Source organism: Pelotomaculum sp. FP, assembly GCF_004369245.1.
GTDB lineage: Bacteria > Bacillota > Desulfotomaculia > Desulfotomaculales > Pelotomaculaceae > Pelotomaculum_C > Pelotomaculum_C schinkii.
In genome coordinates this window covers 1-53,328 of sequence record NZ_QFGB01000028.1, presented here as the reverse complement: position 1 = coordinate 53,328, position 53,328 = coordinate 1, and the positions used below count along the sequence as shown (strand labels likewise).

Below are 53,328 nucleotides of genomic sequence, written 5' to 3'. Positions count from 1 at the left end.
CAAGAGCTCGGGTACGTCTTCCGGCCTTATGATGTGCCCTTTTTTAAAAAGCGCTCCCTTGGCTTCTCCCTTCACGATTTGGGTGATATCGTGGCTGAGCACCTTTCCTACCGCTTCCTCTACCTTTATCGTCTGCAACTTCATTTATGTCACTCCTTGAAAATGCCTTTATATTAAGTAGACTACAAGCGCATTAAGTTAGTCTTCCGCAGGTGGCTTCAGGACAAAACCGGGGGATACCAAGCAACGCGGCAGCCCCGGAGCCGGTTGTCCCGAACAGAACGAGCGGTATGGCGGCATTATATATTGTATCTATAGTGGCATTGCAGATGGTGCTGCCGGTAGCGAAGATAACATCACTAGCTGCAATAGACACGCCCAAGTCGTCAGCGCCGCTCCTTATCAGCACACCATTTTTGATCTGACCTATATTTGCCGGGTCCAGATCAAGCACCGTTACAGCAGAGAAGGCGTTATGCAATGCTTCCGCCAGCGCCGGCTGATAGCCTATCATGAGAATCCGGGGCCACCCGTAGTTTTTTTGAAAATATTCAACCGCCTGACGGGCGCACAGCTCCGGCCCATCATTCCGGCAGTGAACATTATTATCCAGCTTGCCGGTATGGCAGGCAACAGCGTTAAGAGTGGCGATATATACGGCCCGTTGAAAATCATCGGTCAACGGCAATGCCAGCACATCTTCCAGGGTCCCGGTAAAATCACCCTGTGCGCCGGTAAAAGCTTGTCCCTTCGACCCCATAACGGTAGCCTGCAGCAATCGCTCTTTTCCTTTCAGAAGCACGTAGTCCTGGCGCTTGGTGGCTCCGAGGGCATCTTCCGGGCTTAACAACGCTGCCTTGACTTTGACCTCCGCCTGCCTGAGCTGAGATTCATCAACCATCCGAGCAAACTCTCTTTGTAAGCGGCTAAAAAAAGAACCTGTTCTACCCTCTTTCATCACCAAAACCCCCTAATTATTTAATAACTTTGTTATTGGGCAATGACATGAAGATGTTCCGGACTAACCGACAGACTAACCTGTTCACCCCTGCGCAAGTCAAGTCCCTGCCATTCGGCCAGGGACAGGCTGGCCTGCCAGCGGCCATTCCCGTTGCAGTAAACATCAACATGTGTCGAACCAATAATAACGCTTTTGATTCGCGCAGTCCAGCAGTTTGCAGCAGCAGGTCCTTCAGCAGCCCGGCTAAGTCGAATGCTGCCTGACCTGATCAATAAAGTTGAAAGCTTGCCGGACTTGCTTAAGCCTTCCGTCAGGCAGTTTTTTGGCAACGGCCCCAGCAGAAAATCACCGTCGCCGTATTCAAACCACTGTTCACCACCCTGCCTGAGGACTCTACCGGGAATCAGATTTTCCCCGTGCAAAAACTTTGCTACAAATTCAGTCGCCGGGTGATAAAAGATTTCCAGCGGCTCTCCTTCCTGTTCAACCTGACCATCATGCAGCACGAGCATACGCTTGCCAAGCTGCAAAGCTTCCGAAAAGTCGTGCGTCACGTGAATAATGCCGATGCCTTCCGTGTGATGTATTTCTCTCAGCAGTTCCTGCATGGTATGACGAGTCTGCTGGTCAAGAGCGGAAAGCGGCTCATCCAGCAACAAGAGCGGAGGCCGGGTCAGAATGGCCCTGGCCAGTGAAACGCGCTGCCTTTCTCCCCCGCTTAAAAACCTTGGATAACGGTCAAGGAGATGGGTAATATTCATTGCTGCAGCCAACTGCTCCATCCGGCGCAATATTTCAGGACCACCGGCCATCTTCCTGGCCTTTGCGCCGAATAAAATGTTTTCCTTTACAGACATAAACGGATATAGCAGGCTGTCCTGATAAGCAAACCCCATGTATCTATGCTCCGGCGGCAAATGAGTGATTTCTTTGCCGTTCAAAAACAAAGCGCCCTTATTCAGCGCCCTAAGTCCGGCGATGGACTCGAGGAAAATAGTCTTGCCGCATCCGGTCGGCCCTAAAATAATGACATAGTCACCTGGTCCCATTAAAAAGTTGATATCTTTTAGCGAGAACTTGCCGACATTGACGGTCAGGTTATAAACTTCAAGCAGGTCCTGGCTCATAATCGCACTCCTGTTCCGGTAACGACTTTGAATACACTCATCAAGATCAGCGCCACGAGCAACATTATGACAGCAGTTGCGATGGCAAACTGCATGTCGCCAATGGTCATATTTAAAAATATGGCCACGGACAAAGTTTCTGTTTTCATCCGGGTTATGCCGGCCAGCATGGCAGTTGCTCCGAACTCGCCCAGAGCCCTGGCCCATGCCATCGTCAAACCACCCAGAACACCGCCTTTTGCCAGAGGCATAGTCACCCTTAAGAATACATCCGCTGGAGAACACCCAAGTGTGCGCGCCACATTTTCCAACCGGGGATCAATGGCATCAAAAGCTTGCTTAAAGGTTTTAATGGCAAAAGGCGTGGCAATAAACCACTGGGCAACAACAACACCACGGGAGGAAAATACAACGTCCAGACCAAGGCGGGAAAGTGTATTTCCTAAAACGGGGCCAAACAGGATCAGCAACGCCAACCCGCTGACCAGCGGCGGTAACACGATCGGAATATCCATCAGCGCATCGATTAAGGCTTTCCCCTGGAAATGATAGCGGGAAAGAATAAAACCACAGGGAACAGCAACGACAGCAGCCAGCACGGTGGCGAGAAGCGACGTCCACAGTGTGAACACGACTGCGAAATGAAATTCCGGATTCCGAATTACGGAAAGAAAAGCGGCCCATTCCCCATAAAACAACAGGCCGCCTACCATTACCACCATAAAAATTGTAATCAGAATAAAAACCAGCCAGAAAATTCCCTGAAAAAAACCAATACGCAGCTTTACCATATAAATTTACCCGTGCTAAAAATATTGTTCAAAAACCTTTAGGCAGTGGTTATGCAAGTCAGGTTTTTTTGAATATACTTTCAAAACAGTATTAAATTTTTGTCTTAAAGCCATATTTTTCAAAAACTGCGGGACCTTCTTTTTTCATGAACTCAAGAAAATCCCTGGCCTGATCTTTCTGATTGCTGTAATTAAGCGTGGCGCAAGGAATTTGATCAACAATATTTACGGCAGAATCGATTTCTACCACATCAAGCTTTTCCAGATTTTTATACGTGTTGCTATATTCAACAATACCTGCGTCCCCCTGGCCCATTAAAATCGCAGCCACTACCTTGGCGGGGCTCTCCACATAGGTAGGTGAATTTTTCTCGACGCTTTCAGTAATTCCCAGCTTGTCAAAGGTCTTAAAAACAGTTTTACCTATTGCGGTAGCCTCTTTATCCGGTATAACAAGCTTTAAGCCTGAACGGCCCAGATCCTGGACTTTGCTGATTTTCGCCGGATTTCCTTTAGGTGTAACAATTACCGGGGTGTGATAGGCAATCGGCCCAGCAATCTCTTCAATGTAGCCTTTTTTCTGGGCGGCTTCTACAAAAGGCATGCCCCCGGGCATATAAACATCACCTTTTTTCATTGTTTCCAGCTGGTTCAACAACGCCCCTGAATTATTAAAAGTTAATTCTACCTTGACACCTGTTTTTTGCTCATAAGCTTGCGCCAGCTCACTTACAGGATCTTTAAGGTTGGCTCCAACATAGGCAAATAACGACGCTTTCCCCTGCGCCTGCGAAGTACTCCCTTCTCCTCCTGCAGACGGGCCGGAAGGCTTGCCGCACCCGGTAACCAGCGCAGCCATAAGCAAGGATAGAAACATTGTTGCAAGAACCTGCACTAACCTTTTCACCAAACCATCCATCTCCTTAGTGTAACAAAAATAATTCTTTCGCGTTAATTACACGATACCGCATTCAGCGAACTGTCCATGGACTTCCCTTTTTCTAGGGATACAGTTATATCCCCTAAGAATTGTGCGTCTTCTTCGTCATGCGTAACCAAAATAAACGGTATCTGCCAATGGCTGTGCAGTTTTTTCACTTCATGCCTGAGACTTATCCTGGTATTCTTATCCAGGGCGCTGAACGGCTCGTCAAGCAACAGTAGTTGGGGACGGACGACCAGAGCCCTGGCCAGAGCAACCCGCTGCTTCTCCCCACCGGAAAGCTGGCTGGGATACCGGTCGATAAGATGCCCGACGCCAAAGGAATTTAAAAGTTCCACCGGGTCCATAGCTGCTCTGTCCTGCTTGCAATTTTTGCTTTTCAGGCCATAAAAAACATTGTGTCTGACAGTCATATGGGGGAAGAGGGCGTAGTCCTGGAACAGGTAGCCAACGTTCCTGGATTGCGGAGAGATATTAAGCTTTTCTTCCGAGGAATATAAGACCCGATCATTTATTTTGATGAGCCCCTCATTTGGTTTCGAAAGACCTGCCAACAGGTGTAAAATGGTGGTCTTTCCCGAACCGGAAGGTCCCAGAAGAATAAGAATTTGGTTGTCAACTTTCAATTGCACATCCAGGGTAAAATGCCACAATTTTTTGGTCAGGCTGGCTTCTAACATATAATCACCTTTAATACCTTAATAATTCTGCTTTTTAGCCCAGCGATTTACCCAGAATATAACAAGAAAGCTGAATATAGTAATGATTCCGACCAGAGTTCTGGCCATGACATTATTTCCCGATTCCACTGCAAAATATATGGCTGTTGGAATAGTCTGGGTCTGGCCCGGTATGTTGCCGGCAACCATCAAAGTGGCGCCGAATTCACCCAGGGCGCGGGCAAAGGTCAGCACCAGGCCCGCAAGAATACCCGGCCAGGCCAGTGGGAGCGTAATCGTAAAAAATATTCTCAGTTCACTTGCACCCAGGGTCCTGGCCACTTTCTCAAAGTTAACGTCCACGCTCATAAAAGCTGCTTTGGCGCTCTGGTACATCAGCGGGAAAGCCACCGCGGTGGAAGCAAGGACGGCCGCCCACCAGGTAAATACGAAAGTAATGCCCACATCAGCCAGAGCTTTGCCCAACAGGCCGTTTTTGCCGATTAGCAGCAACAAGCCGTAGCCAACGACTGATGGCGGCAGCACCAGGGGCAGCGTTATCGCCGCCTCTAGTACATCCTTGCCATAAAACTCTCTGCGAGCCAGCAACCGGGTTAGAGGCAATCCAAGACATGTAACGACAATCGTTGCGATTATTGCCACCCGAATAGAAAGAATTACCGGGTGCCAGTCGATTTGCTGCAAGAACATCATAAATTACTACTTGAGGACTTTGAATCCATATTTTTCGAAAACCTTAACTGCGTCGTCACTCGTCAGAAATGCTGCAAATGCCTCGGCCTCTTTCTGGTGCTTGGTGCTTTTGATTACCGCCATGGGATAAACTACAGGCGCACTGGAGCCGGCAGGAGCAGCGGCTACAATTTTAACGTTGTTGCTGGTTGCTGCATCGGTGCGGTAAACCAGCCCTGCATCCACATTGCCGGTTTCCACATAGGTAAGGACCTGGCGCACATCCTTTGCAAGAACCATTTTGGGTTCAAGCTGCTCCCAGAGCTTAAGAGCAGTTAAAGTATCTTTTGCATACTTGCCGGCAGGTACCGTTTCAGGTGTACCGATACTGATCTTTTCAACGCTCGCGTCGGTCATTCCGTTAAACTCTGTAAGCTTGCTGTCTTTCCCGGCTATCAGTACCAGTTCGTTCCCCAGCAGGTCTTTACGGGAAGCATCCACAATCAGGCCTTTTTGGGCCAGGGCATCCATTTGGGACTTGCCTGCGGATATAAATAAATCTGCCGGGGCGCCCTCCTCAATCTGCTTTTGCAAGGTGCCGGAGGCGGCTAGATTATAAGTAATAGTCACATCTGAATGTTGTTTTTCATAGATTGTCTTTAATTCTCCCGCAGCATCCGTCAGGCTGGCAGCCGCCGAAACGTTTAATTCAGTTTTCGGTTGTTCTTTTTCTCCGCCGCACCCCGTAACAGCTGCTACAACAAATAACATGAGCGCTAAAAAAATTAATATTTTTTTCATGGCTTCTTCTCTCCTAATATGTAAATTTTGTTATACTAAAGATTATAATTACCTACTCCAAACAGGGATGCATGTATTATGTTAAAAACATCATAACATGACACAACATGAAATGCGGCTCACTTTTTTATCAATCATTTTTTAGCTAGTTAATACACTCCCCTCTGTAATCATTACAATACCGTATGACACCATACAATACTAAACATAATGCTACTACCAAATAATAAAATAATCCGTAGTGCTTGTCAATATGGCTAGCTAAATTACGTATCATTAATTTTTAATAATTCAGCCCCTTACAAAGAACACTCTTTATCTTAAAGCCAGTATTAGGAAATCTCGTTTATAAGCTCAGTTTATTAACATTAAGGAAATTTCTTGCTAAATAACTGTTTACCACCCCGTAAAAACAAATTTGACACTACAAAAAATAATTATCAAATTAATAAAAATAAGATATAATAAATAGCAGAATAGCTGGTGGAGGAATACCTGTGAAAGAAGATTCTTCTTTAACTCCCGAAGAAGTAGCAAGCACACTAAAAATTGCCAAGAATACAGTATATGAATTGATAAAACGGGGAGAATTGGCGGCTTACCGTGTTGGCCGTAAGATTCGGGTTGATCAGAAAGATGTTGAAGCCTATAAAAACCTGGGGAAAAAGCTGGAGTCAACGGCGGCGCCATACTCCGCCGCTGCCCGTTCACTTCCTGCAACAGCGCCGGATATTGAGGAACCGTCCTCTAATCTGCAAAGAATCGTAATCTGCGGCCAGGACGTCCTTCTTGACATTTTGGCCCGCCACCTGGAGCGGCATCCAAATGGAGTCGGCGCTCTCAGACACCATGTGGGAAGCTTTAACGGCCTTTTGGCTCTTTACCAGGGAAAGGTCCACATGACCGCAGTCCATCTTTGGGCCGGGGAAAGGGATCTGTACAATATCCCCTACGTTCGCCGCCTGCTTCCCGGTATTCCAACGTTAATAGTACATTTAGCCTGCCGGATGCAGGGATTTTATGTGGCCAAGGGCAATCCCAAAGGGATCAAGAGCTGGCAAGATTTAACCCGTCCAGGAATACGTTTCATAAACCGGGAAAAGGGCAGCGGCACCCGGGTCCTATTAAACGAGCAGTTCCGGCTCCTGGGATTGGACAGCAGCCAAATTAACGGCTATGAAACAGAAGAGTTATCCCACCTTACCGTGGCGAGCGCTGTCGCACGGGGGGAAGCCGATGTGGGCCTGGGCATCGAAAAGGTGTCCCTGCAAGCTCGCGGGATCGATTTTGTGCCCTTGCAAAAAGAACGCTATGAACTGGTGATGAAGAAAGAAGATGCGGACAAGCCCCAGTTCCAAGCTGTACTTGAAATAATACAGTCCCATGAGTTCAAAAAAGAACTCCTGGGACTGGGGGATTATGATGTGACCGAAACAGGCAAAATTGTAGCTGAAGTATAATTCAAATCAAGTAAAATAGTTACTTAAAGGCCGGTTGACCGGTCTTTTTTATTGACTGTAAAGTCTGGTCGATTTGACAAAATACACAATGTCCTGGCTATTTCACGCATAAAAAAATCACCTATAACTTATATTCATCGCACAGCTTACCGAGTAGATTGACAGCAACCAAATTATATCTTATTATATTTATATCACGTCATTTAGCGTTATGTTATGTTATGTTATGTGTCTTTTCCATTAGAACTGTCCATTGTTTTAAATATAAGGTGGCGAAATAGCCGTGATTTGTGATGCTGACGGAATTGCAGCCATAATACTCGCTGCAGGTTATTCTTTTCAGATGAGGGAATTCAAACCTTTATTAAAACTCGGAGATTTTACTGCTGTCGAACATGCCGTACGGTGTTTTTTTCAGGCCGGGATCTCCGATGTAAGGGTAGTGGTAGGCTACCGGGCGCTTGAAGTTATAGACGCGTTAAAAAACTACGACGTCAGAATAATTATTAATAACCATTTCAATGAGGGTATGTACTCCTCGGTGCAGGAAGGAGTTAAGACTCTGGAAGCGGAGGTACGGGCTTTCTTTATCCTGCCTGCGGATAACCCCCTCGTCCGTGCTTCCACAGTGAATAAAATACTTGCCCGTTACCACTCAGCAGGTAAACCGGGCATTATATATCCAGCTATAAATAGCCTGCGGGGACACCCGAAACTTATTTCAGCTAAGTACATAAATACGATCGTGAATACTTCTTACCCTGATGGTTTAAAGGGACTATTAAAAAATTTGGAACATGATGCTGTAGATGTGGAGGTTACGGACGTAGCCGTTCGGCTGGACATGAACACACAGGAAGATCGCCGTTTCCTTTTGAACCACCTGAACAATCGAGCAGCTATCACCTTTGATTCATGTTGTCAAATTTTACAAACAATTAGAGTCAATCCGTATTTTCAGGCACATTGCTATCTAGTAGCAGGTCTTGCTCTGGCATTGACTAATCATTTGAATAAAGCAGGCGCATTTCTGGATGTTGATACAATTCTTGCCGGAGCCTTGCTGCATGATGTTGTCCACTGTCATAAGGAGCGCGCCCTGGCTAATTCGCTGCTTCTTGCAGACATGAGTTATCCCCAGGTCGCTGAGATTTCTGCTGTCAATTTGAGCAAAGAGGTTTCTAAAAGCAAACCGCTTTCAGAATCAGACGTGATTTTTCTAGCGGACAAAATGGTGATGAACCAGCAAATTATTTCCATCAGCGAATATTTTACTACACTACTCAAAAAGCACGGCCGCGACAGGAAGACCCGCCGTGCCATACTTCGCAAACTGAAGCAAGCTGAGTTGATCAAAAAGAAAGTTGAAACAAAAATAGGCCGCCCAATAGATACAATTAAGCTGATAGACTCAATTAAACCCAATACTGCGTTACCAGACAACACAAAGGCGGCAAGCCGTCCAGCTGAACACAAGTATACCCGTTTACAGGATTTATCCAACAAAGCAAACTCTGGTTCCAAAACCGGCAGTAAGCTTTGTCTGGAAAAAAATGGGGTAGTTTTCGATGAAGTCCTTTATACTATATTGACGCACATTGACTTCTCCGGCTCGATGGTCCAGACTGCAAGGGAATTGGGGATATCCTATCGCTCGGCCCTGGGTAAAATTAAGACGGTGGAAGACAGCTGGAGAATCCTGCTGATCCACACACAGGTAGGCGAAGGAACCAGACTAACGCCACTCGCACAGGAGCTTTTACACAAATTTCGCTCAGTGAAACATGAAATTGACCATTTGACACAGGAATTAAATATGAAGTCCACTACAAGCCTAAAATTGCCGCTATGACCAAAGCATCAATATTTAATAACCCCTTGTGCGCGCCGCCGCCCGGTATTTCAGTGTTAAACTGAAGCGGCGCCAAACATACCATCAGCGCTTGCAGAATGAGTCGATTCCCCTTTATTACAGGATGAACGCGGTATACAAAAGCCCTTCATTTAATATAGGTCAAATGAAGGGCTTTTGGGATGTTTAAGAAGGAATCTATTTACCAATTACTACAGAACTTGCTTTGACTAGCGCGCTTACTTCGTCACCAACCTTTAAGTTCATCCTTTTCACTGAACCAGCTGTAATTGTTGAACACATTTCCTGTCCGCCTATATCAAGGAGCACTTCGGCATTAATTTCATTTGTTTTAATGTCCTTGATGCGGCCCTTTAGATTGTTACGAGCACTGAGTTCCATGGTGTTCCCTCCTGATAAATTGTTTCCATATTATTCGCAGCTATTATTTACAATGTGGGAATATTTATGCATAAAAAGGAAATTTGGACGCGCTGTTCTTTAATGGACAGCGCGTCCAAGAAACCGGAATAACCTGATAATAGGTCCCTTGACATATATTTTTTGACTGTCTTGGGCACGGGGCTACGTGTGTAAATGCCCGTGCTGGTGCGGGTGGCTGCTCTCACCATGCTTGTGTTCATGAGGGTGATGATGCTGCTGGTCATGTTTATCACCAACAATCAACCTCAATATATTTGGGCGCTCCATCACTTTTTTGCCGGACCCATAGCCCACCTTTTTCACTACAAGCGCCGGCATATCAATAAAAGCTTCCGCCAGGGTGGAAATGAGGGCGGCCCCGGTTGGAGTGACCAGTTCGCCTTCAATACCTGCCCCATATATAGGGACGTCATGCAAAATTTCAAGGGTTGCAGGGGCTGGTGAGGGGATTATCCCGTGCATGCATCTGATAAAACCTTTGCCCATGGGCAGTGGTGAAGCATATACCCGCTGCACCCCAAGCAAGCTAAGACCAAGCACCGTACCTACAACATCCACAATAGCGTCTACGGCGCCTACTTCATGGAATTGGACTTGCTCCGGCGCGGTATCGTGCACAGTCGCCTCCGCTATAGCCAGGCGGTCAAAGACGGCTTTACTTTTTCCCTTTACCCTTTCAGGCAGTTCGCTATTGTCGATAACCTGCTTGATGTCTGCAAGACGCCTTTCCGGCTGTGGCTCATCCAGCATATCCACAAAGATATTAGCCGCTGTTATACCACTGCGCCTGACCTTTTCACAACGCAGGACATATCCCTGCACAGAAAGCTTGGTTAACTCCTCTTTTAAAATATCAAAATCAACCCCGGCGCTGATTAAGGCGCCCAGGCACATATCCCCGCTAATCCCTGAGAAACAGTCAAAATAGGCTATCTTCATACGTTCGCCCTCTTTATGTCACGCAGCCCGGTACCGGATGGGGAATTACTTTCCTCAACCTCCATGAGGGCCGCGCCAACTTTTTGTTCAATCATCCGGGTAATGGCATTGGCCATAGCGGCTGCGCCAAAACCGTTATCAATATTTACCACGGACATACCAGTGGCGCAACTGTTAAGCATACATAAAAGCGCGGCAAGCCCGTTAAAGCTGGCTCCATACCCAACACTGGTTGGCACTGCAATAATGGGCTGGTCAGCCAGCCCACCCACCACGCTGGCCAGGGCGCCCTCCATACCCGCGACAACTATGATTACATCTGCCCAGCGGATCAAGTCCAGTTTATCGAGGAGCCTGTGAATACCGGCAACGCCGACATCATAAGCGCGCTCCACGTGGTTGCCCATTATTTCAGCGGTAACGGCAGCCTCTTCGGCCACTGGAATATCAGCTGTTCCGGCGCTCATGAGCAGGATGTTGCCTTTCTTTACCGGGGGCTCGCCGCGGTGTACGACGATGGTACGCGACAGTTCATGATAGACGGCGTCAGGATAAACTCCCTGCACCGCTGCAAAAGCTTCTTTGGTGGCGCGGGTACCCAGGATGCTCCGGCGCCCCCCACAGAGGGCATCAAAAATCCGCGCGACCTGGTCCACGGTCTTGCCCTGGCAGAAAACAACTTCAGGAAAGCCCTTGCGCAGAGCACGATGGTGGTCTAACATGGCAAATCCCAGGTCTTCATAAGGTAGGTCTTTAAGAATGTTTAAAGCCTCTCCCACTTCAACCTTATTATTCTTTACATCATCCAGCAATTGGCGAAGCTCGTCTTTTCCCATTTACAAATTTCCCTTACCATTTTTAATCTGGAAGTTACACCAAACCATAACCAGCTTGTGAAAAGGCTGTCCATAATCCCCGCTGATTTATTTTACACACCCACACCTTATAATATAGCTAAAGCATAAACTGTTGCTGGTGTAATACAACTGATACTTTTATTAGGAATAAATCAATATCATCCTTGCCAGGTAATGTATTCAATGTAACATATCCCCACTCTCCATACAACATAAGAAGACCAGGCTTTGCTTAAGCCTGGCGGCTGGGATGATATTCAATTTCAACAATAATTGTTAATTCCCTTCCATTAACAAAAAAATAAAACTGGTCAGGTTATTTTGTTTTAAATTCGCTCAACCTTGTAAATTCCACAAGGGCGTCCAGTGTTTTTAGTGTAAAAACCTTACCTCTTGTAGCAATCAATAACTTTTTCATATCCTCACGACGGACACCGAACCCACGCCCACCGATACAAGCAATAACTTCAAACTTAGGGGTTCTTGGATTTCCTGCTAAACTAATAGAGGCAAGATGTTGCACACGAGTAACTTTATCACGCGCCGTACCGTCATCTTCAGTAATCTTAGCCTCGATAACTACCTGAGGATTAAATTCACTCGGTATTATAAAATCCGGGGCCTGGTCAAATCCTGCAATCCGTTCCGCCCTCTTTGTTTTCCTGTAACTAACACCGGCCTTGGTTAATACCTCTTCAATGGCCGATTCAAGACTATCGCCAATCAATTCGGAAACTGAGTCCCTGTGTCCGGCAAAAGGTCGCCCCAAGAATCGTTCATATAAAAGCATGGCATAAGGTACCCCCATACTTGACATCGTTCTTATAGCAGATGGGCCAGCGCTTGTATCTGCCTTATCTAATCTATGAATTTTATCCGATTCAACTTCCGGAACCGGCGAGTTAAGTAACTGGCAAGCAGTTTCTATTAAAGCTTCCACTCGTTCTTTTTTAATGAGACCGCTACCTAATGGTGTCAAAGGCGCCATGCGAATATTTCTGTCTAAAGTTCGAACGAAACCCTGATTTATTTCGATACCTGTACGTTGTGTAGTTACATAAGCCCATTCCGGGGGAGTAAATCCAAGCATTGCCCTTAATACGATAATAATCATCGGATTTTGAAAAGCAGCCCTTGTTATAGGGACCGGCGCGATATTTTGGAACCCGTTTGTTACCCGCTTTAATACTTCATAACCTGTCTCAAATACGGTATAGTCGATAAACCCATTGCCTTTAGGCAGTACCAGGAACTCTGATTCAAGGCAGGAGAAGACAGCGGAAATGTATACATCTGGATTGGCTTCAATAAAGGTGAACGGCACTTCAAAAGGATATTTCATCTTCTTCTCCTCCATAAGATTCTTGTTTTTCATGAGCTATTAAACTTTGATAACAGGGAGCGTTTGCCAAGACATCTGACAAAAATCTTTCAATAGAAGGCCAACCCCCGAGTTTATTTATAGCCTGTGCCACCACCTTCATCTTCTCTGATGCTGACACATCTATATCCCAATTCTTGCGTAAGTTCCAAACAGCTAAACGGATAAGATGACCGTAAGCTATGCAGCGTATATCACCATGCGTTAACTTGACGTTACCTTTTAGAATAAGCTCCAAATCTTCCCTAACCAATTCAGCTATTTCTTGGGACTTGGATACTATGGTACGCCGTGGGACTGTACCAGTTGAGCGGCAGACAAAAACCGTATCAATTATTGATGAACCTGTCCCGTTAATGTGAATAGAAGCACCCATCTCTGCCGGACAGGGGATTGAGGCAGAACAAGTCAGTCCAGCATCAAGGATTGCAACTGCAACAGGTAAATATGCTTCAATTTTATTGTGATGGTAGGTAAAGACTAAAGGTGCCCCCTCTTTTAACGAACACGCCACTTTTGCAAAAATGGCTGCCATTCCTTCGGTGAAATGTGAAAGTCCCCGTTCCATCGTAATATTGCCGGTTAATTCTTCTATGTCCCTTGTGGAAGATTTATTAAATACTCCACTAGTATCTATAGCTAACCGGCGCAGCCATACATAACAAAAGTCCATCAATTCAGCATACTGTACATTGGCAAAATAAGGTGGATCGGTTATTACAGCATCAAGAGACTCGGGGGGTAAATCAATGAAGGTTGAACTGCAGCAATGAAGCGCAACATTTCTATCTTCCGGTGACATGGAAGTGTTACGGTGTTCTCCAATCCATTCTCCTCTGATCGCTACTTGAACTTTTCTCCCGCCTTGATGCCGAATTTCAAAGGGATTAGCACAGTAGGCTTTAGCATGATCATACTTAAGAATAATATTAGACCAACCACCGCTTCCAATGTTTGATCCTTTTTCACCGTTCGGGATACCGAGCAGATTGGACTCACACTGCATCAGTCCAACTGGAAAGCCATGTATTGAAAATATATCAAGTGATTTCAGTGCCATAGAATCGTAACGGCAGAGCATGTTCTGGTAGCGAAGCAGATCAGAAAGATTTGTTGCTAATGCATTTCGAATCTTTTCCTCAGAATGTCCAGAAATAGCCTGGCAGCTTAATTCCAAACCTAACAACTGCCGCTCATTAAACATCTCACGGTATCTCCGGTAACCCCATCTTAGAAGGCGGTCGGTTTCATCACCAGGCGGGATCTCATCGTCAGGAACAAAGCTAGGGTTTAATCGTCTCCAAGTTTCAGAAGCTATCTCATATTTCTCTAGATCTTCCCGGTCCGGTTTTTTGAAGAACCTGCCCTGATGGTTGGGCTTACATAAAGGACAGTGATACTCTATTGCTATCATACGATGTTGAGGAGCGCCATCTAAAGGCTTAGGGTAGATATTTATTTTCCCACAATGAGGGCACTCGCAACGGTTGCGAGTGGCCGGCCCGTTAATTTTTAATACCACACCACAAGCATGACAAAAACCAGGTTGTTTCCTATCCTCCACCTCATTCAATTCCCCGCAAGCAGAACAAATGATCACATTTTTTGGATGGCGCTGATTCCCTGCAAGCAAAAACCCAGGCAACAAATCATAAATGCTCCCGCACTCATCACATTTTAGTGTTTTTACCCAGATGAAATACTTGACATGAGCATTTGGAGAACCGCACTCCATGCAAATAGTTCTATAAAAGGAGCCAACTTCATTTTCCAGTCGTTGTTGAAGATCAACTGCCGCCTTACGATATGACTCAAGGTCAAGATGTTCAATCTCCTGGCGAACGATCCAATACGCCATTGGATTAATATCGTAGCCGGTAATATCGCACCCAAGCCGATTGGCTTCAATTAGCGGTGTCCCCCCACCCATAAACGGATCAGCTATTTTAATACCTTTTAAGGTGTGTGCCTTATAAAAATTATCCTTTAAAGCACCTTCAACAAACTCAGACAACAAAAGCCCCCGGAATAAGGTGCCGGGGCGTCTGGCAAACCATTTATGTACTGCAATAATTGGGCGATAATTCTGTTGGATTTGTTTTTCATAAAGGGCTAAATCAGAAATAAATGGGATGTCAAAATCTTTCTCAATCATTATTTCCCTCAGAAATCCTTACTTGTTCTTGTCTTATTCGCTAACCTAAACCAGCTTTCCTGCAAAAGTTTTTTCAGTTGCTGTATGCCCTTTATTGAAACTTTCTGATTCCTAAAATTAGGACTGATTCCAGTAGATTATTATGTTAGATAAATCTTACCCAAAAGGAAATATTATAAAATAACTCTTATTTAATCAACTAACTTTCATATAAGAATAACCTGCCTTTTTAATATATTGATTACAATAACTACCTTTGGAGCCTGCATTCATCAATTCATTATAAACTTCTTCCGGTACACCAAAATACTGGTAAATACCACTCTTAATAAACTCGATTTCAAGAGTTAATGTTTCACTCTCATATCCTACTGATGCTAAATTACTTGATTCAACCGGAATTCTAATCATTTTTTCTCCTCCTAAGTTAAAAGTTTGTTTATCGACATATTATTACATTTAACCATTCTGAAAGAAAGAATATTTCCTTCAACAGTTACTATTAGCAGAACAATTGCTAACTTCAAACATTGTTTACCGCCAAACACACTATGAGATCTCTAAATCTAAAAAGAAACCGGCTCCCGTATTATATGGGAGCCGGTTTCTTCAAGTAATACTTAACTTGCCTTCTCTACCTTCACCGCGCAGACCTTGTATTCGGGAATCTTGGAGATCGGGTCGCGCGCCGCGTTGGTTAACTTGTTGATCGGCACATCCGGGTATTGGAACGAGGTAAACACCATACCCGGCATTACAATTTCAGTAATTTTGGCAGCCAGTTCCACTTCACCGCGGCGGGAGGTAACCTTGACCTTGTCGCCTTCCGCGATCCCCAGCTTGGCAGCGTCAATGCAGTTAATCTCAAGGTATTCCGTCGGGTAGAATACCTCCAGGGCGCCGGTCCGCTGGGTCATGGTACCGGTGTGGTAGTGGTATCTCCTGCGTCCGGTGCTGAGGATGAGCGGGTACTCCTCATCGGGCATTTCGTTGGGCGGAATATACTCCACCGGGTGGAACTTGCCCAGCCCGCGACCGAATTTGCCGGCGTGGAGGAACTTGGTGCCGGGGTGCTCGGGTGTCGGGCAGGGCCACTGCAGGCTGCCCTGTTCCAGCCTGGCGTAGTTGATGCCGCCGTAGGACGGGGTGACTTTGGCTATCTCTTCCATAATCTCACTGGCTGAGCCGTAATTCATGGGATATCCAAGCGCATTAGAAACCATGCAGATAATTTCCCAGTCGGGCTTGGCCTCTCCCGGCGGCTCGACTGCCTTGCGTACGCGCTGGACACGCCGCTCGGTATTGCTGAAGGTGCCGTCCTTCTCGGCAAAGCTTGCCGCGGGCAGGACCACATCGGCCAGCTGCGCCGTCTCAGTCAGGAAGATGTCCTGCACTACCAGGAAATCAAGCGACTCCAGGTTGTGCGCGGCATGGTTGGCGTCAGGATCCGACAGGACCGGGTTCTCGCCCATGATGTAGATAGCTTTTACAGATTTACCTGCTTCGTCGATAATTTCACCGACAGTTAAGCCCGGCTTGGACGGGAGCTCGTCAACACCCCAGGCGGACGAGAACTTGGTCCGGTTCGCCTCAAGAGCCACCGGCTGGTAGGCGGGGAAGAAGGCCGGCAGCGCGCCCATGTCGCAGGCGCCCTGGACGTTGTTCTGGCCGCGCAACGGGTTAACCCCGCTGGACTCCTTGCCGATCTGGCCGCAGAGCATGGTCAGGTTGGCCACGGCAAAGACGTTGTGCGTACCACAGATATGCTGGGTCAGACCCATGGTGTAGAGAATAGTGGCGTTTTTAGCCTTGGCGTAGCCTCTGGCTACTTCCTTGATGGTTTCTGCCGGCACGCCGGTTATTTCCGCAACATAGTCGGGCGTGTACTTGGCAACTGTTTCTCTTAGCGCTTCAAAATCCTCGGTGCGCTCTGTTACAAATTGCTTGTTCCAGAGATCCTCGGCAATAATCACGTTGGCCAGGCCGTTTAACAGAGCTATGTCGGAGCCGGAATTAATCTGCAGGTGGTAATTGGCCAAACCGGCTATTTCAGTCTTACGGGGGTCAACCACAGCCAGGGTGGCCCCTTTTCGTAAGGCTTTTTTGACCTGTATGCCGATGACGGGGTGTCCTTCGGTGGTATTGGTCCCGGTGGTAAGGATAAAGTCAGCATCGGCAATTTCCTGGATGCTGTTGGTCATAGCGCCGCTTCCAAATGCTGCCGCCAGACCGGCGACAGTAGGAGCGTGTCAGAGACGGGCGCAGTGATCGATACTGTTGGTACCGAGCGCTGCGCGCGCCAGTTTGTTCATTAAATAGTTTTCTTCGTTGGTGCAGCGGGCGGAGGAAAGGATGGCAATGGCTTCCGGACCGTAGCTGTCCTTAACCGCGCCAAACTTCTTGTTCACCAAAGCGATAGCTTCATCCCAGGTAGCTTCCTCAAACTTACCGTCCTTCTTAATCAGAGGCTTCTTCAGACGGTCCGGGTGGTTGATAAACCCGTAACCGAAGCGGCCTTTGACGCACAGGGCGCGCCCATTGACATCACCTTCGGTTGAGGTGACCCCGATAACCTTACCGTCCTTGACATTAAGGTCGAAAGAGCAGCCTACACCGCAGTAAGGACAGGTCGTGGTTACTTTTTCTATTTCCCACTTGCGGGCTTTGCCGAGCATCCCTTTTTCGCTTAGGGCGCCGACCGGGCAAACTGATACGCAGTTGCCGCAAAAGACACAGTTGGATAGATCCGTGTCGCTATAGGTCGAGCCCATGGCAGGGGTGACAATGGCATTAAAACCGCGGAAAGCAAAGTCGATTACGTTATTGCCCTGAATTTCCTGGCACATCCGGACGCACTTGCCGCACAGGATGCACTTGTTCATATCCCGCACGATAAACGGGTTGTCATCTTCGATCGGGTAGCTGTGTTTTTCCCCCGGGAAAGCGCCGGCCTTGACCCCATAATAGTAGGCGTAATCCTGCAGCTTGCACTCACCGTTCTTGTTACAGGTAAGGCAGTCCTCGGGATGGTTGGCCAACAGGAGTTCCAGGTTGGTCTTGCGCGCTTCTAATACCGCCTCTGAGGCGGTGTATACAACCATGCCCTCGGTGGCCTCGGTCACACAGGAGGCCGGCAGGTTGCGGGCGCCTGGTATTTCCACCACGCAAATACGGCAGGCGCCAGGTTTGCTGAGTTCCGGGTCATGGCAGAAGGTGGGGATGAAGATACCCACACTCTCTGCGGCTTCCAGGACCGTGGAACCTTTCGGCACCGTGACCTGGACACCGTCTATGGTAAGCGTAACTGTTGCCACCATTAATAACCTCCCTTTAAGAACTTCACTCCTTTCCAAATTGCGGGAGGCGCAGCAGTTTCCCACTGAACCCTATCGGCCAGCTATCATGCCCTGTTGGTTTAGATAGTATGGCTCGGAGTTCATTTATAGAGTTAAGCAGTTAATCTTTATTTCTCCAGCTCTTTGAGCTTGGCTAGTACATCTTCCAGCTCCAGTGCTTCCGGCCAGGATACTTCAACAAACTCTCCGTCTTTCTTGAGCATTGGAGCAAGCGGCTGGTCGCTGTAACGCAGCTCCATACCGAGCCGTCCTTTAAGGCAGAGCGGTCGCCCTTGCCCCGGCGCTTTTGCAGTCACACCGATAACCTTGTCGCCCTTATAGTTGAGATCAAATTGGCAGCCGGACTCACAGAACGAACAGGTAACCTGTTTTTTCGCAATTTCATAGGTCCGGCCTTTACCGGCCAGGTTGGTGTAGGTAAGCGCCCCAACCGGGCACACCGCCACGCAGCGGGCGCAGGATACGCAAATGGATTCAGCCAGACTGGTATCCATGGCCGGCGCCACCTTGGTCTGGAAGCCGCGGTAGGCAAAGTCTATGACCTGGCGGTCCTCCACCTGGGCGCAGGTGCGCACACACCTGCCGCACAGGATGCACTTATTCAAATCCCGGGTGATATACGGGTTTGAATTGTCAAGAGGATAGCTGTGCTTCTCACCCTTAAAGCTCGACTGCCCGACGCCGTAGCGGTAAGCATAGTCCTGCAGCCGGCAGTCTCCGTTTTTGTCACAGGTCAGGCAGTCCATGGGATGGTTGGCCAGCAAGAGTTCGAGAATGGTCTTGCGTGCTTCCACTACATCGGGTGACTCCGTCTCAACCACCATGCCGTTGGTAGCTTCCGTAACGCAGGAAGCCATCAACGAACGTGCTCCTTTAACATTAACAACACATATGCGGCAACCACCATAACCCGGGATTTCCGGGTCATGACAGAAGGTGGGAATAAAGAAACCGGCTTCCCTGGCCGCGTCCAGTACCCTGGTCCCAGCCGGGACAGTCACTTCTTTGCCATTGATGGTAAGGGTTACGTTAGCCAATTTTCCCCCTCCCTTACGCTTTGACTATGGCGTCAAATTTACACTTGTTAATGCAGGCGCCGCACTTGATACAGGCAGCCGGATCGATTGAGTGGGGCTGTTTCTTCTCGCCGGTGATGGCCGAGGCCGGACAGGCTCTCAAGCATGCGCCGCAGCCTGTGCATTTCTCCGGAATGATTGTATAGACCAAGAGGGCCGCGCAGACTCCGGCCGGGCAACGTTTATCGACGATGTGCGCCACATATTCATCACGGAAGTATCTCAGGGTACTTATAATCGGGTTCGCGCAGGTTTGTCCAAGCCCGCATAATGCTGATTTTGTAATCACAGTGGACAGCCGATCCAGGGTATCGAGGTCCTCCATAACACCTTGACCGTCGCAGATTCTATGCAGGATCTCAAGCATCCTTTTGGTCCCCTCGCGGCACGGGGTACATTTGCCGCAGGACTCGTTCTGGGTAAAATTCAAGAAGAACTTGGCCACGTCAACCATACAGGTGGTTTCGTCCATGACCACCAGACCGCCGGAACCCATCATGGAACCTGCTTCTGTCAGCGATTCATAATCAATCTTAAGGTCCAGTTTTGATGTGGGCAGACAGCCGCCGGAAGGCCCGCCGCTTTGCACAGCCTTGAACGTCCCGCCGCCCTGGATACCGCCGGCAATGTTAAAGATAACTTCTCTTAAGGTAATGCCCATGGGAACTTCGCACAAACCAGTGTTGTTTACTTTACCGGTCAGGCAAAATACTTTACTGCCCTTGCTCTTCTCGGTACCCATGGCCGCGTACCATTCGGCGCCGTTCCTGAGGATGAAGGGTACGTTGGCGTAAGATTCCACGTTGTTAAGACAGGTCGGCTTCTCCCACAAACCCGAATTGGCAGGGAAAGGCGGGCGGACACGCGGCATCCCGCGCTTACCCTCGATGGAATTCAAAAGGGCGGTTTCTTCGCCGCAGACGAAGGCGCCGGCGCCGGCCTTGATTCTAATATGGAAGTTGAAGCCAGAATCCAGGATGTTCTCACCCAATATGCCAAGCTCTTCAGCCTGGGCGATGGCCAGGTTGAGCCGGCGGATGGCCAACGGGTATTCAGCCCGGCAGTAGATGCACCCCTCGTCGGCGCCGATAGCGTAACCGGCGATCATCATACCTTCCAGTATTGCGTGCGGGTCACCCTCGAGCACGCTGCGGTCCATGAATGCGCCCGGGTCACCCTCGTCAGCGTTACACACGGCATATTTCTTATCACCTTGGGCATTATATACAAATTGCCATTTCATGCCGGTGGAGAAACCGCCGCCGCCACGGCCTCTTAAACCAGATTTCTTAACTTCATCAATGACCGCCTGGCGTTCCATACCGAGAGCTTTTTCAAGCCCCTCGTAACCGCCGGTGGCAATGTATTCACCAATATTTTCAGGGTTTGTCCGGCCGAGGCGGGAGGTAACTGAACGGACCTGCTTCTCGTAATAAGGGGATTGTTCCATTATGTCAATGCCTTCGTAAGGAGTGGCCTCGCCGGGAATCTGGATGGCTGCCCACTCGTACACCGGCGTCTTATTCACGACGTGGCTCTCAAGCAGCTGGGCTACTTTATCCGGGAAAATATCTCCGTATACAACACTGGCAGTGCCCGGCAGGGCTATTTCAACCATCGGTTCCCGGTAACACATACCGATGCAGCTGGTGAAGTCAATATCGATATCCAGACCACGGGCTGCAACCTCTTCTTTAATGGCCTCCATTACCTTTCCACCGCCGGAGGCGATGCCGCACGTCCCCAGACCTACAACAATACGGGGACGGCTGAGCTTCTGTTTGTATTCTTCCTGAAACTTCGCACGCAAATCGTTTAAATTATTCATACTCTCCCACCCCCTTATTCATAAGTATCCAGGATCGCCCCAACAGCCTTGGGATTAAGCCGGCCATGCGTATCATCGTTAATCATCATACAAGGCGAAAGGCCGCAGGCGCCGATACAGGCCACGGTCTCCAGGGTAAAACGAAGGTCTTCTGTTGTTTCCCCGTGCTTAATTCCAAGGTGATCCTGAACGGCTTGAAGTATTTTAGCGCCGCCCCGCACGTGACAGGCAGTGCCGAGACAAATGCGGATTATATTGCGGCCGCGCGGTTTGAGGTGGAACTGGGCATAAAAAGTAACCACCCCGTATACTTTGCTAAACGGCATATTCAGTTCCTTGGCGATTGACTGCAGTACGTCTTTCGGGAGATATCCGTATATGTCTTGGGCTCCCTGCAGTACCGGGATGAGACCCCCTTTGTAATTACGGTACTTGTCCAACAGTTTCATAAACTCTTCTTCATGGCTTAATACCACTTTTTCACCACAGGCGCAGGCTGACAATAGCTGTTCCTCCTTTCGATTCGCTTTTAACGGTTTAATTTCTGAATCTTAACACCCCATACGATTTTTTCTTTTTTCACCCCAAAGGAACGCAGGTTTCCTGCCGCTTCCACCCGGTCCCCTATCTTGATATTCTCACGCGGCGCCGCAAACATAAAGACCTTGATTTTACCACTGTTATCCTTAAGTTGAAAATTTGGGCGGTTTAACCATTTTAGCGCAGTCGCTTCCACGGTGCCTTGCAGGCGTACCGGAGTTCCCGCGCCTAACTTTGTTAAGTCCCCGATCGGGTATAGTTTGAAATCCCGCATATCCACCCGGTCTGCCTGGCGCATGTTCATTTGATTAAGAATTAACGGAATAGCCGCCAACAAACCGAGCATCGGCAGCGCTGTGCGGAGGAGGGCCGGATCAGGATTAACCGCATACGAAAATATTACCAGAACCGTAGCCAAACCCAAGCTGATACAGGCCGGTACGGACATCCGCATTGAGAATACTCCTTTCCGAGTAAGAAATGTCTGTTTAATACACAATAGATAATAACTGGGAAAAGCCGTTCCAAAATGCAGGGATATTGCCGCCATGCAGTTTCAAAACCGCCCTTTTGTCAAACATTGAAGCCGTCTTACTCCAGTTGCAGGCGCTAGATATAAGCGCCTGCAACCATAATACTTATTTCATTAGATCTTCCGGGAATTCGTTACGGAAGGCGAAATAATAAACGAAGCCGACGAAAATCATGCCGCCCACGATGTTTCCAAGGGTAGCGGGAATGATGTTCCAAAGCCACACATCACCCCAGGTCAGCCCACCAAATTTGTGCAGGAGGGGACTCCAGTAGGTGACTGTTCCATTCGCTGCTGTTGTTGATTTGTCCACCAGGCCGGGGAACAACTGAGTGATCCAGAGACCGGTAGGCAGGAAATACATGTTGGCCACACAGTGCTCAAAGCCGGTGGCAACGAAGGCCATGATCGGGAACCAGATACCGAAGAATTTGCCGATGAACTCCTTGGCGGTAATACCCAGCATGATGGCTACGTTAACCAGGAAGTTACAACCGATAGCCGCCAGGAAACATGACCACAGACCGATACTGCCGACTGACTTGTAGGCCAGCGTTTTACCCACTGCGATTGCCACCGCGTTGAGCCCGAAAGCATTGGGCTCGGCGGCGCCCAATGCGCCCTGAGTAAAGGGACCCCAAACCATGATATAAGCGTAAGCCAGTGAGCCGATTAAGTTGCCGATATAAACCCAGAGCCAGTTATTTAAAACCTTGCCCCAGCCGATCTTACCCTGCAATACAGACAAAGGCCCTAACATCGCGTCGCCGGTAAAGAGCTCCATACCGGTGAGCACGATGGCAATCAGGCCTACCGGGAAGACTGCGCCCCCGATGAATTTTGCGAATCCTGCGCCCAGTAAAGGAGCGACTCCAGTTCCGGCAACCGTACACAATGCGGCCCCGACCGCGATATAAGCGCCGGCCATGATGCCGCGCAACAAGAGCTGTCCAACCGGTAAAGATGATTTGTATCTGCCGACGTTACCCGCCAGGCAGACTGTAACTGCGGGAGGATTAGCCATAGATGAACCCCCTTATAATAATATTAGATTAAAAAAACGAGCTACTCTCCACCATTGACAAGATCAACATAGACTTGCGCCGGTGTACTCTACCAACTCCCCTTGAAACAACATTAAACTTGTAGAGATAAGGACACTCAAACATGCTGAAAGAAACCCTTACTTTCCCTGCGCGCTTCACCTCCTCCCGGTAATCCATATGAAAACCTTAACCACCACCTTTCTTAGGCATCAACTAAAAACAAGCTCTTTTAGCTGAAAGACCCATGGTTGGATTTATACCCCATGAATGCCTTGAATTGTAAGCGGAAAAACACAAAAACACTTCTATCAAGATTCCTTAACAAGGGGGTGCGCCTATATTAACTATTTAAAGTTAAAGGGTATAAATAGAAAAGCCGGCAATTAATTGCACACGCAAAAAATTGCCAGCCTATCGTTGTTCGATTCAGCTGCTTCTTTTTTTAAAATATTTAAATAATTTTAAACTATGGTAGCATATTAATGTATAAATGTCAAATCCACAGTCTTGGTGTTATGTCAACAATACAACTCTACAGCATTGACGATGTACCTTCATCCCCAATATTGCTTTTTGTTCATTATGGTTTAGATTATTCATTAATTAGGGCCATATTATTCTATTTAGTTCAACCTTAAGAGCGCTTGATTTCAATCACCCGGTCTTCTGTCAGCAGATAGTTAACGGGTACATCATGAGGACGGCGTTCCAGCCGGGTTAGCACCTGAAGCTCAAATGAAAGGCCAACGGATACGGCTTCAGGTTTGATCAAAAGCAAAAAACGGTCATAAAATCCGCCGCCATAACCCAACCGGTTTCCTTCCAGGTCGAACGCCACGCCGGGGACTATCACAAGATCGATTAATGCCGGGTTGCAAAGTCGCAGGGAGCTCGCCTTAGGTTCCATGATCTGCAACGGCCCGGGCGCAAGGTCTTCCGGATATTTCACCAAAAGTGACGGTATTATACGCCGGTGGGATGCGTCAGTTGCCGGGACAACAACTCTCTTGCCGTCCGCCATAGCCTGACGGATCAACCCGTCAGTTTCGACCTCGTTACGAAAATGCAGATAGGTCATTATAGTTGACGCTTTCCGGTATTCTTCCATCTCCAGCAGCCGCTCGATGACCATTTTGCTTTTTTTGGCAACCTCGCCGGGGGTCAAAGCACGCCTGCGTTTCAGCAAGTCTCCTCTAATTATGCCTTTTAACACCCGCACTGCTCCTCGACATTAATTATTCTATTTAACATAACCTCTTAACATAACCTCTTTTGAACCGGCGCCGATAATTGGGAAAAGACTACAGTTGATAAACCTCGTCTTCGCTAAGGATACGGGTACCGCTTTGCTGGAGTACTTTAATGGCCTCGTCAACCTGTTCTACCCGGAAAACTACCAGGGCGGCGCTGGAGGCCTTTTGTACAAAGGCATACAGGTACTCGATATTTATCCCCGTCTTCTCCAGAGCCTCAAGCGCTACGGCCAAGCCGCCGGGCGTATCAGCTACTTCTACGGCGATCACATCGGTGGCGCTGACAGTGAACCCCGCATCCTTAAGTACTCCGTATGCCTTTTCCGGTTCGTTCACGATTAACCTGAGGATGCCGAAATCGGTAGTATCAGCAATTGACAGAGCCCTAATATTAATGCCATTTTCCCCCAACACCCTGGTTACTTGGGCCAGGCGACCGAACTTGTTTTCCAGAAAGATGGATATTTGCCTGACTTTCATACCCTCTACCCCCTTTTAATAGTATTTTAGTATTCAACAGAAGGGTTTCAGTTCCCTGCCGGGTAGTGTCACTGACACAAAAAAACACCTCATATTGCCTCCATTGGAATCCCGAACTCCTCTTCAAGCCGGGTGTAAGGTGTTGCGGTCAGGTCACTGCCGGTCCGGTCGAAGGCCAAACCGGGGAGCAGGACTAAATCAGGCTTGCCGGTGGTACTTGCGGCCAGGTGTTTTCTTAAACAATCACCCATATCGCCAACCGTAAGCAACCCTGCCGCCCGGATCGAGCCCCCAAAGAAATGGTTTTCCACCTCGAGCGTTTCGACATCGGCCCCTTCTTTCCAGAATCGCTCCAAACCCTGCCGCAATACCGGAGCGGCCAGTTGTGAGGTTAGCAGCAGAACGGTCCGGGCACTGCGCCGCCGGGCCACCCTGGCCATATCATCGATCAACCCCGGGTCGAGGTCATAGTGCATGACCAGCCCTGACCTTTCACCACGGTCTTTGCGGATGCAAAAAGCAATGGGCGGCTCACTTCCCCTCTTTACAGCCACTTCAGGGTTCGCAGCCTTGAGGATCCTCCCAAAGGCCTGGACCCTGGAGTTGACACCGGAACCGTTAACCTCCATGATCACATCCCCCGGCTTTAAGCCGGTCCTGGCAGCAGGTGAACCGGCGATCACCCCCGCTACTTCCGCCTCCAGGCTGCCAATAAAAGGCGGCTCGGAGATAATGGGTATATTTATTATCCTACGCAGGCGGGAGATAAAACTTTCCAGTTCAGCCCTGAGCGTCCGGCTAAATTGCAGTTCCGGCGGTGCGAACCTGGAAAATCCGGGCTCGAAGACCCGCAGTGTCTCTGCTTCATGCCAGGAGAGATATCTGATGGTGTTCTCCAGATCATCCCAACCAGTCAAGTGAGGCATTGCAACAACACTGCCGTGAAATGGAATCCCGTATTTCTTAAGCAATCTCACACTGTTGACCGCGGCTCCGGCCTGATTGTCCCCTAATAAGAAATTCCTGTTGAGCTCTCCCATACAATTCAGAGAAAGGTTGATCGTAATATTCCCCAGGCGCCGCAATAGATGCGCCATGTCCTCATCGAGGAGAATGCCGTTGGTGGTAAGGCGGACGGGTGTGCGGGGGAAAGCCGAGCGAAGCAAACGAAGGATTCCGGCTATCTCCGGGTGTGTAAAAGGTTCACCTTCAATAATCCGGGTAACCGACTCCCCGATAACAATCGGCCGCGCCGGGTCAATAAAAGGCAGCGCATTTTTTATGGAGGCAAGAGTTCTGGGCGGAATACGGTACACCCTGACCTCAGGCGGATTAAAGCGGTGCGAGCAAAAAACACAGCGAGTGTTGCACGTTGAGGTAAGAGGTAAAATATTTCCATCAACAACGCAGTCCCTGATGGAGTTTTCTGCCGAATTTATTTCACCCACAAGAAGACCCCTTGTATTATAAGTTATTAACAGACTTATGCACATTATCCACAGAATAAGTCATCCACAGAACCCCTGTTTTTAGGACAAACGTCCCAAATTTTCTATGTTTTTCGATCTAACCATGAAGTATTTTCCCCTTAAAATTACCCTCGTACCTTTCCTCTCCGAGTTTCAAGTCGGGCACAGCGTTAAGGGTAAGAGGCGCTGTGGCGCCTCTCAGCAATTTATAATAACCGGCGCAGGCAACCATGGCGGCGTTGTCCGTACAGAGTACAGGAGGAGGTACCACCATGCGGTAATTACTGCCGGCGGCCCTTTCGGTGATGGCGAGCCGCAATCTGGAATTGGCGGACACCCCTCCGGCCAGGAGAATTGTAGAAACGCCTGTATCTTGCGCCGCAGTAAAGGTTTTGTCTACCAGCACGTCGATTAAGGCTTCCTGGAAAGACGCCGCCAGGTCAGCTTTGTTAATCTCTTCCCCCCTCTGCTCTGCACGCTGAAGAGTGTAAATAACAGCTGATTTGAGACCGCTAAAGCTGAAATCCAAGCTGCCTTCCTCCAGATAAGCTCTGGGCAAGCTTATGGCTTTAGGGTTACCTTCCCGTGCCAGGCGGTCGATCAAAGGACCGCCCGGGTAACCAAGACCGATGACCCGGGCAACCTTGTCAAACGCTTCACCCGCGGCATCATCCCTGGTCCTGCCGATCACGCGGCAATCACCGTGTTTGGCCATGTAAACCAGGTCGGTATGGCCGCCCGAAACGATCAGGCACAGAAGAGGGAAGTCGAGCCCTGGCTCACACAGGAAATTGGCATAAATATGCCCTTCCAGGTGATTGACTCCCACTAGCGGTATATTCAGCCCGTAGGCTATGGCCTTGGCGGCAGAAACCCCGACCAGAAGAGCTCCGACCAGCCCGGGTCCATATGTCACGGCCACGGCTCCCAGATCGTCAAGGGTGAGGCCGGCGGCGGTAAGCGCCTCCCCCACTACCTGGTTGAGCAACTCCAGGTGCTTGCGTGAAGCCACTTCAGGAACAACCCCGCCAAATTTACGGTGCACATCTATCTGAGAGGAGATGATATTAGACAAGACCTCCGTACCATCTGCCACAACCGATGCCGATGTTTCATCACAGGATGTCTCCAAAGCCAGGATAAAAACACTCATATAAGTTACACGCTCCAAACAAGAAGTGTTTAGCTTCTCATATTTTCGCCTTTTATTTCCTGTATTATAACACAAGGATGGTCTTACAGCAGGCCGCCTTCCACATGACGCTAAATCTTTTATGGAAATTACAGTATTGCGCCGCCTGTATTCCAGAAAATGAATAAAAAGGAGCCTGCGGTGAAAAATAACTTTTAAATAGAAAGTAAAGGAGTGTTGTTTATGTTAAACCCTGTAAACTTATCGAACACCGACTGGGATACCTGGAAAAAGACTTTGGGACAGGCTGTGGAATTTGCCGAAGGGCTCGGGATTTCCAAACAAAAAATAAGCTCACTGGCCCAACAGGCGGGAGATTTGTTGGCCGAAAGTGTACCCCCCGCAAACCCGGAGCAGAAAGCGATAAAAGAATTGTGGGACGTGGCAGGACCTGAAGAAAGAAAGGTCCTGGCAACCCTTATGACCCGGCTTGTATCATAAGAAAACAGCTGAACCACCCATCTGTTGGGTGGTTCAGCTAATATCATAAAACAATTTATATTTTCAGCATAATAGAGTCCTTATTGCTGGCCACTAATTCTTCTCTGATATCACCACAGTATTTGCAGACAACCGTAAGGATATCACATAGTTCACTCTGTGATACATAAACATCAAAACCGCCCGGGTCCTCATTGCCGCAGTCGCACTGATATTTGATCATTATATCACCTCCGCCTCATGGTGAAGATTCGACAGCAGAGGAGGCAATCCTTCAGGTAAATGAAGCCTGCTCTGAGGCCTTGCGGATTTCCTGGAAGCCAGCGCTGATAAAGGATAGATTTACCTATTGCATTTAATATCTCACGCGCTCTCCCCCCGCAAAAAACTTAACCAGCGCCACTCCGGCGACAAAACCACCGATATGAGCCCAGAAAGCTACGCCCTGGACGGCCTGAGCAGACAAGCCGGCTGTTCCGCTCATAAGCTGCAGGAAAAACCAGAGCCCCAGGAAAATTACTGCCGGAATAGGTATAATCTGGATAAAGAAAACTATGAAAACCAGTGTCAGCACCCTGGCGCGCGGGTAAAGGAGCAAGTAAGCTCCCAATATTCCCGCAATAGCGCCGCTGGCGCCGATCAAAGGGGAATTGGAAACCGGGTCCACGAAAATATGAACAAGTGAAGCCAAGTAACCACTGATAAGATAGAACACCAGGTAATTAAAATGTCCCATGCGGTCCTCAACATTATCACCAAAAATCCACAGGTAGAGCATGTTGCTAAGGACATGAAGCCAACCCCCGTGCAGAAACATGGTGGTCGTCAGCCGCACCAGCTGCTCTAAGGTCAAACCCACTTCCACAAGCTGAGACGGGATTACAGCATGGGTTATGATGAAATAGTCCAGGTCTCGCCCAAGTGATAGTTCGAATCCAAACACAAGCAGGTTTATGATAATCAGAAGGACATTTACGATGGGAAAAGTGCTGGAAGGGATATTGTCTCTTAAGGGTATTATGGTAACCCCTCCTTATTCCATTCTTATTTCATACTATTCTGCTTTTTCCTTAGACTCCCCTAATCTGTTGCACGTTTTTTAACATTCCCCCGTCAGGGATGCCACATACCAAAAAGGCGTAGGGCGTAAGGCGTAGGGCATAAACTTTCCTGCTTTCTTATAGGGTCATTTTTTTAGATATCACGTATTCCCACATCCCACGTCCCAATTCCCACGTCCCAAATTAATATTTTTACGCCTTAGGCCTTACGGCCTACGGCCGACCCCTAATCCAAACCCAATACGCTCATCAGGTCGGTGAAGACCTGTCCGGCCATTTTTTCATTAATGACAAGGCCGGCCCGTGCATCCCAGGGAGTCGGCTCCCGGTTGACGATAACCAGGATTTTTACCAATTCCGGCAGCGAAGCAGCCGGGTACACCTGCAGGCTGCTGCCTACTACTATAAGCAACTGACAGCCTGAGAGGGCATGGTAAGCCTTATAAAAGTATTCTCCCATGGCGTCTTCAAACAGCACCACATCCGGCCGCAGCATACCGCCGCACTGGCTGCAGCGGGGAGGGTTGGTACCGGAGCGATACTGGTCGAGCAGAGCGTTAAAGGGGTAGGGTTTGGAACAATCCAGGCAGCGGCAAGAGCGCATGTGTCCGTGTACCTCCCAAACTTTTTGTGAGCCCGCCGCCCGGTGCAGCCCGTCGATATTCTGCGTGATCACCCCTGCCAGCAGTTTTTCTTCCTCCAGTCGGGCCAGCGCATAATGGGCGGCATTTGGTTCGGCGCCGGCAAACGATTCCCAGACCCCCATGAAAAACTTGTAAAATTGAGCCGGCTCCCGCCGGAGCGCCGACAGTGACGCCGCTTTCATCGGGTCTACCCTTTCCCAGAGGCCGGAACCACGGCTGCGGAAATCGGGGATGCCGCTTTCAGTGCTGACGCCGGCTCCGGTAAAGGCAAAATTATGCCCGGGCTTTTTTAGATACTCGGCCAGGGATCTTATTTTTTCCTCGTAGGTCATTCTTTTTGCCTCGCTTTCTTCCCCCTAACGCTATAATGCCGGGAACGTGCTTTGCTCCCTCCTGCAGGATTCGGGCTACAGGTTGCTTGGCGTGCTGGGGTTAGTCCCATTAATTAGTTGTAAATCTTATTTTTAGTAATATCATAAACACCTAACCGGACAAAAACAAGTCCCGGCAAGTTACCGGGGCTAACAATTAATAATTATTGAATTATTGCTGCGTAATTGTGTGAAATGTACTCCCCTGGATTGAAAGTAATGGGGCCCACCGATGCGGTCTATAATACCCGTTGGTCTTCTGATTCGAAATTCAGTTTAATATTACGTACTGTTATTACAGGAAGGATTTTGTGTATTGTTAAAGAATGTATCAATTAATGTATTGATTAAAGAAGGAGCTGTTGTTAATGAAACTTACCGATGAGCGAATTAGAAACATATTATTAATATCTGCATTTGAACAGTCAGACGATGGCTGGATGACAGCAGAACAAATTGAGGTAGAAGGGTTATGCTCATCTTTTGCAGAGCTTGAGCAACATCTTTTAGTTCTGTGTAACCGGCAGTTGCTTGAAAGACAGGAAACAGATAAACATGTAATTTCTATGAACACAAAATCCAATTTTTGTTACCGTGTTACTATCCAGGGACAACATTATGCATTAGCGATCGGTTAACTATGTTTCACCAGGACCGCAAGCCTTCCGCATGTAGTGCTGAACAGAAAAAGTAACTCAAGGGCACCCAGGTCACGTACCAGTGGGTGCCTTCGATGTTATTAGACGCTATACCAGTATTAACGGGGCAACAACTGTCTGTCCCGCATTTTTTGAGGGCTGGCTTCAATTTTCGCATAAGAAAGTTGAGTATTTATAAATAACTATATAAATAAATTATTAATAAATTATAATTAATAATAAATTATATTGATAATATGTATTAAACGGTATCCATCAAGATGCTATAATGGACATAAGACCAATATATGATCACGGTTAAAAACTCTCTTAATAAATTATTCAGCACCAATTAGCAAAGCGTTTAATGGAGGGTATATATGATGTAAGTGGATACCAAGAGGAATCAATCAGAGAAGGAAAGTCAACATACCATCAGAGCCTACCTTCAAATGATTACTGATTTCCTTGTTGGTTAGCAGACAGATATGGAGAGTATGATAGTTCAGCAGTCACCACCCTGGATATTTGTGAATATCAAAGCTACTATCTTAATATTATTGTTCCAGCAGGAATACAGCAAAGACTTCTACTATAAATCTTACTTTGCTTTTCTTGAAGCCAAAGATCTTATATCCAAGAACCCTGCCATTATATCAGTACAAGGTGGTTTAAGTAATGCTGACTTACCATTACCCAAGTGTCTATATCGGGAACGTGGATTTAAAGTCGACTCTTCGCTTTTCCCACAGGATTTCTTATAAAGTATACGACCACAGAGGTTCAATTACCAATAGTTACCATAACTGCAGTCTTTATGATCTAGTAATTAAACAGAATATCGTGAATGGTGAACCGGAGGTTGACCTGGCCATTTGCGAAAGTGTTGCAACACAGACACCGCGTTTTACCCTTTCTCATGGTACTTGTAGTACCAAAAGTGGGAATTTGTATGATATTAAGGTGGATAATCCGGGACTAACACCTTTACTTCAAGGAGTGGCAGCACCCAGCAGTAACTTGTTCCTTGTTCCGGCGGACCCTTTGCTTCCGGGAGTGCCGGCACCCCGCGGTTACGATGTTCCGGCGGAAGTTCCGGCGGCGATATTTGATAACCTGGAATATTGCGAACTGTTAATCCTGGTTACCGGAGCTTACCTGGTCATTAAAAAGGGCTGGAATATGCCGGATGATGCCAGCAAGAAAAAGATTGCTAATTTATATGAAGCGATGGCACTGTTAACAGGTTATTGATTTAATCAAGTGATTGGCATTTTAGGACTTTAGGATGGTGAAGTAAAAATGTTTGCCTCTGAAGCAAAAGCGCACTTAAAAATTCTTTTAGCTGATCCTGAAGTCCCGACCATGATGTTATGGGGCCCTCCAGGAGTCGGGAAATCCAGTATTATTCAACAGATAGCCGCAGAAAGGGGCTGGGGCTTCGTCGACCTTAGGCTCTTGCTCTTGAACCCGATTGACCTGCGTGGCATTCCTTATCCTAACAGAGAAACCCGGCAGGCTGACTGGCTTGCCCCCTCCTTCCTGCCCGATGTCGAGCGTGACGGCAAAGAAGGCATTATCCTTTTTGACGAGATCACCTCTGCCCCAAGGGCTGTGCAGGCTGCTGCCTACCAGTTGATCCTGGACCGGCGTATCGGCGAATACATCCTGCCTGAAGGATGGCGCCAGGTAGCTGCGGGTAACCGGGCTGAGGATAAAGGCGTCAGCAACCGGATGCCGGCGCCGCTGGCCAACAGGATGATCCATTTTGAGCTTACCTGCTCTTTGGAGGATTGGAAGTTTTGGGCAATCCCCACTGGAATTGATTACCGGGTGATTAGTTTCTTAAACTTCAGACCGGAACTCCTTTATATGTTCCCTAATCAGGCAGCTGAGATTAAAGCTTTCCCCAGCCCGCGCAGTTGGGAGTTCGTCCACAAGATCCTTCCCTCTTTCAGTCAGGTGGACAGGGCTTTCCCGGCTATCTGCGGGGCGGTCGGTGAAGGAGCTGCGACCGAATTCACCGCCTTTTGCCGGGTGTTGGAGCAGATGCCCGACCCGGAAGATATCCTGGAAGGCAGGACAACAGCAGTTCCGGATTCGCCCGATATGATTTACGCCTGTATCGGCGCCCTAATTAGCAGACTGACTATTAATAAGACGCCTGACCGCTTGAAGAACTACTTTGCCTTTATCTCCGAGCTGATGGTCGAGTACCAGGTACTGGGGGTCAGTGACGCTGTGAAAGCCAATCTCCGGACTGACCTGGTTACCCTGCCTGCCTTTCGTGACTGGCTTGCCAAGCATACTGATGTCCTTGTGAGCGTAGATGATTAGTCTTTGGGAGGGACAATCGTGCGAGATTCTCTCTATTGGATCGGCAAGGCCAGGACTCAGATGCTCTTGAAGTATCCCTTCTTTGGTACTCTGGCCCTCTACCTGGAGCCCAAAGTTGATCCGTCCACTCCGTCGATGAGGACGGAGGGTTTTACCCTCTCTTTCAACGATGAGTTTGTACAGGATCTGGTCAATACCGGCGGCGTTAAACTATTGATGAGCTACCTGGTCCACGAAGTAATGCATTCAGCCCTCCAGCATATCTGGCGGCGGAGTACCCGGGACCCGAAGCTCTGGGATATGGCCTGTGATTATGTCGTGAATCAAATCGTCACTGACCAGGGACTTCCTCTACCGCCCGACGCCCTATTAGACGAACGTTTTGAGGAAATGACGGCTGAAGCCGTGTACAATATTCTAAAAGAGGAGAACCCGCCCAACAAAAATTCCAGCGGTGCGGGTGTGATCTCCTTCTCGGGGCAAAATGATTCCGAGACGTATGAACCCAGTGGTAAAGTCCTGGACGACCATTCCAAGTGGGGTAAGAACAAATTCGGCCAGGATGAGTCTGACGACACCAACAAGGATGCTTCGACCTGGAAGATGCGTACCGCCCAGGTGGCCCAGCAAAAAGGTCACCTTCCCAGTGGACTGAAGCAGCTAATCGACATGCTCTTGTACCCCAAGGTAGACTGGAGGCAGGCTTTGGCTTCTTTTGTCCAGCCCACTAGGTCGGACTACACCTTCATACCGCCTGACCGGCGTTTCGACTACGTCTTCCTACCGGAGTTTGGAAATGAAGGAATCGAAGAGGTCGTTGTAGCCATTGATACTTCCGGTTCGGTTTGGCGTTTTTACAAGGAGTTCATCTCCGAGTTGATAGGTATAGTCTTCTCCTATCCAGAGTTCAAGGGCTATATCGCCTTCTGTGACGCGGCTGTCCAACTTTTCGAGGAGCTTGACCCGGAGAGCGTCCCGATGCAGTTTAAGGGTGGCGGCGGGACAAACTTCCGCCCTTTGTTTCAGGAAGTCGAAAAACGCGCTATCGACCCATCGTTTATGATCTTCCTGACCGACGGAAATGCAACCTTCCCTAAGGAACCGCCCTCCTACCCCGTGCTATGGGTATTGACCGGAGAAAATCAGCCAATCCCTCCCTTCGGGGCCGTAGCATACATGAATTTAGAGTAAGCCTCCCTCTTTTCCGGCTTTAATGCAAATTAATATAAATTTTTAGCCTATAGCTAATGTTAAGATTGTAAAAATACTATGGGAGGACATGGATAAAATGAAAAATTTGTTTCAGAAGATGCATGAACGTATTTCATCAGGTCAAAGCGTTGTGTTGGTCAGCATAATTGCCAGTTCCGGCTCTACGCCGAGAGGCGCGGGAGCAAGGATGCTCGTATGTGAAAATGGGGAATCCTTCGGTACGATAGGCGGCGGCGCCGTAGAACATGAATCCCAGCAGCTTGCTATGGAAGTGCTCTCCAGCAAACAGTCCTACTCCAAAGGTTTTAATCTTTCGCCGAATCAAGTTGCCGACCTGGGGATGATTTGTGGCGGTGATGTTACTGTTTATTTCCAATATTTTGAGGGCGGGGATGAAAAAAACATCGCTCTTCTAAAACTAATCACCGAGCTTTTTCATTGGAACGTAAATTCCTGGATTATTATGGATATCACGGATGAGGTGGCATGGGGTTTAGCCGTATATATGCAAGACCAGGGTCTATACGGTTCCGAAAGTATAAAGGCTACGGAGATTTTGCCATTGTTGAGCAGTCAATGTGTTTTGACTGTAAAAAACGACAGGAAATATTATATAGAACCTTTAGTACGGGCAGGCAAGGTCTGCATATTTGGCGGTGGACATGTAGCGCAAGATCTGGTTCAAATATTAACCCATATCGGCTTCCGCTGCATGGTTATTGAAGACCGGCCGGAATTTGCGAATAATAGAATTTTCCCGCAGGCAGAAACCTATCTGGGCGATTTTAACAATATCGGTGCAAGCGTGCAAATCGAACCGAACGATTATATCATAATCATGACCAGAGGACATCAGTATGATTATACGGTGCTCGTACAGGCTTTACGCACGGATGCTCTCTATATAGGCATGATCGGCAGCAAAACAAAATTATCTGCTATATACAAAAAACTGGTTGAGGAAGAAGGGTTTACACAAGACGATATCAAAAGGATCTATGCACCGATTGGTTTGTACATTAAAGCGGAAACTCCTGCTGAAATCGCCATCAGTATTGCTGGCCAATTGATAGAAGTTCGCGCCAGCAATAGGCAAATCAGGACCTTGTAACCAAGGGCAGCATGATATAAGCATCAAAAAGAGTACACAGTGTTAATGAAAACCAAAAGCCGCATCTCCTATACCCCAGGATGGCATAGGGGACGTTGAAAGCTTCAGGGCTCTGGAAAAACAAATTGACGAACAGAGTAAAGGATTAGACCCGTCTGTAATTATGAGATTAAATGAAGTCGACTGGCTGTTAGCCCAGATATGTGCCGATATCCCTTGGATTGGCAACAAAACATACCGTTATCTTGTTTACTTTAACAAGAAAGCATCTTCTTGTTATTCATACTTGGACTCAATAACTCCGATTCATACTTCGAATTAATAGCTCCTAGTAAAAGCCCTATATTATTTGTATAATTAGTTTAACAATATTAGGAGGCCTAATTATATGGATAAACTGATGTCATACTGCGGGTTGATGTGCAATGATTGCGACGCGTACAAGGCTACAGTAAATAATGACGACATATTGAGAAAGCAAACCGCCGAAAACTGGAGCAAGATATATGGCACGCGTATTGAAGATGAAGAAATAAACTGTCTCGGGTGCAAGTCAGATGTTATTTTCTTTAATTGCGTAAAGTGCGAAGTTAGAGGCTGTAATATGGTAAAAAACTCGAACAATTGCTCTGAATGTGAAGAATTCCCGTGTAATATATTGGAGGAAATGTTAGATGAGGCTTTTGCCATAAAACAAATGCAGGATCTATTGAAGGAATGATCCGGAGACGTGTCCCAAGCCTTGTTTACATTAGCCGTCAGTTTTTATTCAACGCTAGCTAATACTCTAAACTATTAGTTATACATGTAGGGAGGGACTGGAACGGATGGAAGAGTTGTGTCGATTAGAGAGTGAACCTTTTGAGGTTATTCTAAAACCTTTTCGCGAATACTTGAAAAAAGCTTGGAAAACGGGATATTATTGTCCAATGGCGGATTTGGGTGACTTCAAAACTTCCGCCCAGTTAATTTTTGGGGAATTGGTCATAACACCTAAGGATTTACATTACGATAAAAGCCTTAAAGTTTTACAAGCAAAGATTTATGTATATGATGAACAAGTCTGGGAGGTCCGTATTACTGACGGCCAGGAAATGAAATATGAATTCACCAATGGCATGGAAGGCTACAAGATATTAACCGAAGAAGAAATAGACAAGCTCTTAAAATTATAAAACCAGGTATAAAAAAAGTAGACCCTGTTTCTTCCTATGCCGCAATATGATGAAGAAGCCATCTCCTAAATTTTTTGCAAGAGATGGCTTCCACTGTTACCGCCTTGTTTCCTTCTTTTAAAACAAACCTCGTTAAAAGCATTTTAATATATACACTCAAGAAGTTTAAACAAATTATTTTACAGACTCCGGCTAAATTACTTCGATTAACTAAGGGTTGTAATTTATTATTCCTGTGAAGGGATCACAAGTTCCTACCCTTACTAAAAATAATCCCCAATTTTTAAGAACTTGTTTTACTTCTGCAACTGGATCATAGTTATTGTTATCCCTAGAGCAAACAGGTGGAACAATGATATATGTTCCAGCCTTTTTATCAAAAGCCGTAAGTTTTTCCTTTGCATGCTCACTATTACAAGTTAAGCATGTTTCAATTTCAAATACTAGAGAATTATTGTTATCTATAGCAGTTACATCTGGTACATAGCCGTTAAGTTCAAGAAAGGACCCTTTTGGCCAATTAATATGATCAGCATGCACGCTATATCCCCTTGAAACTAAATCATTAGCAATATATCTAACCATGTTGTCATGGCTTATTTTTGAATTAGCTGAGCGTTTTGTGTTATTTCCTTTCTCCAATAATTCTCCTGCTTTCCGGGTAAAGTTATCTACAATGACAGACTTCTAAAAATGGGGGTTTCCCTTTATCTAACAATATTAAAAAATTTTTTAGTAACTATCTCCATGTTCATACCTTTCAATGGTTTGGCGAAGGACGTCAGGAATAGGCTTTATTGCTCCTATCTTTGGGTTATAGCTTACGTAAAGAATTTCTGCTGTGAGTAATACACCCTCTTCTTCGTCCCTAGTAATAATAAACTCCATAACCAAGCTTGTATTCCCCATTTTCACTGTTCTACACCAGATATTTAGCCAATCATACAATGCTGCAGGTTTATTGTACTCCAGGGTTGTCTTTTTGATAACACGATCAATTATTTCACTCTGCTCAAGCTCAAATAGATCAATTTGAAGTACTTCACAAAAATACTCGCTTGCAGCAATATTAATATAATTGAGGTAGTTTGAGTTAAATACAATCTGTTGGGTATCAACTTCGGAATAACGAACTCTTAATCTATGTTTAAAACGATAGCCTTTCACCTTAATCCACCTTACTTAAACTCAGCTGGAATATTGAAGCACATTGGAACTAATACGTTTAACATTTTAGTGTAACTTTGACGTGGTTCCCTATTATCTAAGATCGCGGAAGCGTTTTGCTTTCAGTTTATATACAGGAAGTGTCCCCGGAGGTATTACTTCCACATCCATATTAATCATAAAAGCATTATGCAAGGCCTCAGCTACCTTCTTACGGATATTATCCCACAGTTCTGTCTCTATATTTTTTTGTGGCTCTATCCGCACTTTTATCCTATCCATCCCGTTATCACCTTTGAACGCATGGTACTCATAATTGTCAGAACAATCCTCAATTCCCCGTATCACATTTTCAATTCCCGCTACGGATACACAAACTCCCCTAACTTTTATGATATCGCCTACACGCCCTTTAAACCCCTTAAATATGCTGAGCGTCCTTCCACACGGGCAGGCAGTATCTGTTTCTATGCCACTCACCATATCACTAGTTTCAAACCTGATACAAGGATGAGTTTTTTGCACCAAATCGGTAACCACTAATTTTCCGGGAGCACCGGGTTCAACCGGTTCGTTTGTCTCAGGATCTAATACTTCAAAATATAATAGATCTTCGTTTAAATGTGCTGTTCCTTCTTCGCACAACCACGCTATACAATTTGTCTCCTGAGTTCCGCAATAATCATATATTTTACTTCCCCATGCTTTTTCCAAACGCAGACCGGTATTTGGCGCAGACATTGCGCCAGGTTCACCGGCGGTACATATCATTCTTACTCCCAGTTTCCGGGGATCAATACCATGTTCCTCGGCAACGCTCGCTAAATGTAAAAGATATGTCGGCGTTCCCATCAATACGGTTATTCCCAGCTTTTCAATCATTGTAAGACGTAACGAACTGTCCCATGTACCACCTGGAACTACTAAAGCTCCAATTAAATGCTCACAAGAGTCATAGGAGGAAGCAAGTCCCATAAAAGGCGTGAAACCGTAAGCAACGTGGACTATATCTTCCTTCCGTACGCCTGCTGCCCACGCGCTCCGCACATGGCCTTCTAAATAAGTTCCGAAGTAATCTTCCTCGGTAAATGGAATAAGCACAGGTCTACCGGTAGTACCTGAAGTCATACCTATACGAATGATTGGCCCGCGTCCGGGAACGCACATCATTCCATATGGGGGATTCTTCTCCTGGCTTTCGCGGATTTCTTCTTTCGTCAAACGGGGTATATACCTGATATCCTCCAACGTTTTTAATTTCTCAGGACAAAAGCCGCTTTCTTGCCATTTTTCGTGATAAAAAGAACTTTTCGCCCAAAGATAATTGACTTGTTCAAGCAATCTATTATATTGGAGTTTTTTGATCTCGCTCGGCGGCATAGTTTCCGCCGGAGACCAATACTTGTAATCAACATCTGTAGTTTGTCGAAGTCCCCTCATGAACATTTTTTCAACACTCTCCTTTACTTAAGACTACCTCTGGCTAGAAATCACAAGTTGCTTCACTCAGGCTAAGTTAGTCTAGCAGAGCTTCTTCAATATGATCCATGATTAATCCCATGAGACCTATGATACAACAACTCATTAGGCGCTTCTCCGCTGATGTTTCTACCAATACTCTTCTCATTTCCAGTAAGGTACTCTCCGGTACACCCCGTCCCTCGTGCCGTAAGAAGGAATTCTTATAACGCAAAACTTAAGGATAAAGCCAGAAAAATGTTTCACCGTAACTACTCCTTACTCGCCCAATCGGAGCCATTCAGGTTATCTTATTAGCTACCCCCCTTGACCTTTACTATAAACACTCTTCTTTCAAGCAGCTCGATACTACTCTGAATCTCCGTTGTATATGCAACCGTCCCTGTTACGCACCCCAGGTGGCTCGTGTTTTTGTAGTTTAATTAATAATAAGATATGTTCCAACTTGCACAAGTTGTTCTATGCTATAGCAATTATTTAATAATTACTAACTTTTAAATTTATTCTACCACCTGTTAATGAATAAATGAAATATACTTTCGAGATTGAATTAATCATTTATACTTATTAATGGAATGAATATGCATTGCATTTTTCTTCTGAACTTCGTTTTTTCAATACAGTGTCTTAAGTATCCCTGCTTTTACTTACTCAATCATTAACAAAGCTTTTTATTCTTTGGAGGCTGAAAAATCAATGAAATTGATCTATTAATTGTAACTTATTGACGTAATTACATTGAGAATTCTTTATATTTTCTGATAAAAGAGCATAGAAATGCTCCTGTTAACAAACGCTTCTTAAAGAGAAAAGGACTTCCGGAAACCCTTCATGGGAATTCACACAAGCCCTTTCCATATATTATCGCTTAAGGAGATCTATCATTAGGTTAAAATCGACACAGGTTTTTAAATAAGTTCTTAATACAACTTCCCTGCTTTTGTCTCAGAAATTTCCCCCGAGCCATAATTACATCTCACGGGAATCTACCTGCTTTTAGAAAATGATATACTGCCTCCAAAACCCCACCGCCAACAGCCAGAGCTTTATCGGAGATGGTATCATATTCAGCATTTTCACGCGGATCGATGTCACCTATCTTGGTCCCCTTGGGAACCCGGGTCCCTTCTTTGAGCATACCCCTTACCATTCCCGTCAATTCCGCATATACCGGAGTTGTTTCAACATGGGCCACTACTTCCCCTTTTTCCACCTGCTCGCCGATGCAAAGGCGAGGTGTCACAACCCCGTCCACCGGCGCCCGCAACAGCCTCTCCAGGGTATAGCCGTCAACAGCGCCCGGAGAGCCTGTATCTGGAATAGCGCTGCCGCTGTAGATAACCCGCCCCAGGCGGTGTCCCCTGCAGGTTTCAATAACCGCGTGGACGTCAACGCCGGCTGTAAAGCCCGGCCCCAGGCCGATGACCAGTGGAGCATCCTCAATAGCGGTATTGAGATTACGCTTTGCCATTATCGCGTCCACTACCACTGCGGGACGAGCTAGCTTTACTACGACTGCTTCGGGGTCTACCAGCACCGGGATGATCCTTTTTTCCAACAAAGACAGGGCCTCTTCCACCGAACCGGCCAGGCAGGCGTCTATTCCTTCTATGGTAACCCTGCCCGCGTATACCGCCTCGGCAAACGACACTGTCCTTCTAACTACCAGCGGGCGTTCTATTTCGGTCATGATCACGTCCAGACCGCTGTTATATAGACGGTAAGCTACTCCTGAGGCGAGGTCGCCGGCCCCTCTTATTACTACCAGTGGTTTATTTTTAATCATTGCTTTCACCCCCATTGAACCTTTTTATATGCTTCTACCGGTTCAATAAACACTTCCATCGCGCCACCGCAGACCATACCTTCTACCGCTACTGTGTCTGCGCTCAGGAGGCTGCCGGGAAGGTTTTCCTTGCCTATGACGGTTACCACGGCTATCCCCTGCTGCAGGTTTATTTCCATTATTTAATTACCCCCTCCCCAGGTTTATTTTTATCTTAGAAATGCATGCCGCTCTGGGGGCGCCAGGAGAAGATAAAAACTAAACGATGTGGGCGCGATTTTAATCGCACCCGGCGGTTAGCGCCGGACTTGTGTGGTTTAATGTAACCTTTGTGCGAATGAATTCGCACCTGCATTTAGCGGGGTAGCAAGAGTGGCTTTATCTTAGAATTATCGTGCAAAAAGTTATTTCAGGTCAGTGCGAGCCTTTGCCGAAGGTGCAGTTGGGATACCTGCACTCGGGACAGGCCCTGCAGAGCCCGCCGCAGGCCAGCGCCACGATGTCCCTACGGGTTACCCGTTCACCTGCCAATAGCCGCGGCAGCATTAAATCCACGATGGTCACTTTAAAAAACATGCCACAGGCTGGTACCCCCATGACGGGGATATCTCCCAGGTAGGCCAGCATAAACATCGCGCCGGGCAGCGCGGCGGCGCCGTATTTTTCCACTTTGGCTCCCGCCAGCCGAATGGCATGCGGGGTAACATCGTCGGGATCGACAGACATGCCCCCCGTTACAAAGATGATATCCGCTCCGTCTGAGGCCATTTTGTTGATCTTGGCGGCAATGATTTCCACGCTGTCAGGCGCGAAATCTACGCCCAACATCGTTGAACCGAAGGACTCCACCTTTTCTGCGATGACCGGACCGAAACCATCGCGGATGCGCCTTTTATATACTTCGCTGCCGGTAATGACGGCGCCCACTCTTAGCTTTTGAAAGGGCAGCACTTTTATTACCCAGCCTGCCTGCCGGCAAATGTTTTCAGCGGTTGTTACTGTTGTTTCGGGCACTACCAGCGGTATTACCTTGGTCCCCGCCAGCAGCTCGCCTTCTTTGACCACCGTATTGTTGGGCAAGGTTGATAAAATCACGTCGGGCAGCTCGTTAATCGCTTCCAGAGCGGGGATATTGATTTTCAACAGCCCGTCGCAGCCGGCGTGCATGTTCACGCGGCTTTCCTTGGGGCCGGACCAGGTTACACCCTCGCCGGTGACAGCTTTACCCAGGCGGATACCGGCTTCATCCTCATGGATATCACTGGACTCAAGGTCTAAGATGTAGATATTTTCCTTGCCCAACCTCAAGAGCTCGGGTACGTCTTCTCTCCTTATGATGTGCCCTTTTTTATATAGCGCTCCCTTGGCTTCCCCCTTCACGATTTTGGTGATATCGTGGCTGAGCACCTTCCCTACCGCTTCTTCCACTTTAATCGTCTGCAGCCTCATTTTTTTCACCCCTTTAAAGAGCTTTTTTTCTTTTATAATGAACCTGAAACGTTGATAATTCAGTCATCTATAAGCTCAAATAAAAATTTTCCTTCTTTCTCAGTTTTCCTGACCATATTTTTATGGCATAAATAATTAAGATGGCTTATCGCCTCAATCGTTGCAAAATATTTTTGGTTCACCGGGAATTGTTCCCAGGTAGAGTACTTCACATCCCATGTCATTTTTGCAGCGACCTGATAGGCAGTCATTTCACCTTTAAATAAAATATTTAATATCTCGATTAACCTTATATCATGATGCTCCTTTAATTCATGTATCCTTTTTTGGACATTGGTAATAATCCGCCTGTGGGCCGGTAAAGTAAGGCTTGTTTCCAATTGTTCGGTTTTAACCAGACTGTTAAAATAATCTCTCAGGGGGTTTGAAGCCCATATCGTAAACACGATAACCGGAGTAATTTCATCCAGAATATGATCCCCTGATATCAAAATTTTTTTGTCTTCTTCATAAAGGCACATGTGCCCCGGGCTGTGTCCAGGAGTGTGCACACATTTAAAAATATAATCCCCTACTTTTATAAGGTCATTATCTTTAACAGTATTAAACACTTGTGTTTTGCCCATGTTATATTTTTTTGCAGGGTGTTCCTCAATAGCCTTATCGGCCTCCTGTAACGGTAATCCATGTTCTATTAATAACCTGTGCATTTCCGAAAAGAAAACTCCTGACACCCCGAAATTAATTACGTGAGCATCTATCTCGCTGCAATATACCTTAGAGTGATCAGTAGCTAAAGTTGTAACGAGACCGGAATGATCAGCATGCATGTGGGTGATAAAAAAATCCGTTTGTTCCAAATTTACTTCCAATTTCTCAAGTCCTTCAAACATTGCCTTTCTGCATTCTTCCTGATTGAATCCGGTATCGATGAGCAGGTTCCGTTCACTGCCTTTGATAAGATAGGAGTTTAAATACTTTAGAGGATTCCTGGGCAGCGGGATTTCTATTTTATAGATATCAGGCAGTATTTCTTCAATCATATTAACGCACTCCAATCATACCTTCATTTCATACCTTCATTTTTCTAGCTTTTCAAAATGAACCTAAAGCTTCACAGCGCTTCCCTAATTTTACAACCTCACCCGACGCAACAACCCGTCGAATGCTGCTTTTGCCAAATTTGCCGTTTTCTCCGCTTTAACCGTCTGAAAGCTTATTTATTTCATCACCTTGAAAGTGCCTTTTTCACATACAATAAATTACCATAGTCTATAACATCTTAATATTTAGTATAGTAGCCATAAAAAAATAAATATTTTTATCCATTATCTATTATCTTAATAGTACAGCCATACCTTATAAATCATTTGGACAATAACCATTGTTATCCTCAACTATAATTGAGATATGAGAGACGTGGATCCGTCTCTCATATCTCAACTGGATCTTAATTCAACAATCTACTTATTTATTTCTTTTCTTCTGCCTTTTTCTTTTCTTGAATTGCACGCCATACGTGTTCAGGATTTAATGGCAGTGCAGTGACGTTCGCGCCAACCGCGTCAGCAATAGCGTTTCTGAAAGCGCCCATGGTCGGGTTGGTTGAGCCTTCACCACATTCTTTAACGCCCCATGGCGCTACAGGTTCGTAACTTTCAACAAGTTTGTGAGTTACTTCTTTCGGCATATCCAGCGCCGTCGGCATCAGATACCCGCCCATGCTGCCGTTCACGATCTTGCCCTTGTCGTCAAATTGGACCTGCTCTGAAATTGCCTCGCCAATACCCATATACAGAGCTCCGTGGATCTGGCCTTCGACCAGTCTCGGGTTGATCACCTGACCGCAGTCATGCACATCCCAGAAATTTAAGCAGGTAAGTTTGCCGGTTTCTTCATCGACTTCCATTTCAGCGGCCTGGACACCGAAGCTGTAAGCCGGCGACGTGCCCACAGGAGCGCCCTTATGATAACCGCCGGTACGGTGCACTGTGTAGAGACCTGTCCCGACAAGCGGTCCTTTGAGCTTGAAGTAACGGGCTGCCGCTTCTTCAAAGGTAGTTACCTTAACTTTGGGACGGGACTTGGAGAAAATAATTCCATCAACACAATCTAAATCCATATCTTCGTTGGGCAGGCCCATCATGAAGGCGGCCGTCTCGAGAATGTCATTCTTGATTTTCTCTCCTGCCCGTTTGACGGCCCACCCTGAGAACAGGGTCTGCCGGCTGGCATAAGCTCCAAAATCAAGCGGCGCAGTTTCAGTATCACCACAAACAATCTTCATATTTTCATACTTGTAGCCCATGGCTTCAGCCGCCATCTGGCACAGGACGGTGCTGGAACCTTGTCCAAGATCGGCTGACATCGAATAAAGTGTAGCTGAAGTCCCGTCTTCGTTCACCCTGATCATTGCGGAAGCAGAGGGCCAGTCATTGCGGTAGATGGGATAACCGGCGCCGGAAACGAAGGAACCGGTGGCGATACCAATCCCTCTTCCTTCCGGCAGGCCTTCTTTCTTTTTCTTCCGCCAGTCACTCAATTCGGCAATCTTATTCAAGCAAGCTGTCAATTCGCAGGATTGGATACCAAAACCATTGACGGTGGTGGTATTCGGCTGGCGCGCATTAATCAGGCGGATTTCCAGCGGGTCCATACCTATAGCCTTGGCTATGTTGTCCAAATGGCTTTCAAAAGCGTATTTGGGCTGGGGAGCTCCGTGCCCGCGGTGGGCGCCGCATGCCGGCAGGTTGGTGGCGATCCGGTAACCGTCGAATTTGTAGTTATCGAACTGATAGGTCAGGGGGAGCAGCGCCCCGGAATAGTAAGCGGTGGCAATCCCCAAACCGGTATAAGCGCCGCCGTCCAGCAGGAAGTAGGTATGAGAGCCGAGGATTTTGCCGTTCTTGTCAACACCGGTTTTGATTCTATAGGTACCCTGGTGACGGCCACGGTTATGTTGGAACATTTCCAGGCGGTCATAGGACATCATTACCGGCCGGCCGGTTACTTTTGACAGCACTGAGCCGACGAATTCCAGACCGGACGGTTCGAGCTTGCCGCCAAAGCCGCCGCCGATTAAAGGCAGGACTATCCGCACCTGGCCCATTTTCAGACCGAATTCGCGGGCGACATAGTACTGGAAGTAGTGGGGGGACTGTGAACTTGGATATATGGTGAGCTTATCGTCCTTCCAGATGCAGACGTTGGAGTGGCGTTCAATCGGGTTCTGGTAAGCACGTACTCCGGTAAACACGTCTTCGCGCACATAATAAGCATCTTTAAAGGCTTGCTCAACATCTCCAAAATCCTGGTGGATTTCAGTGTTGATGTTATTTTTATAATTGTCATGGACGAGCGGCATGCCTTCGTCCATAGCGGTCCTGTAGTCAAGGACAGCCGGCAGGATTTCATACTCCACTTTGATCGCTTTCATCGCCTTGTAGCAGGTTTCCTCATCAACGCAGGCGACACCGGCTACTTTGTCTCCAACATACCTCACTTTGTCGATGCAAAAGATGTTTTCATCCCAGCGGGCCGGACTAATGCCATATTTCATGTCCGGTACGTCCTTGGCGGTGAGAATAGCTTTAACACCGGGTATTTTTTCAGCCTCTGAGGTGTCAATGCTCAGGATCTTGGCATGGGCGTGGGGGCTGTACAAAATTTTGCCGTAAAGCATGTTGGGGAATTTGAGATCCCCTGCATATTTACCAGCACCGGTTACTTTTTCCACGCCGTCTATTCTCGGTACCGACTTATTGATTTGGGTATATTCTTTTTCAAAATGCAGGCGTAAATCATTGTCTTCTACATTCATCTGGGTCTTCACGCTCATCTATTTTCACCCCTTTACTAATGTTCTTGTTCTACTTCTTGACCTGAAGCAGCCAAGATAGCTTTAACAACGTTAACGTAGCCTGTGCAGCGGCACAGGTTGCCGGAAATAGCTTCTCTTACTTCATGCTCGGTGGGTTTGGGGTTGCTGTTAAGCAGTGCTTTGGCCGAGAGGATCATGCCCGGTGCGCAGTAACCACATTGGAAAGCGCCATATTCAATAAATTTTTCCTGGACAAGATCAAGCTTATTGGTGGTAGCGAGGCCTTCAATGGTCGTAAATGAATGTCCATCTGCTTCAACGGCCAGAAGCAGGCAGGCGTTAACCGGTTTGCCTTCCATCAGTACGGTGCAGGAACCGCAGTCACCCAGTTCACACCCTCTTTTGGTACCGGTAAGATCCAGTTCGTCCCTAATAAAGTTGACGAATAGAGTGTTGGCTTTAACCAATCCTTGGTGTTCGTCACCGTTAATTGTGAAAGTAACCAGGTAGCTTTTTCTTCCTTCTGTATCAGTTAAAACATTTGCCATTGTTTATCCCTCCTTTCTTTATACGTGCCCTTCGTCGATAGCCTTACGCAATGAGCGTTTGGTAAAGACGCTCACCAGGTTGCGGCGGTACTCTGCAGATGCCCTGTAGTCGTCAATGGGCTTGCATTCTTCAGCGGCTATTTTACCGGCTTCAGCTAGCAGATCGTCAGATACTTTCTTGCCTTTCAGGAAGCCTTCGGCTTTCTTGGCCCGCATCGGTGTCGGACCAACAGCGCTCATGACTATACGGGCATCCTTGATAACACCGTTTTCGATACAGACAGCGGAGGCCACACCGGCGACGGCTAAAGCGCCCGCAGCGCGGAGGCCGAACTTCATGTAGGTACTGCCGGTCATTTTTCCATCAGGGATGATTACTTCGGTGATGATCTCGTCCGGAGCCAAACAGGTCGTATTGGGTCCCGTAAATACGTCTTCCAGGGCCAAGCTGCGTGAACCCTTGGTACCTGCAATATTAACGGTTGCGCTAAGGGCGATAAGGATCGGCGGCAGGTCGGCGGAAGGAACGGCGTTAACGATATTGCCGCCAATGGTACCGGAATTGCGGATCTGGTTATGCGCCATTTGTTTAGCCGCGCCCGGTATGGATGGATATTTTTTTGCAAGCAGTTCGGAAAAAACGAGATCGTTATGTTTTGCTCTGGCCCCAATTACAATACCTTTACCGGCGACATATTCAATTTTTTTCAGCTCTTCCAGGTTCTTTATTGAGACAAGAACCTCCGGCGCTAACAATTCATTTTTCATTTTCACCAGGACATCGGTACCGCCGGAAATCAGTTTAGCCTTGGCGCCAAATTGTGCTAACAGCTGGCAGGCCTCACCTATACTATCCGGTGCGTAATAATCAAAATCTGGTAAGTACACTATCTCTCCACCTCTCTTTAATTAATAGTACACAATTTCTGCCTAACACTTTTGCCGCATGACCTTTCTGCATCACTCTCCCCAATTGATACTGCAAACAATAAATATTTCTATGAGATAATTATCAAGTGTCTAAGTATTCGCAGCATTTAACTGGCTGCGAATAATTAGACCATTAGTTAATTATCAGGTGTCTAAGTATTCGCAAACTTTAACTGCGAATACTTAGACATATCGGAATGTGGGTTTTATGCTTATGCCCCAATGATTTCTGCGAGTTTACCCCACTTCGGCATAAATAGTTCCTTCGGCATCTCTTTTAAGTTGGGGGAAATCCGGGGTCTGAAATCCATAGCGCTGATAACATCTTTTTCCACATCAAGACCCGGCGCAACTTCAATTAGTGTTACTTCCCCGTCTTCCAGGGTAAAGACGGCACGCTCGGTGACATAGACCACTTTTTGTCCCATTTTTTGGGAGTTTTTGCCGCTATAGGTAACCTGCATAACTTTTGGAAGGAATTTTTTGATATTGCCTTCTTTGATAATATGGATCGTGCCGTCCTTCACCTCATATTCCGCACCAGCGGTCAAAGTGCCGACGAAAACCACTTTCTTGGAGGTTGAAGAGATATTGACATAGCCACCAGGGCCTACAACCCTTGTCCCAAACTTACTGACATTGGTATTGCCCTCTTGGTCGATTTGGGCAGCTCCCAAAAAAGCTATGTCAAGCCCGCCGCCGTCATAAAAGTCAAACATACTCGGGTGCTCAACGGTGCATTCAGAGTTCCAGGTAGACGGAAAATCAGGTCCTTTTGCCGGCATGCCGCCAAAGTTACCTAACTCTGTGGAGAGTGTCATCTGGTCAGTGACGCCTTCCTCTGCCGCTACACTGGCAACACCGTCAGGCATGCCGATACCCATGTTAACGATAGCCCCGGGCCGCAGTTCCATAGCAGCTCTCCGCCCGATGATCTTGCGTTCATCAAGCGGCAGGGGCGGAACACTGCCCAGCGGAGTCCTGACATCTCCACAAAGGGCGGGATTAAGATAGGTTTGTTTCGTTTGCAGGTGATTTTCCGGTTTGGCGACAACAATGTAATCTACGAGGTTCGCTGGCACCCTTACTATCTTAGGATGAAGCGTGCCAGGCTTGCTCACGTATGCCACCTGAGCAATGACAATTCCGCCGCATGCTTTTGCCGCCATGGCCATGTGCAGCTGTTCCAGGAACAAACACTCTTTATCCATCGTCATATTGCCATTTTCATCGCAGGTGGTGCCCCGAATAACTGCCACATCAATTTTGAAGGGTTTATAGTACAAATACTCTTCCCCTTCAAATTCAACCACTTTCACCATATCATCTTTGGTGATTGAATTGACCTTGCCGCCCTCTAAACGGGGGTCGGCATAAGTGCCCAAGCCCACTTTGGTGAGCACACCCGGTTTTTTGCCGGCTATCTGCCGCCATAAATGGGTCATGACTCCCTGTGGGAACAAATGACACTCAATTTTATTAGCAAGAACCAATGCACCATACTTGGGAGACTCACCAATATGCCCTCCAATGTGCTTTCTGACCATGCCCTCATGGCCAAAATGGTTAAAACCTCTTTCTTTATGGTCGCCGCAACCACAGCTGTGCGTGATCATCAGATTCCTTGGATGTCCGGTTTCAAGAAAACTCTTCTGAAGGGCTATTGCAACCTCTTCGCAAAAACCGCATAAGCCCGCTGTAGTCCACGCTACGCAATCGCCGTCTTTAATTACTTTGCCAACCTGATCTGTACTAATAACTTTTGACATTAATCTTTTCCCCTTTCTAATTTAGGAAATTGAAAAAACGCCTACTACAATCCCCGCATCTGCTAATCACAAGATAAGCCCTCAGCCCCTAAGTTATCTTATGTAGCTTTATCACTTCACCTCGCTTTTGTTGGTATTTAATATTAAGCCCAGCATGGCTCAAAATTCATTATATAATTCCGCCCGGGCACAATTATGCATTTCTCATTCATATTTAAGACATTACACAAAATACATTGGATTAGATACGCTAAATACAAGATTCATGTCAAATAACAACTTATACTTGAAACCCTTTAAATAGTTTCATAGTGCCCAGGGGGCACTTTGAATGTGAAGTTTTTCATTTGCATCCAAATATTTCGATTTTAATCTATTTTTATTTTATCACCAGCAGATGAGCAAAGTGAAATATATGTTTGCGATTATATTAATTAGTTCTAATTATTAATTTATCCAGCGAAATATAATTATCTTATATCCCACTGGACAAAAAAGATCTTTGATACTAGCATCCAATTAAAAGCAGGTGCAGGATACTATTGTAAATTCACCTTGTTTTAGAATGCCATAGAATACTTTAACACCTTAATGTGTTGGCATAAAACCATGCAAAGATACTACACATAATAATACTTTGGATAATATTATGCTTATTGCAACTAATATATGCGATAGCACTTTACTTATTGAATTTCAAATGTATATAATAACATTACAAGCCTTAATTTTCAGAATCTACTTCATTGCTAAATGAAAAGGCCTACCACTCAAAACAGCCTATTTTTAATGGATTACAAAATGGAGTCTAACAGCAGGTAGGGGGCTTTGAGGTTAATATGGAAATGCATCAGTTGGAATATGTGTTGGCGGTTGCCAAATACAGCAGCTTTACCCGTGCCGCGCAAGAGATTAAAACATCTCAATCCTCGCTCTCCCAGCAAATCAGTAAGCTGGAAAACGAATTGGGCATCAGTTTATTCGTGAGAACAACCCGGTCTGTACAGCTTACCCCGGCGGGAAAAGAATTTCTCACACATGCCAAGCGCATCATGTCAGAAGTGATTGAAGCCCGGCGGTGCATCCATGAATATATATCCTTTGGAAAAGGGTATATATCAGTAGGGGTTATACCCATAATCGGACACTACCGTATCCCCAACCTGCTGTCATCTTTTAAAAATAATTATCCCAGAGTGACACTGAGTCTGCGGGAAAAACAGTGTAATGAACTATTGGATTTATTGCATAACTCAAAAATTGATGCGGCTTTTGTTCAGAAAGACAATGGAGATCCCTCCTTTCAGTTCATTCCCGTAGCGACTGACCAGATGGTTGTTGTAACCAGTGAACGCCATCCTTTGGCTACCAGAAAATCTGTAGACCTGAAAGAATTACAATGTGAAAATTTCATTGTCCCCCCTCCCGCTTCCGGCCATCATGTAGATTTCCATAATGCCTGCCTGTCTGCAGGCTTTGAACCCAATATACTGATGACTTGCTCTTCAGTTAAGACAATCCTGAGTTTGGTCCGTGAGGAACTTGGCATTGCCGTGCTTCCGGCTAATGTTGCCTCAGCGGATTGGGGCATTTGCTTGAAGATTTTATCGCTGACACCTACGATAAACGGAAAAATTTTTCTGGCTGTAAAAAATAATGCTGATTTACCTCCCACACTTAAAGCGTTCATGGAATTCACCTCCCAATGGGTTAATAAACATAATCCCCAGAACCACATTCAAATTAAAGTCATACCCATTAAATCAACTTTCGAAGATATAATATGTTGAATAAACAAAAACACAAAACTTAGGTACAGGTACCTAAGTTTTGTGTTTTTTATCACCACTGAATTTCATTTAAGGAATAACGCCTATCATCCGCCAATACGGCACACATACCACTATTGCTGCAATAGCTGCTATAATAAAGCACAGGCCTGCTATAAAGACATGGCTGGCAGCCCATCCTTTGTTCTGTAGTATTCCTTCCGCCATCAACATCCACGGTTGCTGGTAACTTAACAGAAAAAAGTTTATACCAACCAGGTAAGCAAAGGTTACGACCAGCGGGTGAATACCAAATTGGTTGAATACGGGAATGAGAACGACCGCTGTAAGCGCTATCGTAGAAAAGCCCCAGGGAACATCAATAAATCGAATTAACATCATCCCAATTGTTACAAGCAGCAAGAAAATTAGAGGATTAGCTGCAAGAGAAAGTATCGTGGGTTGTAGTATTGGCGTTAGCCAGGCGGACACTTTCGCCTCAAGAAAGATAGGTGAAAGACTGATCGCTACGCCAAAAAAACAGATGACGTCCCAGTTCGCGCCGGTCCCTATCTCCGTCGGTTTGATTATGCCAAACACGAGCAGTAAGACTAACGCCATTAAAGCCGCCCCGGCCGCAGGTATACCATGAATTCTCTCGGTTGTGAATAATACCAGGCAGGCGACAAGTATAATACCAGTAATTATTTCATCCCTGCTAATCGGTCCCAGCCCTTTGTATTCCTCCTTAAAGGTATCACGCGGAATACCGATTGCCTCATTGGGCTTCATTAAGACAACAACCAGCGCAACATATATAACTGTAACCAGGAACCAGGGCAAAGCCAGTATTTTGAACCAGTTGTCGAAGGTCGCCAGAGGTTTCAGTTCCGGAGGCAAGAAGCCGGTCATAATCGGTCCGGACAGAGAACCTGTCAGCCAGCCGGTACCCGGGAAAAGGCACATGGCAAAGGCTATGAGTGCAATAAAGGCGGAACCCTTCGAATTGTATTTTAATTTACACGCGTCAATAACACCCAGAGCAATAGGCATTACAATTGCCAGGCGTACCGTTATAGATGGGGTCAAAGCCGAGAGAAGTACACCAATAATAAACCAGCTTATTGCCATCGTCACCCACCCGGGCTCAAAAGCTTTTAATACCAGGTAGGCTATCCTCTTTCCAAGACCGGTTTTCTGCAATACGAAACCGAAATATAAAGCCGGTATCAGAATCCAGACCGAAGAGCTAACAAATCCGGCTGCCACAACACCATAATTGAGACCAAAGATAAGTCCGCCTGAGACTATAAATGCGCAACCTGCCATAAAAGGTACGTTGTTAGGCTTAAAAATCCACAGCCCCAATGCAATAATCACTACAGCTATGATGTGATGGCCTATGGGGGGTAAACCGGTTAAAGGTTTACATATGCCAATTAATAAAGCTATTAAAACAACAATCATAACCCCTATATTTTTAGGGTTTGCCGCTATAAAGTTTCTTTTTGGTAAAATCTCCGAAGGCGTGAGAATTTGCTGTTCCATATTTTTAGAGTTTAGCATAATACAGTTCCGTTCCTTTCCTTATGCCCGGTCAAGGTCAATACAGAAACCGTGGCGCTTATACGCGCGGAATTTTGCAGGCTCGGGCGCTTAAATACCCAAAGCTATGGAGCCCAGGTGGGGAATTTCCCCACCTGTAATAACGACATTCCAGTCCTTGCCCATAGCTGTTGCCTGCAAAACCACATGTAACCCGTTGTGTTCCTTATGAATCTCAATA

The 53,328-nt window shown here is 46.8% G+C and carries 49 protein-coding genes, 1 pseudogene and 1 riboswitch; of the genes and pseudogenes, 11 read left to right on the top strand and 39 right to left on the bottom strand.

All coding sequences use genetic code 11. The features are described 5' to 3' along the window. From Psfp_RS22255 to modA (Psfp_RS12205), 8 genes and pseudogenes are all read right to left on the bottom strand, one after another. A pseudogene (locus Psfp_RS22255) lies at positions 1-138 on the bottom strand (molybdopterin-binding protein); the annotation flags it as partial. Between the two features lie 55 nt (positions 139-193). Further along, positions 194-958, bottom strand: a complete 765-nt coding sequence (locus tag Psfp_RS12235; RefSeq protein ID WP_134218825.1) for a DUF364 domain-containing protein — start codon at positions 956-958, stop codon at positions 194-196. A 32-nt stretch (positions 959-990) separates the two neighbouring features. Continuing rightward, positions 991-2,088, bottom strand: a complete 1,098-nt coding sequence (locus tag Psfp_RS12230) for an ATP-binding cassette domain-containing protein (RefSeq protein ID WP_134218824.1) — start codon at positions 2,086-2,088, stop codon at positions 991-993. Next, complete coding sequence (locus Psfp_RS12225; RefSeq protein WP_243120609.1) at positions 2,085-2,810, bottom strand: ABC transporter permease; 726 nt, start codon at positions 2,808-2,810, stop codon at positions 2,085-2,087. The genes Psfp_RS12230 and Psfp_RS12225 overlap by 4 nt, the downstream gene beginning before the upstream one ends. Positions 2,811-2,970: 160 nt before the next feature. After that, positions 2,971-3,786 (bottom strand): molybdate ABC transporter substrate-binding protein, encoded by an 816-nt coding sequence (modA, locus tag Psfp_RS12220; protein WP_243120610.1) that lies wholly within the window; start codon positions 3,784-3,786, stop codon positions 2,971-2,973. Positions 3,787-3,830: 44 nt separating this feature from the next. Continuing rightward, positions 3,831-4,502, bottom strand: coding sequence for an ATP-binding cassette domain-containing protein (locus Psfp_RS12215; protein WP_134218822.1), 672 nt, complete (start codon positions 4,500-4,502; stop codon positions 3,831-3,833). Positions 4,503-4,520: 18 nt separating this feature from the next. After that, positions 4,521-5,192 carry a molybdate ABC transporter permease subunit gene (modB, locus tag Psfp_RS12210; RefSeq protein WP_134218828.1) on the bottom strand — a complete coding sequence of 224 codons (672 nt, stop codon included), beginning with the start codon at positions 5,190-5,192 and terminating at the stop codon, positions 4,521-4,523. Positions 5,193-5,201: 9 nt separating this feature from the next. Then, the gene (modA, locus tag Psfp_RS12205; RefSeq protein WP_134218821.1) at positions 5,202-5,975 is read right to left on the bottom strand and encodes a molybdate ABC transporter substrate-binding protein; all 774 of its coding nucleotides are present in this window, start codon (positions 5,973-5,975) and stop codon (positions 5,202-5,204) included. 497 nt (positions 5,976-6,472) lie between these two features. Between modA (Psfp_RS12205) and Psfp_RS12200 the strand changes: the two genes are divergently transcribed. Beyond that, positions 6,473-7,435, top strand: coding sequence for a helix-turn-helix transcriptional regulator (locus Psfp_RS12200; protein ID WP_134218820.1), 963 nt, complete (start codon positions 6,473-6,475; stop codon positions 7,433-7,435). A 283-nt stretch (positions 7,436-7,718) separates the two neighbouring features. Beyond that, positions 7,719-9,287, top strand: coding sequence for a DVU_1551 family NTP transferase (locus Psfp_RS12195; RefSeq protein WP_134218819.1), 1,569 nt, complete (start codon positions 7,719-7,721; stop codon positions 9,285-9,287). A gap of 198 nt (positions 9,288-9,485) precedes the next feature. Here Psfp_RS12195 and Psfp_RS12190 read toward each other — a convergent pair whose 3' ends face one another. From Psfp_RS12190 to tsaD, 16 genes are all read right to left on the bottom strand, one after another. Beyond that, entirely contained in the window at positions 9,486-9,689 is a 204-nt protein-coding gene (locus Psfp_RS12190; protein ID WP_134218818.1) for a TOBE domain-containing protein, read from the bottom strand. A 183-nt stretch (positions 9,690-9,872) separates the two neighbouring features. Further along, positions 9,873-10,670 (bottom strand): nickel pincer cofactor biosynthesis protein LarC, encoded by a 798-nt coding sequence (gene larC / locus Psfp_RS12185; RefSeq protein ID WP_134218817.1) that lies wholly within the window; start codon positions 10,668-10,670, stop codon positions 9,873-9,875. Beyond that, positions 10,667-11,506: a nickel pincer cofactor biosynthesis protein LarB gene (gene larB, locus Psfp_RS12180; protein WP_134218816.1), complete on the bottom strand. Its 840-nt coding sequence runs from the start codon at positions 11,504-11,506 to the stop codon at positions 10,667-10,669. The genes larC and larB overlap by 4 nt, the downstream gene beginning before the upstream one ends. Before the next feature lie 337 nt (positions 11,507-11,843). After that, entirely contained in the window at positions 11,844-12,869 is a 1,026-nt protein-coding gene (locus Psfp_RS12175) for a hypothetical protein (RefSeq protein WP_134218815.1), read from the bottom strand. Beyond that, a complete protein-coding gene (locus tag Psfp_RS12170; RefSeq protein WP_134218814.1) occupies positions 12,853-15,063 on the bottom strand; it encodes a DUF1156 domain-containing protein in 2,211 nt (736 codons plus the stop codon). Before Psfp_RS12170 ends, Psfp_RS12175 begins: the two co-directional genes overlap by 17 nt. Before the next feature lie 195 nt (positions 15,064-15,258). Then, complete coding sequence (locus Psfp_RS12165) at positions 15,259-15,474, bottom strand: KTSC domain-containing protein (RefSeq protein ID WP_134218813.1); 216 nt, start codon at positions 15,472-15,474, stop codon at positions 15,259-15,261. A 209-nt stretch (positions 15,475-15,683) separates the two neighbouring features. Next, complete coding sequence (gene fdhF / locus Psfp_RS12160) at positions 15,684-18,377, bottom strand: formate dehydrogenase subunit alpha (RefSeq protein ID WP_192895414.1); 2,694 nt, start codon at positions 18,375-18,377, stop codon at positions 15,684-15,686. 12 nt (positions 18,378-18,389) lie between these two features. After that, positions 18,390-18,510, bottom strand: a riboswitch (molybdenum cofactor riboswitch). Positions 18,511-18,526: 16 nt separating this feature from the next. Beyond that, positions 18,527-19,456, bottom strand: coding sequence for a 2Fe-2S iron-sulfur cluster-binding protein (locus tag Psfp_RS12155; protein ID WP_134218811.1), 930 nt, complete (start codon positions 19,454-19,456; stop codon positions 18,527-18,529). A 13-nt stretch (positions 19,457-19,469) separates the two neighbouring features. Next, a complete protein-coding gene (gene nuoF / locus Psfp_RS12150) occupies positions 19,470-21,323 on the bottom strand; it encodes an NADH-quinone oxidoreductase subunit NuoF (RefSeq protein WP_134218810.1) in 1,854 nt (617 codons plus the stop codon). 14 nt (positions 21,324-21,337) lie between these two features. After that, positions 21,338-21,772, bottom strand: a complete 435-nt coding sequence (gene nuoE, locus Psfp_RS12145) for an NADH-quinone oxidoreductase subunit NuoE (protein ID WP_134218827.1) — start codon at positions 21,770-21,772, stop codon at positions 21,338-21,340. A gap of 80 nt (positions 21,773-21,852) precedes the next feature. After that, the gene (locus Psfp_RS12140; RefSeq protein WP_134218809.1) at positions 21,853-22,317 is read right to left on the bottom strand and encodes a hypothetical protein; all 465 of its coding nucleotides are present in this window, start codon (positions 22,315-22,317) and stop codon (positions 21,853-21,855) included. A 184-nt stretch (positions 22,318-22,501) separates the two neighbouring features. After that, a complete protein-coding gene (locus Psfp_RS12135) occupies positions 22,502-23,419 on the bottom strand; it encodes a formate/nitrite transporter family protein (protein ID WP_134218808.1) in 918 nt (305 codons plus the stop codon). Between the two features lie 656 nt (positions 23,420-24,075). Next, positions 24,076-24,654 carry a 5-formyltetrahydrofolate cyclo-ligase gene (locus Psfp_RS12130; protein ID WP_134218807.1) on the bottom strand — a complete coding sequence of 193 codons (579 nt, stop codon included), beginning with the start codon at positions 24,652-24,654 and terminating at the stop codon, positions 24,076-24,078. 88 nt (positions 24,655-24,742) lie between these two features. After that, positions 24,743-25,174: an ACT domain-containing protein gene (locus tag Psfp_RS12125; protein WP_134218806.1), complete on the bottom strand. Its 432-nt coding sequence runs from the start codon at positions 25,172-25,174 to the stop codon at positions 24,743-24,745. An 89-nt stretch (positions 25,175-25,263) separates the two neighbouring features. After that, entirely contained in the window at positions 25,264-26,622 is a 1,359-nt protein-coding gene (locus tag Psfp_RS12120) for a DUF512 domain-containing protein (RefSeq protein WP_192895413.1), read from the bottom strand. Between the two features lie 118 nt (positions 26,623-26,740). Further along, positions 26,741-27,796: a tRNA (adenosine(37)-N6)-threonylcarbamoyltransferase complex transferase subunit TsaD gene (gene tsaD, locus Psfp_RS12115; protein ID WP_134218804.1), complete on the bottom strand. Its 1,056-nt coding sequence runs from the start codon at positions 27,794-27,796 to the stop codon at positions 26,741-26,743. Positions 27,797-28,018: 222 nt separating this feature from the next. On the opposite strand from tsaD, the gene Psfp_RS12110 reads away from it, so the two are divergent. Next, on the top strand, positions 28,019-28,276 hold the full coding sequence (locus tag Psfp_RS12110; RefSeq protein WP_134218803.1) for a DUF3243 domain-containing protein: 258 nt from the start codon (positions 28,019-28,021) through the stop codon (positions 28,274-28,276). Between the two features lie 55 nt (positions 28,277-28,331). Here Psfp_RS12110 and Psfp_RS21715 read toward each other — a convergent pair whose 3' ends face one another. The 3 genes from Psfp_RS21715 to Psfp_RS12100 all read right to left on the bottom strand — a co-directional run bounded on the left by Psfp_RS21715 (position 28,332) and on the right by Psfp_RS12100 (position 30,313). Then, complete coding sequence (locus tag Psfp_RS21715; protein WP_190258915.1) at positions 28,332-28,499, bottom strand: hypothetical protein; 168 nt, start codon at positions 28,497-28,499, stop codon at positions 28,332-28,334. 132 nt (positions 28,500-28,631) lie between these two features. Next, on the bottom strand, positions 28,632-29,219 hold the full coding sequence (locus Psfp_RS12105) for a rhomboid family intramembrane serine protease (protein ID WP_348981141.1): 588 nt from the start codon (positions 29,217-29,219) through the stop codon (positions 28,632-28,634). Between the two features lie 344 nt (positions 29,220-29,563). Beyond that, on the bottom strand, positions 29,564-30,313 hold the full coding sequence (locus tag Psfp_RS12100) for an NAD-dependent deacylase (protein WP_134218801.1): 750 nt from the start codon (positions 30,311-30,313) through the stop codon (positions 29,564-29,566). Between the two features lie 407 nt (positions 30,314-30,720). Here Psfp_RS12100 and Psfp_RS12095 point away from each other — a divergent pair, with 407 nt between their 5' ends. From Psfp_RS12095 to Psfp_RS12065, 7 genes are all read left to right on the top strand, one after another. After that, on the top strand, positions 30,721-30,990 hold the full coding sequence (locus Psfp_RS12095; protein WP_134218800.1) for a hypothetical protein: 270 nt from the start codon (positions 30,721-30,723) through the stop codon (positions 30,988-30,990). 678 nt (positions 30,991-31,668) lie between these two features. Beyond that, on the top strand, positions 31,669-32,244 hold the full coding sequence (locus Psfp_RS12090; protein ID WP_134218799.1) for a hypothetical protein: 576 nt from the start codon (positions 31,669-31,671) through the stop codon (positions 32,242-32,244). A gap of 48 nt (positions 32,245-32,292) precedes the next feature. Beyond that, the gene (locus tag Psfp_RS12085; protein ID WP_134218798.1) at positions 32,293-33,327 is read left to right on the top strand and encodes a MoxR family ATPase; all 1,035 of its coding nucleotides are present in this window, start codon (positions 32,293-32,295) and stop codon (positions 33,325-33,327) included. Between the two features lie 18 nt (positions 33,328-33,345). Continuing rightward, positions 33,346-34,518 carry a VWA-like domain-containing protein gene (locus Psfp_RS12080; RefSeq protein ID WP_134218797.1) on the top strand — a complete coding sequence of 391 codons (1,173 nt, stop codon included), beginning with the start codon at positions 33,346-33,348 and terminating at the stop codon, positions 34,516-34,518. 97 nt (positions 34,519-34,615) lie between these two features. Beyond that, entirely contained in the window at positions 34,616-35,650 is a 1,035-nt protein-coding gene (locus tag Psfp_RS12075) for an XdhC/CoxI family protein (RefSeq protein ID WP_134218796.1), read from the top strand. A 388-nt stretch (positions 35,651-36,038) separates the two neighbouring features. Continuing rightward, complete coding sequence (locus Psfp_RS12070; protein ID WP_134218795.1) at positions 36,039-36,371, top strand: DUF3795 domain-containing protein; 333 nt, start codon at positions 36,039-36,041, stop codon at positions 36,369-36,371. Positions 36,372-36,477: 106 nt separating this feature from the next. Further along, positions 36,478-36,825 carry a hypothetical protein gene (locus Psfp_RS12065; protein WP_134218794.1) on the top strand — a complete coding sequence of 116 codons (348 nt, stop codon included), beginning with the start codon at positions 36,478-36,480 and terminating at the stop codon, positions 36,823-36,825. Between the two features lie 210 nt (positions 36,826-37,035). Here Psfp_RS12065 and Psfp_RS12060 read toward each other — a convergent pair whose 3' ends face one another. From Psfp_RS12060 to Psfp_RS12015, 11 genes are all read right to left on the bottom strand, one after another. Continuing rightward, complete coding sequence (locus Psfp_RS12060) at positions 37,036-37,467, bottom strand: hypothetical protein (RefSeq protein WP_134218793.1); 432 nt, start codon at positions 37,465-37,467, stop codon at positions 37,036-37,038. Between the two features lie 90 nt (positions 37,468-37,557). Next, the gene (locus Psfp_RS12055) at positions 37,558-37,992 is read right to left on the bottom strand and encodes a thioesterase family protein (RefSeq protein ID WP_192895412.1); all 435 of its coding nucleotides are present in this window, start codon (positions 37,990-37,992) and stop codon (positions 37,558-37,560) included. Positions 37,993-38,085: 93 nt separating this feature from the next. After that, positions 38,086-39,438, bottom strand: a complete 1,353-nt coding sequence (locus tag Psfp_RS12050; RefSeq protein ID WP_134218791.1) for an AMP-binding protein — start codon at positions 39,436-39,438, stop codon at positions 38,086-38,088. A gap of 1,009 nt (positions 39,439-40,447) precedes the next feature. Further along, a complete protein-coding gene (gene yqeB / locus Psfp_RS12045) occupies positions 40,448-41,257 on the bottom strand; it encodes a selenium-dependent molybdenum cofactor biosynthesis protein YqeB (protein ID WP_134218790.1) in 810 nt (269 codons plus the stop codon). 5 nt (positions 41,258-41,262) lie between these two features. Next, complete coding sequence (locus Psfp_RS21710; protein WP_192895411.1) at positions 41,263-41,436, bottom strand: hypothetical protein; 174 nt, start codon at positions 41,434-41,436, stop codon at positions 41,263-41,265. A 235-nt stretch (positions 41,437-41,671) separates the two neighbouring features. Next, the gene (locus tag Psfp_RS12040; RefSeq protein WP_134218789.1) at positions 41,672-42,706 is read right to left on the bottom strand and encodes a molybdopterin-binding protein; all 1,035 of its coding nucleotides are present in this window, start codon (positions 42,704-42,706) and stop codon (positions 41,672-41,674) included. A gap of 59 nt (positions 42,707-42,765) precedes the next feature. Next, on the bottom strand, positions 42,766-43,749 hold the full coding sequence (locus Psfp_RS12035; protein WP_134218788.1) for an MBL fold metallo-hydrolase: 984 nt from the start codon (positions 43,747-43,749) through the stop codon (positions 42,766-42,768). Positions 43,750-44,177: 428 nt separating this feature from the next. Continuing rightward, a complete protein-coding gene (gene hcrA / locus Psfp_RS12030) occupies positions 44,178-46,544 on the bottom strand; it encodes a 4-hydroxybenzoyl-CoA reductase subunit alpha (RefSeq protein WP_243120608.1) in 2,367 nt (788 codons plus the stop codon). A gap of 17 nt (positions 46,545-46,561) precedes the next feature. Further along, positions 46,562-47,074, bottom strand: a complete 513-nt coding sequence (locus tag Psfp_RS12025; RefSeq protein WP_134218787.1) for a (2Fe-2S)-binding protein — start codon at positions 47,072-47,074, stop codon at positions 46,562-46,564. A gap of 18 nt (positions 47,075-47,092) precedes the next feature. After that, positions 47,093-47,962 carry a xanthine dehydrogenase family protein subunit M gene (locus Psfp_RS12020; protein ID WP_134218786.1) on the bottom strand — a complete coding sequence of 290 codons (870 nt, stop codon included), beginning with the start codon at positions 47,960-47,962 and terminating at the stop codon, positions 47,093-47,095. 254 nt (positions 47,963-48,216) lie between these two features. Beyond that, complete coding sequence (locus Psfp_RS12015) at positions 48,217-49,773, bottom strand: CoA-transferase (protein WP_134218785.1); 1,557 nt, start codon at positions 49,771-49,773, stop codon at positions 48,217-48,219. An 839-nt stretch (positions 49,774-50,612) separates the two neighbouring features. On the opposite strand from Psfp_RS12015, the gene Psfp_RS12010 reads away from it, so the two are divergent. Continuing rightward, positions 50,613-51,563: a LysR family transcriptional regulator gene (locus Psfp_RS12010; RefSeq protein WP_134218784.1), complete on the top strand. Its 951-nt coding sequence runs from the start codon at positions 50,613-50,615 to the stop codon at positions 51,561-51,563. A 69-nt stretch (positions 51,564-51,632) separates the two neighbouring features. Here the strand turns inward: Psfp_RS12010 and Psfp_RS12005 are convergent, their stop codons facing one another. Continuing rightward, complete coding sequence (locus Psfp_RS12005) at positions 51,633-53,090, bottom strand: anion permease (RefSeq protein ID WP_243120607.1); 1,458 nt, start codon at positions 53,088-53,090, stop codon at positions 51,633-51,635. Positions 53,091-53,328 lie beyond the last annotated feature (238 nt).

Bases quoted from the DNA above. Each gene is read 5' to 3' on its own strand.
- Psfp_RS21710 (WP_192895411.1), bottom strand. From the start codon at position 41,436: ATGGAAATAAACCTGCAGCAGGGGATAGCCGTGGTAACCGTCATAGGC.
- Psfp_RS12165 (WP_134218813.1), bottom strand. From the start codon at position 15,474: ATGATTAGAATTCCGGTTGAATCAAGTAATTTAGCATCAGTAGGATAT.
- Psfp_RS12035 (WP_134218788.1), bottom strand. From the start codon at position 43,749: ATGATTGAAGAAATACTGCCTGATATCTATAAAATAGAAATCCCGCTG.
- Psfp_RS21715 (WP_190258915.1), bottom strand. From the start codon at position 28,499: ATGATCAAATATCAGTGCGACTGCGGCAATGAGGACCCGGGCGGTTTT.
- Psfp_RS12110 (WP_134218803.1), top strand. From the start codon at position 28,019: ATGTTAAACCCTGTAAACTTATCGAACACCGACTGGGATACCTGGAAA.
- Psfp_RS12175 (WP_134218815.1), bottom strand. From the start codon at position 12,869: ATGAAATATCCTTTTGAAGTGCCGTTCACCTTTATTGAAGCCAATCCA.
- Psfp_RS12015 (WP_134218785.1), bottom strand. From the start codon at position 49,773: ATGTCAAAAGTTATTAGTACAGATCAGGTTGGCAAAGTAATTAAAGAC.
- hcrA (WP_243120608.1), bottom strand. From the start codon at position 46,544: ATGAGCGTGAAGACCCAGATGAATGTAGAAGACAATGATTTACGCCTG.
- Psfp_RS12040 (WP_134218789.1), bottom strand. From the start codon at position 42,706: ATGAGGCTGCAGACGATTAAAGTGGAAGAAGCGGTAGGGAAGGTGCTC.
- Psfp_RS12070 (WP_134218795.1), top strand. From the start codon at position 36,039: ATGGATAAACTGATGTCATACTGCGGGTTGATGTGCAATGATTGCGAC.
- modB (WP_134218828.1), bottom strand. From the start codon at position 5,192: ATGTTCTTGCAGCAAATCGACTGGCACCCGGTAATTCTTTCTATTCGG.
- Psfp_RS12170 (WP_134218814.1), bottom strand. From the start codon at position 15,063: ATGATTGAGAAAGATTTTGACATCCCATTTATTTCTGATTTAGCCCTT.
- Psfp_RS12075 (WP_134218796.1), top strand. From the start codon at position 34,616: ATGAAAAATTTGTTTCAGAAGATGCATGAACGTATTTCATCAGGTCAA.
- Psfp_RS12100 (WP_134218801.1), bottom strand. From the start codon at position 30,313: ATGACCTACGAGGAAAAAATAAGATCCCTGGCCGAGTATCTAAAAAAG.
- Psfp_RS12140 (WP_134218809.1), bottom strand. From the start codon at position 22,317: ATGCGGATGTCCGTACCGGCCTGTATCAGCTTGGGTTTGGCTACGGTT.
- Psfp_RS12225 (WP_243120609.1), bottom strand. From the start codon at position 2,810: ATGGTGGTAATGGTAGGCGGCCTGTTGTTTTATGGGGAATGGGCCGCT.
- Psfp_RS12125 (WP_134218806.1), bottom strand. From the start codon at position 25,174: ATGAAAGTCAGGCAAATATCCATCTTTCTGGAAAACAAGTTCGGTCGC.
- Psfp_RS12085 (WP_134218798.1), top strand. From the start codon at position 32,293: ATGTTTGCCTCTGAAGCAAAAGCGCACTTAAAAATTCTTTTAGCTGAT.
- Psfp_RS12230 (WP_134218824.1), bottom strand. From the start codon at position 2,088: ATGAGCCAGGACCTGCTTGAAGTTTATAACCTGACCGTCAATGTCGGC.
- Psfp_RS12005 (WP_243120607.1), bottom strand. From the start codon at position 53,090: ATGGAACAGCAAATTCTCACGCCTTCGGAGATTTTACCAAAAAGAAAC.
- Psfp_RS12235 (WP_134218825.1), bottom strand. From the start codon at position 958: ATGAAAGAGGGTAGAACAGGTTCTTTTTTTAGCCGCTTACAAAGAGAG.
- nuoE (WP_134218827.1), bottom strand. From the start codon at position 21,772: ATGAAACTGTTGGACAAGTACCGTAATTACAAAGGGGGTCTCATCCCG.
- yqeB (WP_134218790.1), bottom strand. From the start codon at position 41,257: ATGATTAAAAATAAACCACTGGTAGTAATAAGAGGGGCCGGCGACCTC.
- Psfp_RS12090 (WP_134218799.1), top strand. From the start codon at position 31,669: ATGCTGACTTACCATTACCCAAGTGTCTATATCGGGAACGTGGATTTA.
- Psfp_RS12135 (WP_134218808.1), bottom strand. From the start codon at position 23,419: ATGGCTAATCCTCCCGCAGTTACAGTCTGCCTGGCGGGTAACGTCGGC.
- Psfp_RS12050 (WP_134218791.1), bottom strand. From the start codon at position 39,438: ATGTTCATGAGGGGACTTCGACAAACTACAGATGTTGATTACAAGTAT.
- Psfp_RS12065 (WP_134218794.1), top strand. From the start codon at position 36,478: ATGGAAGAGTTGTGTCGATTAGAGAGTGAACCTTTTGAGGTTATTCTA.
- tsaD (WP_134218804.1), bottom strand. From the start codon at position 27,796: ATGAGTGTTTTTATCCTGGCTTTGGAGACATCCTGTGATGAAACATCG.
- modA (WP_134218821.1), bottom strand. From the start codon at position 5,975: ATGAAAAAAATATTAATTTTTTTAGCGCTCATGTTATTTGTTGTAGCA.
- Psfp_RS12190 (WP_134218818.1), bottom strand. From the start codon at position 9,689: ATGGAACTCAGTGCTCGTAACAATCTAAAGGGCCGCATCAAGGACATT.
- Psfp_RS12095 (WP_134218800.1), top strand. From the start codon at position 30,721: ATGAAACTTACCGATGAGCGAATTAGAAACATATTATTAATATCTGCA.
- Psfp_RS12025 (WP_134218787.1), bottom strand. From the start codon at position 47,074: ATGGCAAATGTTTTAACTGATACAGAAGGAAGAAAAAGCTACCTGGTT.
- nuoF (WP_134218810.1), bottom strand. From the start codon at position 21,323: ATGAATAATTTAAACGATTTGCGTGCGAAGTTTCAGGAAGAATACAAA.
- larC (WP_134218817.1), bottom strand. From the start codon at position 10,670: ATGAAGATAGCCTATTTTGACTGTTTCTCAGGGATTAGCGGGGATATG.
- Psfp_RS12010 (WP_134218784.1), top strand. From the start codon at position 50,613: ATGGAAATGCATCAGTTGGAATATGTGTTGGCGGTTGCCAAATACAGC.
- Psfp_RS12215 (WP_134218822.1), bottom strand. From the start codon at position 4,502: ATGTTAGAAGCCAGCCTGACCAAAAAATTGTGGCATTTTACCCTGGAT.
- larB (WP_134218816.1), bottom strand. From the start codon at position 11,506: ATGGGAAAAGACGAGCTTCGCCAATTGCTGGATGATGTAAAGAATAAT.